Annotated in this window: 39 protein-coding genes and 1 tRNA gene (1 of these 40 cut by a window edge); 27 read left to right on the forward strand and 13 right to left on the reverse strand. The window is 59.8% G+C overall.

Translation table 11 applies throughout. The features are described 5' to 3' along the window. From gyrA to NW862_RS03240, 3 genes are all read left to right on the forward strand, one after another. A protein-coding gene (gene gyrA / locus NW862_RS03230) for a DNA gyrase subunit A (protein WP_414426916.1) crosses the window boundary here: on the forward strand, positions 1 to 236 show its 3' portion. 2,320 nt of this gene lie to the left of the window's left edge; the window shows 236 of its 2,556 coding nt (coding positions 2,321–2,556); its start codon lies off the left edge, out of view; its stop codon occupies positions 234 to 236. A 238-nt stretch (positions 237 to 474) separates the two neighbouring features. Further along, positions 475 to 801 (forward strand): DUF760 domain-containing protein, encoded by a 327-nt coding sequence (locus NW862_RS03235; protein WP_414334831.1) that lies wholly within the window; start codon positions 475 to 477, stop codon positions 799 to 801. A 63-nt stretch (positions 802 to 864) separates the two neighbouring features. Next, on the forward strand, positions 865 to 2,874 hold the full coding sequence (locus tag NW862_RS03240) for a hypothetical protein (RefSeq protein ID WP_414348901.1): 2,010 nt from the start codon (positions 865 to 867) through the stop codon (positions 2,872 to 2,874). Here the strand turns inward: NW862_RS03240 and NW862_RS03245 are convergent. Both NW862_RS03245 and NW862_RS03250 read right to left on the reverse strand, forming a co-directional pair. Further along, positions 2,871 to 3,878: a carboxypeptidase-like regulatory domain-containing protein gene (locus NW862_RS03245; protein WP_414334833.1), complete on the reverse strand. Its 1,008-nt coding sequence runs from the start codon at positions 3,876 to 3,878 to the stop codon at positions 2,871 to 2,873. The genes NW862_RS03240 and NW862_RS03245 overlap by 4 nt on opposite strands. 58 nt (positions 3,879 to 3,936) lie before the next feature. Further along, positions 3,937 to 5,910 carry a carboxypeptidase regulatory-like domain-containing protein gene (locus NW862_RS03250; protein WP_414426917.1) on the reverse strand — a complete coding sequence of 658 codons (1,974 nt, stop codon included), beginning with the start codon at positions 5,908 to 5,910 and terminating at the stop codon, positions 3,937 to 3,939. A 146-nt stretch (positions 5,911 to 6,056) separates the two neighbouring features. Here NW862_RS03250 and rpmJ point away from each other — a divergent pair, with 146 nt between their 5' ends. The 15 genes from rpmJ (at position 6,057) to NW862_RS03325 (ending at position 18,421) form a co-directional block, all read left to right on the forward strand. Then, entirely contained in the window at positions 6,057 to 6,173 is a 117-nt protein-coding gene (gene rpmJ, locus NW862_RS03255) for a 50S ribosomal protein L36 (protein ID WP_011433187.1), read from the forward strand. A gap of 233 nt (positions 6,174 to 6,406) precedes the next feature. Beyond that, positions 6,407 to 6,790: a 30S ribosomal protein S13 gene (gene rpsM / locus NW862_RS03260; RefSeq protein WP_414334835.1), complete on the forward strand. Its 384-nt coding sequence runs from the start codon at positions 6,407 to 6,409 to the stop codon at positions 6,788 to 6,790. 63 nt (positions 6,791 to 6,853) lie between these two features. Beyond that, entirely contained in the window at positions 6,854 to 7,240 is a 387-nt protein-coding gene (gene rpsK / locus NW862_RS03265; RefSeq protein WP_414348903.1) for a 30S ribosomal protein S11, read from the forward strand. A 144-nt stretch (positions 7,241 to 7,384) separates the two neighbouring features. Continuing rightward, positions 7,385 to 8,389: a DNA-directed RNA polymerase subunit alpha gene (locus NW862_RS03270; RefSeq protein WP_414334837.1), complete on the forward strand. Its 1,005-nt coding sequence runs from the start codon at positions 7,385 to 7,387 to the stop codon at positions 8,387 to 8,389. A 91-nt stretch (positions 8,390 to 8,480) separates the two neighbouring features. Next, positions 8,481 to 8,831, forward strand: coding sequence for a 50S ribosomal protein L17 (rplQ, locus tag NW862_RS03275; RefSeq protein WP_414334838.1), 351 nt, complete (start codon positions 8,481 to 8,483; stop codon positions 8,829 to 8,831). Positions 8,832 to 8,840: 9 nt separating this feature from the next. After that, positions 8,841 to 9,683 carry a tRNA pseudouridine(38-40) synthase TruA gene (gene truA, locus NW862_RS03280; protein WP_414334839.1) on the forward strand — a complete coding sequence of 281 codons (843 nt, stop codon included), beginning with the start codon at positions 8,841 to 8,843 and terminating at the stop codon, positions 9,681 to 9,683. Positions 9,684 to 9,727: 44 nt separating this feature from the next. Next, positions 9,728 to 10,183 carry a 50S ribosomal protein L13 gene (gene rplM / locus NW862_RS03285; RefSeq protein ID WP_414334840.1) on the forward strand — a complete coding sequence of 152 codons (456 nt, stop codon included), beginning with the start codon at positions 9,728 to 9,730 and terminating at the stop codon, positions 10,181 to 10,183. Further along, positions 10,180 to 10,593, forward strand: coding sequence for a 30S ribosomal protein S9 (gene rpsI / locus NW862_RS03290; protein ID WP_414334841.1), 414 nt, complete (start codon positions 10,180 to 10,182; stop codon positions 10,591 to 10,593). The genes rplM and rpsI overlap by 4 nt, the downstream gene beginning before the upstream one ends. A gap of 77 nt (positions 10,594 to 10,670) precedes the next feature. Then, positions 10,671 to 10,895 carry a 50S ribosomal protein L31 gene (gene rpmE, locus NW862_RS03295; RefSeq protein ID WP_414334842.1) on the forward strand — a complete coding sequence of 75 codons (225 nt, stop codon included), beginning with the start codon at positions 10,671 to 10,673 and terminating at the stop codon, positions 10,893 to 10,895. Positions 10,896 to 10,959: 64 nt separating this feature from the next. Continuing rightward, positions 10,960 to 12,042: a peptide chain release factor 1 gene (gene prfA / locus NW862_RS03300; RefSeq protein WP_414334843.1), complete on the forward strand. Its 1,083-nt coding sequence runs from the start codon at positions 10,960 to 10,962 to the stop codon at positions 12,040 to 12,042. Between the two features lie 79 nt (positions 12,043 to 12,121). Next, entirely contained in the window at positions 12,122 to 14,755 is a 2,634-nt protein-coding gene (acnB, locus tag NW862_RS03305; RefSeq protein WP_414348904.1) for a bifunctional aconitate hydratase 2/2-methylisocitrate dehydratase, read from the forward strand. A 54-nt stretch (positions 14,756 to 14,809) separates the two neighbouring features. Next, a complete protein-coding gene (locus NW862_RS03310) occupies positions 14,810 to 15,103 on the forward strand; it encodes a PepSY domain-containing protein (protein ID WP_414334845.1) in 294 nt (97 codons plus the stop codon). 179 nt (positions 15,104 to 15,282) lie between these two features. After that, positions 15,283 to 15,723 carry an Hsp20/alpha crystallin family protein gene (locus tag NW862_RS03315; protein ID WP_414334846.1) on the forward strand — a complete coding sequence of 147 codons (441 nt, stop codon included), beginning with the start codon at positions 15,283 to 15,285 and terminating at the stop codon, positions 15,721 to 15,723. A 246-nt stretch (positions 15,724 to 15,969) separates the two neighbouring features. Beyond that, on the forward strand, positions 15,970 to 17,091 hold the full coding sequence (locus tag NW862_RS03320) for an ABC transporter ATP-binding protein (protein WP_414426918.1): 1,122 nt from the start codon (positions 15,970 to 15,972) through the stop codon (positions 17,089 to 17,091). Positions 17,092 to 17,152: 61 nt separating this feature from the next. After that, positions 17,153 to 18,421 carry a class I SAM-dependent methyltransferase gene (locus NW862_RS03325; RefSeq protein WP_414336044.1) on the forward strand — a complete coding sequence of 423 codons (1,269 nt, stop codon included), beginning with the start codon at positions 17,153 to 17,155 and terminating at the stop codon, positions 18,419 to 18,421. A 223-nt stretch (positions 18,422 to 18,644) separates the two neighbouring features. Here NW862_RS03325 and NW862_RS03330 read toward each other — a convergent pair whose 3' ends face one another. Beyond that, positions 18,645 to 19,490: a hypothetical protein gene (locus tag NW862_RS03330; RefSeq protein ID WP_414426919.1), complete on the reverse strand. Its 846-nt coding sequence runs from the start codon at positions 19,488 to 19,490 to the stop codon at positions 18,645 to 18,647. A gap of 18 nt (positions 19,491 to 19,508) precedes the next feature. After that, positions 19,509 to 20,096: a hypothetical protein gene (locus NW862_RS03335; protein WP_414336553.1), complete on the reverse strand. Its 588-nt coding sequence runs from the start codon at positions 20,094 to 20,096 to the stop codon at positions 19,509 to 19,511. 401 nt (positions 20,097 to 20,497) lie between these two features. Here NW862_RS03335 and NW862_RS03340 point away from each other — a divergent pair, with 401 nt between their 5' ends. Then, on the forward strand, positions 20,498 to 22,018 hold the full coding sequence (locus tag NW862_RS03340) for an FkbM family methyltransferase (RefSeq protein WP_414336551.1): 1,521 nt from the start codon (positions 20,498 to 20,500) through the stop codon (positions 22,016 to 22,018). After that, positions 22,015 to 23,124 carry a hypothetical protein gene (locus NW862_RS03345; RefSeq protein ID WP_414336550.1) on the forward strand — a complete coding sequence of 370 codons (1,110 nt, stop codon included), beginning with the start codon at positions 22,015 to 22,017 and terminating at the stop codon, positions 23,122 to 23,124. Before NW862_RS03340 ends, NW862_RS03345 begins: the two co-directional genes overlap by 4 nt. Here the strand turns inward: NW862_RS03345 and NW862_RS03350 are convergent. From NW862_RS03350 to NW862_RS03365, 4 genes are all read right to left on the reverse strand, one after another. Further along, on the reverse strand, positions 23,121 to 23,921 hold the full coding sequence (locus tag NW862_RS03350; protein WP_414426920.1) for an FkbM family methyltransferase: 801 nt from the start codon (positions 23,919 to 23,921) through the stop codon (positions 23,121 to 23,123). The genes NW862_RS03345 and NW862_RS03350 overlap by 4 nt on opposite strands. A 56-nt stretch (positions 23,922 to 23,977) precedes the next feature. Further along, positions 23,978 to 24,493 carry a class I SAM-dependent methyltransferase gene (locus NW862_RS03355; RefSeq protein WP_414336546.1) on the reverse strand — a complete coding sequence of 172 codons (516 nt, stop codon included), beginning with the start codon at positions 24,491 to 24,493 and terminating at the stop codon, positions 23,978 to 23,980. 15 nt (positions 24,494 to 24,508) lie between these two features. Further along, positions 24,509 to 27,457 carry a tetratricopeptide repeat protein gene (locus NW862_RS03360; protein WP_414336544.1) on the reverse strand — a complete coding sequence of 983 codons (2,949 nt, stop codon included), beginning with the start codon at positions 27,455 to 27,457 and terminating at the stop codon, positions 24,509 to 24,511. 145 nt (positions 27,458 to 27,602) lie between these two features. After that, positions 27,603 to 29,357 carry an Ig-like domain-containing protein gene (locus NW862_RS03365; protein WP_414336542.1) on the reverse strand — a complete coding sequence of 585 codons (1,755 nt, stop codon included), beginning with the start codon at positions 29,355 to 29,357 and terminating at the stop codon, positions 27,603 to 27,605. A 467-nt stretch (positions 29,358 to 29,824) separates the two neighbouring features. On the opposite strand from NW862_RS03365, the gene NW862_RS03370 reads away from it, so the two are divergent. The 6 genes from NW862_RS03370 (at position 29,825) to gatA (ending at position 33,733) form a co-directional block, all read left to right on the forward strand. Continuing rightward, positions 29,825 to 30,124, forward strand: a complete 300-nt coding sequence (locus NW862_RS03370; protein WP_414336204.1) for a ferredoxin — start codon at positions 29,825 to 29,827, stop codon at positions 30,122 to 30,124. A 364-nt stretch (positions 30,125 to 30,488) separates the two neighbouring features. Next, positions 30,489 to 30,827, forward strand: a complete 339-nt coding sequence (locus NW862_RS03375; RefSeq protein ID WP_414341554.1) for a hypothetical protein — start codon at positions 30,489 to 30,491, stop codon at positions 30,825 to 30,827. Positions 30,828 to 30,904: 77 nt separating this feature from the next. Further along, positions 30,905 to 31,579, forward strand: a complete 675-nt coding sequence (locus NW862_RS03380; protein WP_414426921.1) for a Uma2 family endonuclease — start codon at positions 30,905 to 30,907, stop codon at positions 31,577 to 31,579. Beyond that, positions 31,570 to 31,642: transfer RNA gene (locus NW862_RS03385), tRNA-Ala, on the forward strand. The genes NW862_RS03380 and NW862_RS03385 overlap by 10 nt, the downstream gene beginning before the upstream one ends. An 81-nt stretch (positions 31,643 to 31,723) precedes the next feature. Beyond that, the gene (locus NW862_RS03390; RefSeq protein WP_414336537.1) at positions 31,724 to 32,041 is read left to right on the forward strand and encodes a hypothetical protein; all 318 of its coding nucleotides are present in this window, start codon (positions 31,724 to 31,726) and stop codon (positions 32,039 to 32,041) included. 177 nt (positions 32,042 to 32,218) lie between these two features. Beyond that, entirely contained in the window at positions 32,219 to 33,733 is a 1,515-nt protein-coding gene (gene gatA, locus NW862_RS03395) for an Asp-tRNA(Asn)/Glu-tRNA(Gln) amidotransferase subunit GatA (RefSeq protein ID WP_414335670.1), read from the forward strand. Between the two features lie 11 nt (positions 33,734 to 33,744). On the opposite strand, the gene psb28 is transcribed toward gatA, so the two are convergent. The 5 genes from psb28 to NW862_RS03420 form a co-directional block, all read right to left on the reverse strand. Then, on the reverse strand, positions 33,745 to 34,059 hold the full coding sequence (gene psb28, locus NW862_RS03400; protein WP_414335669.1) for a photosystem II reaction center protein Psb28: 315 nt from the start codon (positions 34,057 to 34,059) through the stop codon (positions 33,745 to 33,747). A gap of 232 nt (positions 34,060 to 34,291) precedes the next feature. Continuing rightward, positions 34,292 to 35,458: a glycerate kinase gene (locus tag NW862_RS03405; protein WP_414347271.1), complete on the reverse strand. Its 1,167-nt coding sequence runs from the start codon at positions 35,456 to 35,458 to the stop codon at positions 34,292 to 34,294. A gap of 35 nt (positions 35,459 to 35,493) precedes the next feature. Further along, a complete protein-coding gene (locus tag NW862_RS03410; RefSeq protein ID WP_414335666.1) occupies positions 35,494 to 36,042 on the reverse strand; it encodes a hypothetical protein in 549 nt (182 codons plus the stop codon). Further along, positions 36,029 to 36,415 (reverse strand): thioesterase family protein, encoded by a 387-nt coding sequence (locus tag NW862_RS03415; RefSeq protein WP_414335664.1) that lies wholly within the window; start codon positions 36,413 to 36,415, stop codon positions 36,029 to 36,031. Before NW862_RS03415 ends, NW862_RS03410 begins: the two co-directional genes overlap by 14 nt. Before the next feature lie 18 nt (positions 36,416 to 36,433). Continuing rightward, on the reverse strand, positions 36,434 to 37,948 hold the full coding sequence (locus NW862_RS03420) for a hypothetical protein (RefSeq protein WP_414426922.1): 1,515 nt from the start codon (positions 37,946 to 37,948) through the stop codon (positions 36,434 to 36,436). A 121-nt stretch (positions 37,949 to 38,069) separates the two neighbouring features. On the opposite strand from NW862_RS03420, the gene NW862_RS03425 reads away from it, so the two are divergent. Beyond that, positions 38,070 to 40,205 (forward strand): tetratricopeptide repeat protein, encoded by a 2,136-nt coding sequence (locus NW862_RS03425; protein WP_414426923.1) that lies wholly within the window; start codon positions 38,070 to 38,072, stop codon positions 40,203 to 40,205. The last annotated feature ends 262 nt before the right edge of the window (positions 40,206 to 40,467 follow it).

Genomic DNA, 40,467 nt, shown 5'->3' on the forward strand with positions numbered 1-40,467 from the left:
TGCGCATCGTCAATGCCGAGGACGAGATCCTGTTGGTAACTGCCAGAGGCATTGTTATGCGCCAGTTGGCCAAGGCCATCCCCACTCAGTCTCGTGAGGCAACAGGGGTGCTGGTGCAGCGCTTGGATCCCGAAGACAGCATTGTAGCGGTGACGGTGGTGCCGGCCTCTTTTGTCGGGGATCCCACTGAAGTCGAGGAAGAGCCCGCGGGCGAAACCTCGGAAGACAGCCGTTGATCCTGAGGCCCCAGCTTCAGCTCTGGATCCCAGGTGCGGTATTTGCCACGGCAGAGGGGTAGGATCCCGTACCGAGAGGGGTGAGGATTGGGTGTTAGCGTTGACATAGCCCAAAGCGGCCAACTGCGAAGGCCTGAGGGATCAGGCCGGGCTTCCGAGTTGGGCTGGATCTGCTGTGTTTGGGGAGCTTGGTGACTCCATGTCGAGCCCATTAAATTTCATCCCTGGTTTTGAGGCTGTGCAAACTCCGAGCCCCGACAACCGGCTCTGGCAGTATCTGCAAGCTCAGGATCCCAGCATTTTTCAGGATATTGCCCGCAATTCTTCCCCTGAAGTGCTGGAGATCTTGGGCCACAACATCCGCAGCTTGGTGGGGAGCTTGCCCTCCGATCAATTTGGGGTGCAGATCATCACCAACCGCGAGAGCTTGGCGAAAATGCTCTCCGGCGCGATGATGGGCGGCTATTTTCTGCGGGTGATGGAGCAGCGTCTGGCCCTGGAGCAATCCTTGGGCAGCCCGTCCGCTCCTGACACTTCTCCTCATTCGGAGAGCGGCCATTCTTAGCCGCCCAGGCATAACTTCCTGCGGCATGGCGCTAGAGTGGAGCTGTCGGGCTGGGCCAGGAGCATGCAATTTCTCGTCGCTCTTTTGTTAGCACTGGCGTGGCTGTTTGCCCCCAGCCCGGTTCAAGCCCAAGGGGTTGCTTGCCCCTACGCCACCTTGCGCCTGGAGTCCAGGCTGGCGGTGGATGCCAAGCAAGTCTGCGAGGCGGCTGCCCCCTGGGCAGCGAAAGGTTTTCGGGTGCTGGTTTATCTCACCGATGCGCGGGATCCCTCGGAGCAGGCCTGGTTTGCCCGTTTGGATCGTGTGGAGGCAGAGGCCGGCCTGCGGGATCTGTCGCAAGGGGATTTTTACGACCGCAACGGCTTGACGGTAGCCGCCAGCACCGATACTTTCCCGCCCTGGGGGTTCAACATCACCTATGGCGAAACCCTCTACGGCACCCGCCTCGATACCGCCGACCACGAGTACCAACACCTCCGATCCCAGGTGCGCGAGCTGCTTGGCCAAGGGGATCCCTCGCAGGCGCTGGTGGTCGGGCTGCAGCAGAGCTATCGGCTGGCCTATCCGCCTCCGCCTTCCCCCTGGCCGCTGCTGGGAGTGGGGGCCGGTGCCGCAGCGGTGATCGGCGGCACGATCTCCTGGCGCAGGCAGCGGCGCCGCCGGCAGTTGCAAAACCAGATCCAAGTCCTGCAAGCTCCGGTGGCCACTCTGCTCTTGGCCCTAGAGGGTCTCTTGCCCAGTGACAAGCCGGAGGAGACTATCTTCTACCGGCTTTATTTGATTTTGGGGGGGGAGCGCTACCCACAGTTGGGATCCCGCCTCCTCGAGACTTTGCAGGCCTGTCGGCAGGCTCTCACGCAGGCCTTTTGGGTGCAAGGGCAGCTCTCCAACCAAACTCCCACCACCCTCAGGGAGCTGGAGCAGCAGGTGGAAGCCTGGGAACGCCTCTACATCAGCCTGGTGGGCAGCCGTGAGCGCCTGCTCAACCTCAGCGAAGAGCAACTGCAAACTCTGCTCAACCCGGTGCAGTTTCTTCCCTCTAACCTGGCCGAGGAAGGGGGATCCCTGCTGCGGCAACTGGAAGACCTGCGCCAACAGTTGGAAGGTCGCCCCCTGAAAGTCGAGCTGCTGCGGGTGGATCCCAGCCGCTTGGATGCCGATGGCATTCTCGGCCTGATCGAGCGGGTGCAACGGGAGCTGGATCGCCTGCAGAAGGCCCCTGCTCTGCTCTCCGCCAAGCTGGCTACTCTGGAAAACCGATTGCGCCAAGCCCCTGCGGGGATCCCGACCTCTCTCGGCTCTGGCTTGGCCGGGCTGTTGAACCAAGTGCGCTCCCTGCAGCAAAGGGGTTTGGATCTGGATGGGTTGGAGCTGGCCGAGGCCGGGATCCGCCTGCTGGATCTGCTGGCTCAACTGCAAACTTGGCAAAACCAGGGCTACCGCTTTCCCCGGCAGGCCGACGACCTGGCCCAACTGGCCTCAGCCCTGGGATCCCTGCCCGAGCTGCACAGCGCCATCGACAGCCTAGAAAACCACAGCCGCGCCTACGTCCAGCAACACCAAAAAAACCAGGCCGAGCTCAGCCGCCTGCAAACTCAGCTCCAAAGCCTCAAGCAGCGCCTACCCGACCTGGATCGCCGCCTGAGCCGGGTGTATGGGGGCTTCTTCCGCCACCCGCCGCAGGAAGAGCGCAAAGCGCTGGAAGAAACGAGGCGGCTCCTCCTCTACATCAGCCAAGAGGGGATCCCGGCCATTCAGCGCTGGAACAGCCTCTCCGAGCAGAACTTCGATCAGGCCCAGCAAGAGATCGAGCGGGTTCAAGCCGCTCTGCAGCGCTGTGCAGACAGGCTGGATCGCCTGGAGCGATCCCTGTGGCAGGCGGAGCAAGAAGATGAGCGGCACAGCACCGTTACAGTCTTTACCTCGACTTCCTCTTGGGACAGGGACTTTGGCCGCTCTTCGGGCACGGGATCCTGGGGCGGCTCTTCTGGTTCTTCCGGCTCCTCCTCCCGCCATTCCTCCGGGGGCAGCTCTTCCCGCCACTCTTCGGGCGGCTCCTCCCGTCGTCGCTAGGGGGTGGGGATGACCAGCTCCACAGCCGTATCCAGGCGCGAGGGCGGGGGTGGGGCCTCGCCTGGAGCCAGTTCCAGGTAGGGGGCCAGGGGGTGATTTTCTTTCCAGCGGGATCCGATTTCGCCGGCCATTTGGGTGACCTGGATTTGATAGAGCTGCGCCAGCTCAGCGGCGTTGAGGTTGCCCCGCTCCACCTGATCGCGGCTGGCTTCTGCCAGAACCTCCGCCATGAGGTTGCCCTGCTCGTCAAACCGCCACAGCTCCAGGCGGCTGCGGGAGCGCAGACTCACCTCCGTCGGCGAGGCCGGGCGGGTGAGGACATCGACGCGGGCGATGACAATGGCCTCCAGGCCCAGGTAATCGAAAAACTGGCTCACCGCTTCCGGCTTGCGGCGATCCCACTCAAACAGCTCGTAGACCGGCCAGCCCACCTGGCGCAAAAGGGGCTGAATGCGGCGGTTGTCCAGGGGCACCACCTTCTCGCTGTTGGGGATCAGGCCCAGGCGCACCGCTTCGATGGCCAGGCGCTGGCCCAAAAGCTGGGTATGTTCCAGTCCTCCTACCCCCAAAATGCCGAGGCGACGCCGGGGTTGGGGCCGGATGGGCACCTGCAAAACCACATCCACAGGGGTGGTCAGGCCCGCCTGCAGCAGGATCTCGTGCTCCGCCTTTTCGTAGTCGGGGTGCCATACGGTCAACATCCAACGTCCGGCAGGAGCCTGGTCGAGCTCAAACGCCCCCTGCTCGTCCGTCTGGACGGGCTCCAAGCCCTCCAACTGCACCTGCGCCCCGGCCACCGGCTGCCCCAGGCTGTTGCTCACCTGCCCCACCAGCCGTGCCTGGGATCCCACCTGGTCTCGATGGGGAAACAGCGGTGTGAAGTGGGGAATGGGGGTGACCGGCGCCTGGGCCAGCGCTCCTGGAGTCAGGGCCAGCCAGCCGCAGAGACCTAGGCTGCCTAAGCTAACCTTGCGCCGCAGCGCAGTGAGGGAGAAAAGAGGCATGGCGACATCTGCTAATCGCAGTGGGTTCTGGAGAGACAAAATCCTGCTGCAGGGATCCTTACCCAGAAAAGGGATTGTTGGCCTGCCATTGTTGGATAAAGACGGGCACCATGTTGCGCACCTGCAGCCGAAACAGGCCCGCTGCCGCATCTTCAAACAGCGGATCCCCGCCCACATCATCCCGCCCATAGGCCTCATAGTAGCGAGCCCGATCCCCCGGCCGATCCCGCTGCAAGTCCACCACCACCACCAGGCCGCGGCTGCGCAACTGGTTGGGGGTGAAATTGGGAATTTCCACCGGCACAGCCGGGGCCAGGAAGCGCAGGGCCGTATTCAGCAGCGAGCTGCCCTGGCGGTTGTAGTCCCGCGAAATCTGCAGTTGGGTCAAGAGAATGTAGCGCAAGCCAAGGGCATCGCCGATGGCCTTCAGCTTGGCCAAGTCGGCGGTGTAGCGCTCATCCCGATCCAACAGAGTGAGGCCCTGGATGAGGGGCAAAAGCGGCTCAAAGCGGGGATCCGGCCCCAAAGGCCCGTTCAAAAGCAGCACCGGTCGCTGCGGCTGCAACTCCTTCAGGGCCAGGCTGAGGTGGCGGGCCAGCTCATCCGAGTAAACCGGCTCATCCGGCAAAAGGCCAATGCCCTCCGGCTGGCGGGCCGGCTGCCCCGGCGGCAGGCGAATATCTTGGGTGGATACAAAACCGGCCCGCACCTCCACCTGGGTGCTGGTGGGCGGAAACCCCGGCACCTCCACATCCACCAGGTACAGCCCCGCCGGCAACTCCGGCAATACATAGGTGCCGTCGGCAGCGATGCGAACCGTCTGCGGGGGCTGCGTGGAGGTGGCGGCCAGGCGCAAAACCCCCGTCTGGACGGGTTGGCCGGCAATATCCAGCACCCGCCCCGTCACCACGCCGCGGTTGCCGGAAGAGGGGATCCCATTCTGCTGGCTTGCCCCCCCATTCCAGGGCTCCGCCCGTCCGTCGCCAACTTGAGCCTGAATATCCACCAGACGGCGCAAAGCCGGGATCCCTGCCGCCACCACCCACAGATCCCGCTCCCCCAGCCTCACCAAACCCGTGGGTTGTCCCTCCAGCCGCAGCGAGGCGGCCAATCGCCCCACCTCCAGATCCACCACCTGCAGACGGTCGCTGTTGCGGGAGGTCACGTAGGCCCAGCGGCCATCGGCGGAAAGGGCCAGCCGTGTCGGTCGCCAATCCAGGCCAATCCGCTGCAGGGCCTCGCCGCTGCGGCCCAGATCCAGCACCGTCAGATCCTGGCTGCCCGAGTTGAGCACCACCAGGCGTTGCCGTTGGGCATCCAGAGCCATCGCTTCTGGAGTGTTGCCGCCGCGCCAGCGAGCCAACAGCTCGCCATTGTCGGGGTTGACCACCAGCAGGCTGAGGGGATCCTCGCCGGCCAGGCCCACAAACAGGGCTCCCCGCTCTGGGTCATAGGCCAAAGCCAAGGGTGGCCCCGGCAGCGGCAAGTTGCGGGCCTGCGGAGGCTCCGATCCATTCCGTTGGCGGTTGGGAGCGGGGATCACCGCCAAACTTTGGGCGGCGGGCATGGAGGCGAAAACTCGCCCCCCGGCCGCATCCACGGCCATATCCAAAACCCCCGCCGGCAGCCCGTAGGCCTGCAGCAGCTCCCCCGTCAGCAAATCAAGGGCCACCACCCCAGGAGCATTGGGGCCGGAGGCATAGACCACCTGCTGCACCTCATCCACCCGCACCACGCCGGGGGCAAAGCCCACCGCCACCTGCCACAGGGGATCCCCGCTCGCCCCATCCAGCAGCGTCACTGCCTGCGCTTCCAACAGTCCCACCGCCAGCCAGCCCCGCTCCGGCACCGCATCGAGGCGATCGGCAGAGCTGGGCAAGGGCAAAAGCCAATCCCCCTCCCCCCTCTGCCCGTTTTCCGCCGCCGAGAGGTTCCCCCCAGAAGCGGGAGAGCCTGTTTCAGGCGATTGCCCCAACACCGGGGAGCCCAGCCCCAGCACACCGCCCAGCACGACCAGCCACTGCCACTGCATTGCCCTTCTCCACCCCAGAGCCGCGCCTGCTTGGACCCAGCATAGCCAACCTGCCTGTTCGCTTGCCCTCGGAAGCCCAAACACATTTTGACAGGCTGCCCAGACGAACTTAGAATGGATATTCGCTGGTTTTAGCAGGATCAACCATGAAGGTGCGGCCCTCCGTCCGTCGGATCTGTGAAAAGTGCCGAGTTATCCGCCGCCATGGGCGGGTGATGGTGATTTGCTCTTCTAACCCGAAGCACAAGCAGCGGCAGGGATAAGGGCACGACGGCGGCTGTGTCCAGGATCGCAGCAGAAGACAAAGACAGTGGAGCCTAGCACAACGGAGCAGAGCCCTGGGCGGCGGTGAGAGCATGGATCCCACGTTTGGCCTTGCTGTGGCACATTCCCCACTTTGGCGATCCCAATCTTAGCAGCCGGCAGGCAACTCAGTTCTTTTGGGCAAGTTTGTTCGAGTTAGTTTGATTGGTCGGATTATAAGGCATCCCAGACTATGGCACGGATTGCGGGAGTTGACATCCCTCGAGAAAAGCGAGTTGAGATCGCCCTCACCTACATTTATGGCATTGGGCTAACCCGCTCGCGTCAAATTTTGGCGAAAACCGGCATTAACCCGGATACTCGTACCCGTGACCTCAGCGACGCCGAGGTGGCCGCCCTACGGACGGTGGTGGAGGGCGAGTACCAGGTGGAAGGGGATCTGCGCCGCCAAGAGGCGATGAACATCAAGCGGCTGATCGACATCGGCACCTATCGAGGCCGCCGCCATCGCCTGGGTCTGCCCGTACGCGGCCAGCGCACCCGCACCAACGCCCGCACCCGCAAGGGGGTGAGGAAAACGGTTGCCGGCAAGAAGAAAGCTCCTGCCAAGAAATAAGACCCTTCGACCATTCCAATCCCAAACAGTTGTCAAACAGTTGATTGCAAGGACGCATGGATCATGGCTCGGCAGCAACGGCGCGGACGTAAAGTCAAAAAGAACGTTCCTAACGGAGTGGCCTATATTCAGTCCACCTTCAACAACACCATCGTCACCATCACCGATCCCAACGGCGATGTAGTGTCTTGGGCTTCGGCAGGTTCTACCGGCTTCAAAGGCGCCAAAAAAGGCACCCCCTTCGCCGCCCAAATGGCCGCAGAAAATGCAGCGCGGCAGGCGATGGAGAACGGCATGCGTCAGATCGAAGTGATGGTGAGCGGTCCAGGAGCCGGCCGGGAAACCGCCATTCGCGCTCTGCAGGCAACGGGCCTGGAGATCACCCTCATTCGGGATATCACCCCCATTCCCCACAACGGCTGCCGACCCCCCAAGCGGCGGCGTGTCTAAAGGATCCCGCCTTGAGGGCCGGGCGAGCGTCTGGGGGGTTTCTTCCAAGGCTACGCGCCGCGCCAGCGACCGGTTTGCCCGAGATGACCTCTGAAGTTTCATAAGTTCTCCAAGCGGATATCCAGCCAGACGGACGGGGCCATTATGATGATTCAAACCAGCCGAACCCTCCATGCTTTGAGCAGCAAAGCGAGCGCAAGCGCTGTTGCCTACCAGACCGAGTGCGTTGAATCCCATCAGGATGCCACCGGCGTTCACTACGGCAAATTTGCTCTGGGGCCGCTGGAGCGCGGCCAAGGGATCACCGTGGGCAACGCCCTGCGGCGGGTGTTGCTCTCCAATCTGGAAGGGACGGCAGTAACCGCTGTCCGCATCGCCGGCGTGAGCCACGAGTTCTCCACGGTGCCGGGAGTGCGGGAAGACGTGATGGAGATCCTGCTCAACATGAAGGAGCTGGTGCTGCGCTCCACGGCTCCTGACACGCAGGTGGGCCGTTTGGTGGCGCAAGGGCCGGGGGAAGTTACCGCCGAGAAGCTGCAATTGCCCAGCGAAGTGGAGGTGATCAACCCCCGCCACCACATTGCCACTTTGGCGGAAGGGGCGATTTTGGAAATGGAGTTTATGATTGGCCGGGGACATGGCTACCGCGCCGTCGATTACTCCGACAGCAAATCGACGGCCATCGATTTTCTGCAGATCGACTCCGTCTTCATGCCGGTGCGCAAGGTGAACTACACGGTGGAAGCAGCCCGGGTCGGCCAGTCCCTGGAAAAAGATCGTCTAATATTAGAGATCTGGACCAACGGCAGCCTCACTCCGCAAGAGGCCCTCAGTCAAGCGGCCCGCATTTTGGTGAGCTTGTTCTCGCCCCTGCAGGAGGTCAGCTTCGATGCGCCGGTAGCGCCTCAGCAAACCGAAGATAACCAAAAGAACCAGATCCCCATCGAGGAGCTGCAGCTATCGGTACGGGCCTACAACTGCCTGAAGCGAGCCCAGATCAATACGGTGGCGGATCTGTTGGTCTACACCGAGGAGGATCTGCTGGAGATCAAAAACTTCGGCCAGAAATCTGCCGAAGAGGTGATCCAGGCCCTCAAGAATCGCTTTGGCCTAACGCTGCCCCGCGCCCGCGAAAAGGGCAAGGCCTAGAGCCCCAAGCAACCCTCCAAGGTGCTTGGCGCCGCCGGCGTCACCGCAAAACTCAGTCAGGATCCCCGAAGAGCCCAGGATAGAGGTTACCATGCGTCACCGTCGTCGTACCCCCCACCTCAACAAGCCTGCCGACCAGCGCAAAGCCCTGCTGCGGGCGCTGACCACAGCTCTGCTGCGGGAAGGGCGGATCACCACCACCAAAGCCCGCGCCAAGGCCATTCGCGCCACCACCGAGAAAATGATCACCCTGGCCAAAGAGGGATCTTTGGCGGCGCGGCGGCAGGCCCTGGCCTACGTCTACGACAAGGAGCTGGTGCGCTCTCTGTTTGAGCAAGCGCCGGAGCGCTACCGCGATCGGGCCGGTGGCTACACCCGCATCCTGCGCACCGTGCGTCGGCGGGGGGACGGAGCGGAAATGGCGGTCATCGAGCTGGTGTGAAGGGATCCCATGCAAAGCCGTCGCATTGCCCTGAAAATTCAGTACCTCGGCAGCGGCTTTCGCGGCTGGCAGCGTCAAGCGGGCCACCGCACCGTACAGGGGGTGCTGGAGGAGGCGATTGCGTCGCGGGCCGGGCACCCGGTGGCCCTCTACGGGGCAGGGCGCACCGATACGGGGGTTCATGCCTCAGGCCAGGTGGCCCACTTCGACACCACCTCTGGCATCCCACCCACGGAGTGGGCGCGGGTGCTGAACGACTGTCTGCCGGAAGATGTGGTGGTACTGGCTTCCGCTCAGGTGCCTGACTTCTGGCATGCCCGCTTTTCGGCCCGCTGGCGCCGCTATCGCTACTTGATCCTGAACCGGGAGCTGCCGGATGTGTTCTGGCGCCTCTTTAGCTGGCAGGTGCGTTGGCCTTTGCAGGTGGAGCCGATGGCGGAGGCCCTCCACTCCCTGCTGGGCGAGCACAGCTTGGAAGCGTTCCGGCGGCGCGGATCCGACCGGCCCCACTCGCGGGTGCAGGTGCAGGAGGTGCTCTGCCGGCGGCTGGGGGATCTGGTGAGCATCGAGGTGCAGGCCAGCGGCTTCCTCTACCGGATGATGCGGCTGCTGGTGGGATCCCTGGAGGTGGTGGGCCGCGGCGAGCTCAGCCCGCAACAATTTGTCCACCTCTGGCAGCACAACGACTGGAGCCAGATGCGCACCCGCTACAGCGCCCCTCCGCAAGGGTTGTGTTTGCTGGATGTGGGCTACGCTGCGGATCCTTTTGGGCGGCAGTTTGCCCACTTGTTGCCCTTTTTGGGGCCCCCTGAAGCCCGCCATCTGGCTGTGGGTGTCCCTTCCTTGGTCTGAGCGTTTTCTTGTCCAATCCTGCAGTTCTGTCCTCCTTAGCTGCCATGAACAAAACTCCCCTTCCCACTCCCGAAACTGCGGCGCCCCGCTGGTACCTGGTGGATGCTGCCGACCAGCGGCTGGGGCGCCTGGCCGCGGCCGTGGCCACCCTCTTGCGGGGTAAGCACAAGCCCGACTTCACCCCCCATCTGGATACGGGGGACTATGTAATCGTGATCAATGCCGAAAAAGTGGTGGTCACCGGCAAAAAGCGCACCCAAAAGCTTTACCATCGCCACTCTGGCCGCCCTGGCGGCATGAAAGTCGAGACCTTTGCCCAACTGCAAGCTCGCCTGCCGGAGCGGGTGGTGGAAAAGGCGGTCAAGGGGATGTTGCCCCACACCCGTTTGGGCCGGCGGCAATTTACCAAGCTGAAGGTGTACGCCGGCCCCCACCACCCCCACGAGGCCCAGCAGCCGCAGGTGTATCCTGTTCACACGATCCCAGGAGCCAAAGCATGACGCAAGCAGCCAGCAGCCATCGAGCCGTTTATTGGGGAACCGGGCGCCGCAAAACCGCTGTTGCCCGCGTGCGCTTGGTGCCCGGCACCGGCAAGATCCTCATCAACGACAGGCCGGGAGACCAGTATCTGCAGTATCAAGAAGCGCTATTGGCCAACGTAAAAGCGCCGCTGGAGATCCTTGGTTTGGAGAACGCCTACGACATCCTGGTGCGAGCCCATGGGGGCGGCGTCCACGGCCAGGCCGATGCCATCAAGTTGGGGGTGGCACGCGCCCTCTGCGAGGTGGATCCGGCCAATCGCGGCCCCTTGAAGGTAGAGGGCTACCTAAAACGGGATCCGCGCGCCGTGGAACGGAAGAAATACGGCCTGCGCAAGGCCCGCAAGGCTCCCCAGTACTCGAAGCGCTAGGGATCCCCGCCATTGCTTTTTCAAGGTCGATGTTGGTAGACAAGGGTATAGAAACAAGCCCAGAGGAGGAGATTGCCATGCCCAAAAAAGGAATACACCCACAGTGGTATCCCGAAGCCAAAGTCATCTGCAACGGCGAAGTGGTGATGACGGTGGGATCCACCCAGCCGGAGCTGAAGGTCGACGTTTGGTCCGGCAACCATCCCTTTTTCACCGGCAGCCAGAAGATCATCGACAGCGAAGGACGGGTGGAGAAGTTCATGCGCAAGTACGGCATGGGCGGCAGCAAGAAAGCCAAGTAGCCGAGTTTCTGCACCAAGGTTCCCCATTTGGGCCCTGCTTAGACTTCTCGGTGAGGCTAGACCCATGGCTTCTGCTCAACTGATCGAGCAGCTTAAGAACGTCGAGGCCACTTTTCAGGAGCTGACGGTGCGCCTGGCCGATCCTGATGTGGCGACGGATCCGGCGGAGCTGCAGCGGATCGCCAAGGCCCGCTCCTCCCTGGAAGCCACCGTGCAGGCTTTTCACGATTGGCAGAAGCTGACTCGCGACCTGAAGCAGACGGAAGAGCTGCTGCGCGAGGCGGCCTCCGATCCGGAGCTGGAGGCGATGGCCAGGTCGGAACTCGAGCAACTGCGCGCCCGCCAAGAGCAACTGGAGCAACAGCTCACCCTGCTGCTGCTGCCCCGGGATCCCAACGACGAAAAAAACATCATGTTGGAGATCCGCGCCGGCACCGGGGGCGAGGAAGCGGCGCTGTGGGCGGCTGATTTGGCCCGCATGTACACCCGCTACGCCGAGAAGATGGGTTGGTCGGTGCGCCTGGCCAGCCTCTCGGAAGGAGAGATGGGGGGCTACAAAGAGGCCATCCTGGAAATCCGCGGCGACCAGGTCTATAGCAAGCTGAAGTTTGAGGCCGGCGTGCACCGGGTGCAGCGGGTGCCCGTGACAGAGGCGCAGGGGCGCGTCCACACCTCGACGGCCACGGTGGCGGTGATGCCGGAGGTGGACGAGGTGGAGGTGGTGATCGACCCCAAGGACATCGAGATCAAGACGGCGCGCTCCGGCGGGGCGGGCGGCCAAAACGTGAACAAGGTGGAAACGGCGGTGGATCTCCTCCACAAGCCCACCGGCATCCGCGTCTTCTGCACCGAGGAGCGATCCCAGTTGCAAAACCGGCAGCGGGCGATGCAGATTTTGCGGGCCAAGCTCTACGAGATGAAGCTGCAGGAGCAACAGGCCTCCATCAGCTCCGCCCGTCGCATGCAGGTGGGAACGGGATCCCGCTCGGAAAAAATTCGCACCTACAACTACAAGGACAACCGCGTCACCGACCACCGCCTCAACCAGAACTTCCTGCTCGAGCCGATTTTGGAAGGGGAGCTGGACGAGTTAATCCAAGCTTGTATCGGCCTATACCAAAAAGAGCTGCTGGCGGAGCTATCCTAAGCGCTGCTGGGATCCCTTCCTGCTGCCGACCTGGCGGTAGAATAAATACCCATGTCGAGTGACCCGAGGAATCCTCCCCATGCTGGCCGAGTACCGCCAACATGTTGCTGCCCGCGCGGATCAAGGGATCCCGCCGCTGCCCTTGAGCGCTGCCCAGACCAGCCAGGTGTGCGAGCTGCTCAAGGATCCCCCTGCCGGCGAGGAAGCTTTTTTGTTGCATCTGCTCACAGAGCGGGTGCCGCCGGGAGTGGATGAGGCGGCCTATGTGAAGGCGGGCTTTTTGGCGGCTGTGGCCAAGGAAGAAGCGCGCTCACCTCTGATTACCCCCCTGCGGGCGGTGGAGCTCTTGGGGACGATGCTGGGGGGCTATAACGTCCAGGTGCTGCTGGAGCTGCTGCAAGATGAACGACCGGAGATTGCCGCCGCGGCGGCCCGCGCCCTCAGCCACACGCTGCTGGTTTTCGATGCCTTCCACGACGTGCTGGAACTCAGCCAGGCCGGCAACGCCCGCGCTCGGCAGGTGCTGCAGTCCTGGGCTGAAGGAGAGTGGTTCACTACCAGGCCGCCCCTGGCCGAGGCCATCACCGTGACGGTGTTCAAAATTGCCGGCGAGATCAACACCGACGACCTCTCCCCCGCCGCCCACGCCACCACCCGCCCGGACATCCCCCTGCACGCCCAGAGCATGCTGGAGTCGCGCGCGCCGGGATCCCTGGCTGCTATTGCCGAGCTGAAGCGCCGCGGCTATCCGGTGGCCTTTGTGGGGGATGTGGTGGGCACGGGATCTTCCCGCAAGTCCGCCCTCAACTCCCTGCTCTGGCACATTGGCCACGACATTCCTTATGTGCCCAACAAGCGGGCCGGCGGGGTGATTCTGGGAGGCACGATCGCGCCTATCTTCTTCAACACCGCCGAAGATGCCGGCGCCCTGCCCATCCAGTGCGAGGTCTCGCGGCTGGAGACGGGCATGGTGGTCACCATCTATCCCTACGAAGGCGTCATCCGCTCTGAGGATGGCCAAGTCCTCTCCACCTTTTCCCTGCGGCCTGTGACCCTGCCGGACGAGGTGCGGGCGGGGGGCCGCATCCCCCTCTTGATTGGCCGGGCCCTCACCGACAAAACCCGCCAGGCCCTGGGGCTGGATCCCTCTCCCCTATTTATCCGTCCCACCCCGCCCGCCGACACCGGCAAAGGCTATACCCTGGCCCAGAAAATTGTCGGCAAAGCCTGTGGGCTGCCGGGGGTGCGCCCGGGCACCAGTTGTGAGCCGCTGATCACCACGGTGGGATCCCAGGACACCACCGGCCCCATGACCCGCGACGAGCTGAAGGAGCTGGCCTGCCTGGGCTTCAGCGCCGACCTGGTGCTGCAGAGCTTCTGCCACACCGCCGCCTATCCCAAGCCGGTGGACATCCAGATCCATAAAGAGCTGCCCGACTTTTTTGCCTCGCGGGGGGGCGTTGTCCTGCGGCCCGGCGACGGCATCATCCACTCCTGGCTCAACCGCATGCTGCTGCCGGATACCGTCGGCACCGGGGGCGACTCCCACACCCGCTTCCCCCTGGGCATCTCCTTCCCGGCGGGATCGGGGCTGGTGGCCTTTGCCGCCGCCATGGGGGTGATGCCCCTCAATATGCCGGAGTCGGTGCTGGTGCGCTTCCGGGGGGAATTGCAACCCGGGATCACCCTGCGGGACATCGTCCACGCCATCCCCTACGTGGCCATCCAGCGGGGGCTGCTCACCGTCGAGAAGCAGGGCAAGAAAAACGTCTTTGCCGGGCGAATTATGGAGATCGAGGGCCTGCCCCATCTCAAGGTGGAGCAAGCCTTCGAGTTTACCGACGCCTCGGCAGAGCGCAACTGCGCCGGCTGCACCATCAAGCTAAGCGTCGAGACGGTCGCCGAGTACCTGCGCTCCAACGTGGTGCTGCTGAAAAACATGATCGCCCGCGGCTATCAGGATGCGAGAACTCTGCTGCGGCGCATCGCCAAGATGGAAGCCTGGCTGGCCAACCCCACCCTGATGGAGGCGGATCCCGACGCCGAATACGCTGCCGTGATCGAGATTGATCTCAGCAGCATCACCGAGCCGATCGTCTGTGCCCCCAACGATCCCGACAAGGTGATGACTCTAAGCGAAGTCCACGCCCAGCACGCGGCAGGCAACCCCGACACACCCATCCAAATTGACGAGGTGTTCATCGGCTCCTGCATGACCAACATCGGCCACTACCGGGCTGCCGCCAAGATCTTGGAAGGGCAAGGTCGGGCCAAGGTACGCCAATTTTGGATCTGCCCACCCACCCGCATGGACGAGGCGCAACTGCGCGCCGAAGGGGTGTACGGCACCTTTGCCGCTGTCGGCGCGAGGACGGAAATGCCGGGCTGCAGCTTGTGCATGGGCAACCAGGCCCGCGTGGCAGATGGGGCCACCGTCATGTCCACCTCCACCCGCAACTTCAACAACCGCATGGGCAAGGACGCGCGGGTCTATCTGGGATCCGCCGAGCTGGCGGCTGCCTGCGCCCTCCTGGGGCGGATCCCTACCCCTGAGGAATACCGGGAGATCGTTGCCACCAAGATCCAGCCCTTTGCCGGCGAGCTGTACCGCTACCTCAACTTCCACGAGATCCCCGGCTTTGAGGACGAAGGGCGGATCATCCCCCGCGAACAAATGCCCAAGCTGGAGGAAGTCCTCGGGATCCGTTCCTAAAGGGGCCACCCTGATACCATGGCAGCATGGTTTGCTAGCCTTGGAGAAATCCTGATGGCCCTGTCCCGAAAACTCACCCGCCAGATCCACCGCGCCCTCGCTCCCATCCTGGCCCTGCCCTTGGTGGTGACGGTGGTGACGGGATCCCTCTACCAAATTGCCCGCCTCAACGACAACTTGGACTACTACTGGCTAATCCAAATCCACAAAGGGCAGTGGGGGCCGCTGGATCTGCAGGCCATCTACCCCTTCTTAAACGGCCTGGGGCTGTTGGTGATGGTGGCTACCGGCCTGAGTTTATGGTTGCAAACGAGATCCCATCGCCCGCCCCAGCGCAGCGATTCCTGAGAGCTTTCTCCTGATTCTTGGGTGAGAAAATACCCCAACCGATTTCCAGAAAACTCGACCTCTGGAGCCAGCCAGAAAGCTTATTTTAATGTACAGAGGCTAGGCTAAAGCCTTGTGAGTAAAGCTTAAAGAGAAGCTAACCAAAAGTTAACCAAAATCTGATCAGGAGGTGGATAGATATGGCTCTGGTTCGCTGGGATCCCTTTCGGGAAATTGACGAAATTCAACGGGAAATGAACCGGATGTTTGACCGGCTGATGACCCGTCCCGCCGAGACCGATGCCTTTGCCTTCGTGCCGGCGGTGGAAATGCACGACGATCCGGAAACCATTACCCTCAAGCTGGAGCTGCCCGGCTTGAACCCCAACGATCTGGACATCCAAGCGACGGCGGAAGCGGTCTCCATCAGCGGTGAGCGGCGCTTTGAAAAACGCTCCGAAGACAAAGGCGTAACCCGCACCGAGTTCCGCTACGGGCGCTTCCAACGGGTGATCCCGCTGCCCAACCGGATCAAGCACGATCAGGTGAAAGCGGAATACAAAGATGGCATCCTCACCCTGACTCTGCCCAAAGCGGACTCTGAAAAAGCCCAAGTGGTCAAAGTGAACGTTGTCTCCTAATTGCCTGAGACAAGCGCCACTTTCGGCTTAAGCAAAATCCAGATCCCAGAGGGTAGGCCATGAGCCTACCTTTTTTGCTTTTTGGCTTGTCCATCCTCAACTCCCCTCTCCCTGAGGGAGAGGGGCTGGGGGTGAGGGCTGGGAGAGGGGCCGGGGGTGAGGGAATACTCCCTCCCAGGGATCCGATTTGACCTCTGCCCCTGGGGTTGGATAAGGTTGAGGGCGAAGTGGCTGGGGAGCGAGAGCATGGCCAGCGTGACCTACGAACACGTTACCAAGCGCTACGGCGACACCACGGCCGTCCACGATCTGAACATCGCCATCGAAGATGGGGAATTTCTCGTCTTCGTCGGCCCCTCCGGCTGTGGCAAGACCACCTCCTTGCGCATGCTGGCCGGCCTGGAAGAGGTGAGCGCCGGCTCCATCTACATCGGCGACCGCCGCGTGAACGACGTTCCCCCCAAGGATCGGGACATCGCCATGGTCTTCCAGTCCTACGCCCTCTACCCCCACATGACTGTGGCCGAGAACATGGCCTTTGGCCTTAAGCTGCGCGGCCTGCCTAGGGCGGAGATCGAAAGCCGGGTTCGGGGGGTGGCCAAGCGGCTGGGGATCGAACACCTGCTCCACCGCAAGCCCAAGGAACTTTCCGGTGGACAGCGGCAGCGGGTTGCCGTCGGGCGGGCCATTGTGCGCAACCCGGCGGTGTTTTTGATGGATGAGCCCCTCTCCAACCTCGACGCCAAGCTGCGGGTGCAGGCGCGGGCCGAGATCAGCAAGTTGCACATGCAACTGGGCACCACCTTCATCTACGTCACCCACGACCAGGTGGAAGCCATGACCATGGGCAACCGCATCGCCGTCATGAAGGATGGCCGCCTGCAGCAGGTGGATACTCCCCAGGCCCTCTACAGCCGCCCCGCCAACCTGTTTGTGGCCGGCTTCATCGGCAGCCCTTCCATGAACTTCTTCTCAGCCAAGCTGCGGGAGCAAGAGGGCACCCTCTGGGTGGATAGCGGCGCCTTCCGTGTGCCCATCCCCCCCCACCAGGCGGATTCCTATCGGCCCCGCGCCGGCCAGCCGGTCATCTTCGGCATCCGCCCGGAAAACATCCACGATCCCCAGTACCAACCCCCAGGGATCCAACCCGCCCGCGTGCGCGCCAAAGTCTCGGTCGCCGAGCTGATGGGCCACGAGGTCATCCTCCACCTCAGCACCACCGACGCCGAAGGGATCCTCCCCGAGCAGGAGTTTGTGGCCCGCGTGGATCCCCGTACCCAGCTTCGCGTCAACCAATGGGCAGAAGTGGTCTTTGACATGGATCGCTTCCACCTCTTTGACCCGCAAACCGAGGAGCGGCTGGAATAAACAAGAGGCGCTGTCAAGCTAAAGATTGGCTACCATAGGCTCCAGAGAAAAAAGGATCCCTATGCCGGAGCAATCTGCCTCGAAGTTGGTGCAGGCGCAGTTCGACGAATTTCCCTATCCCAACGTCCCCATCGAGCAGACGGTTACGGATACCTTTGCCCTGTTTGCCAACAGCTACACCACCGCCTGCTACGTGCGAGATCGCAAGGTGGTCAAGCCCGAAGGCAAAGTGATGCTCAACGCCGGCTGCGGCTCCGGCTGGGAAACCCTGGTTCTGGCCACGGCCAACCCAGGTGCCTCTTTGGTCGGGGTGGATATCTCGCCGAAATCGCTGGAGATGGCCCGGCAGCGCTTCGAGTTCCACCAGATCCCAGATGTGCGCTTTGAAGTAGCAGACATCACCGATATGGGAGCGCTAGGGGAGCAGTTTGATTTCATCGCCTGCAACGACGTGCTCTACCTGCTGGAAGATCCGGTGGCCGGACTCAAAGGCATGCGCCAGGTGCTCAAACCCGAGGGCATTATCCGCACCAACGTCCACAGCCTCTATCAGCGGCAGTTTATTTTCAACATGCAGGATGCCATGGAGCTGCTGGGGGTGATGGACGAGCCGGCTGCCAAAGCCGTTCCCATCCTCCGAGAGCTGATGGATGCCCTCCATGAAGGCAGCTTCGTCAAAAGCCACTGGCAGGGAGACGCCATCAAAACCACCAACGGGATCCTGGCCAACTTTCTGCTGCGCAGCGACAAGGGCTTTACGGTGCCCCAGGTGTTCGAGATGCTGCGCCAGGCCGGGCTGGAGTTCATTAGCATGGTGAACTGGCAGCAGTGGAAGCTGGAGCGAGTCCTCACCAAGCCGGTTCCCTACGCCCTGCGCCACCTTAAAAAGCTCAGCCAAGAGGAGCTGCTGCACTTTATCGAGCTGATTTTTCCCAACCTGACCCGGCTGATTGATTTTTGGTGTGGCCACCCTCGCCCCGCTCCACCAGCCCCTTTTACCCTGGAAGAATGGCGAAACGGCTCCGTGCAGGCCCATCCTCTGCTGCTGCGTCTTAACGCCAAGGTTGCCTTCGAGAATGCCATCCGCGACAACGGCCCGGTCAACATCAACGGCTGGCCGGGATCCGAAGGCAACATCGTCATCGATCCCTTCTCGGTACGCTGGCTGATTGATGTTTTTGGGGAAGAGCCTGTGCCCGTACAGGCGCTGGCGGCCAAGGCCCTAGATCTCATGGACTGGACCCCCGAAGAGGCCTTTAACCAAGTGGTGGCCAACCTCAAGTTCCTGGAAGAGCGGCTGGTGGTGCTGCTGCACTCGCCCCTGCGCTAAGTTCAGGGATCCCGCGTCAGCTCCCCTCCCACCCACGATGGAACACTACCCCCCTCTCCCTGAGGGAGAGGGGCCGGGGGTGAGGGCCATCCCTGAGGGAGAGGGGCCGGGGGTGAGGGCCATCCCTCAGGGAGAGGGGCCGGGGGTGAGGGCCATCCCTGAGGGAGAGGGGCCGGGGGTGAGGGCGATCCCTCAGGGAGAGGGGCCGGGGGTGAGGGATCCCTCAGGGAGAGGGGCTGGGGATCTGCAGCACCCGGATGCGCTCGGCCCGGATGGCCGCCGGGATCCGCCCTTCGGCGTCGGCATTGACGGCAAAACGCACCTTGCCCTCCATCTCCACCTCGTCCCCTGGGCGCAGCTCCAGCCAACTGGCGGGGCGGCCAAGGCGGATGGCCTGGACATCTTCCGCAGGAACCACCGAGACCCAGGTGCCGGCGTAGCGCTGCAGGTTGGGGCTGACCTCGTCCAAATTGACCCCGATCCAGCCTTCCTCGCGGTTGAGGAGCCGCACCGTTCCTGTCAGTCGAAAAGGTTGCGCTTCTTCTGCTAGCTGGATCGGCTCGTAGAGAACTCTCGTGTTTAGAGGCTGCAGACGGGCCAGCTCCACCCGCCATCCCTGGGCCTGGCGGTAGAGAGTAACTTCCATCGCCGCCCGCAGACGCCCGTCCGGCAGCGGCTCATAGAAACCCAACTGGGAGCGAAAAGGGCGAAACCGCGGATCCTCCCGATCCGGCTCGGTTAAGAATTGCTGCAGCTCCGCGGCGGTGAACTGGAAGTGCAAAGTGGGCACCACTGCCTCCGGCCTCAGGATTGCGTCTACCTGAAAGATGGCCGTGTTGCCCACCTCCTGGATAGGAGTGAGGGTGAACTCCTCTGCCGAGGGCCAGGAGCGATCCAGGGCGCCCGGCGGGATCCCCCTCAGCAGCCGCGGGGTGAGCAGCGCTTCTGCCGTGGCAAAATCCCGAGCGTTGGCCGCCTGCACAAAGGCTTGCAGCGTCTCTTTGGCCGTTTGCGTCTGCCCGCAGCCATTGAGCAAAACCAGGGCCAGCAAGAACCAAGCTTTCTTCAACACCTTTCCCCCGCCACTTCACTGCTGATTTTCGGCAGGTTGCTCAGTTTCTGCCGGAGAGGGAGAGGGCTCAGGGTTCTCCGGCTGGGATCCCTCTGCGGGCGGCTTATCCGGTTGCCACACCTCGATTCGCCAGCCGCCCTCCTGTCGGTAAAGGGTGATCTTGAGGCGGGAAGTCACCGTGTCTCCCTCCAGGCGCAGGCCCACCAATTGCGGGGCCAACTGCTGATAGGTGGGATCGGCAAGATCCGGCTCGGTCAGGTACTTGCGCAAAGTCAAGGGATCCAGCCCCAGGCGCTGCGCCGCCTCTTCCAGAGAGGACTCGCCCTCCACCCACACGTAGGCCGTCTTGCCGCTCACCTCTTGGTTGCGCACCTGCACATTCTCTCCCGCTGCCCCCCAAATCGAAGGCAGGGATCCCGGCCTGAGGGCATTGCTGAAGCGCTCGGTCAGGTAGCCGTCGGCGGTGCCCCAATCCCCCTTTTCGGTGGCAGCGATAAAGGTGCTCACCACCTGGTCGGGGGTTTGCGCTGGTGTGGCCTGCGTACAGGCGATCGTGCTACCCAAGCTGAGAAGAAGAGTACAGGTGCTGATGTGACGTAGCATAGGAACAACCTTGTTTAAGATGCGCTGTCTCGAGACAAACCTCGGCAGACGTTGGCTCGAAAGTTGAGAACAATAGCAGATGCAGATTGGGCCTGGAAGCTTAAGAGATGTAACAGGTAGATGGAGTCTGCCGTACTTGCGTCAGGCCTGCCTGAGGTAACTGTCCAATTCAAAATGACGATCTCCGAAAATCAGAACTATGATACCATTCCAGGAAGCAGTGACAACAAACGTACAGCTTTGATGCTATGGTTAACCGGCAGCCTCTCGTGACACTACCCTCCATGGCTGCTGCTTGTGTAGAGTTATGCACTGAGTCTACTGCTCAGCAATATGCAAAAGGCTACGTCAGCTAGGATAAATCGGTAGGTCATAATACAAGTTTAAGCTTAGGTAAGGAAATGGCAGTCCCATTGTCTGAATCAGGCTCAACCTGGAATGCTCGCGGGATCAGTCAAGCCCGTGTAGCAGAAACGGCTCCTACTGCAAAGGAAAGAAGAAACGCTTGGTCAGTATCACTCTACTACTGGGATCAAGGGATCAGTACTGAGCCAAATCATCTGCCCTGCTTATTGAATAGACTCCATGCACTTTGGGTTCTAGGTGTCTCATTTACTTTTTTAGAAGAAGCACTTAAACTCTTGAACCAGTTAGAGTTAAACCCAGAGAGATGGAAAGATATTCCCCCTCCAAACATAGAAGGTTATGAGTTGGCATGGAAAGTTGATTCCCCTGACTTTGAGCCACTTGATCCGGATCTACCATCTATAGATCAGTACCTGTATTACTTAGCTCGCTGGATAGCAGAAAGAATAGGGCTGCCTTACCAAACACAAGTAATTCCTTTTTGGCGCATTGCTGCCTCAATTCACCCCAAAGATCTAAGAGCTAAAGCAATCCTAGGCCTTGGTCTATCTAAAAACCTGCAGATCGAAGGTATAAGGCATCTGAGGCAAATTCAGGCTATGACGGCCACACAAACAGCCAAAAGATGGGCTCAAGCCTGTTATCAAACTTCTGTAAGCTTTCTTCAAAGAAAGATGGGTGAATCAAACTCGATAAATTTGAGAAGCAAAAGAGAATTTGTTGATATATGCTACGAGGGTTACACAATGAGGCTAGAAGATAGTTTAAACTCACTAGTTACTCATTGTTATCTGGCCCAAGGAAGATGGTTTGAGTCAGGGATAGACTTTGTTAGGTCCTACCTGAAGCCGGGAATGATGTTTATAGATGTAGGGGCAAATGTAGGCTTATACACTCTTGTTGCTGCCCAGGCCGTAGGAACCAAAGGCAAAGTAATTGCGTTTGAGCCAACTCAATCTTGTGTGGAAATATTAAAACACAATGTCAGCGTTAATAGATTATCGCAAGTTACGATAAACCCATATGCAGTGGGTAGCGAGTCAGGGCAGACATATTTTCTAGAAACAGACGATAGTGTGTACAATAGAGTGGTAACTAACCTTTCAGGAGTAGTCCACCCTGTAAAGATCATCCGGCAAATTACGCTAGATGATTGGTGGCGCTCTTACAGAAAGCCTTTGGTCGATATGGTCAAGATAGATGTAGTTGTAGATCCCTTAGGTGTTATACAGGGAGGTCGAGAACTTATAAAAAGCTGTCTCCCACTCATTCAGCTAGAAGCAAAAGATGGTGGGGGATTTGTGTCGAGGGAAACATCCTCTTACCTGTCAGATCTGGGGTACACTTTTTTTGCATACAACTCCACCTTGAACGAATTATCGAGAGCTCGGGAACAAGCTCGCAGCCTCTCTGCGACAAACTTAATTGCAGTTCCCGAAGCGCGCTACGCTAGTCTTATAGAGGACGGCGTCCTCCAGAAAGACCTATCTCCATCTAAGAAGCTTGATTCAAGCCTGTTGTCTTTACTTAAAGATTTGCTCGAGGAAAGCCAATGATTGTTGTTGATGGTGTTGCTTTGCAGAGTAACTTAGAAACCCCACCGTCTATTATAACCTTTTGGCAAAATGTTGTAGGTGAATGGTTAAAGCTTGGCCACAGTCGAGACTTTGTGGTACTGGTGAGAGAAAGCCAACGTATTGCTCTTCCAGGCGATACAGTCATAGCGGTGATTCCTGACTATAGTTACGAAGACGCTGAATCCGATCACGTAGGTCTGCAGAGCGCCTGTGACCAGCTTAAGTCAACGCTCTTTATCTCAACTTTGTACACATATCCTCTTAGAACACCTAGTGTGGCAATGATTTATAGTGTGGATGAAAGCCAAGAGTTTCTGTCAAACTTGGCAGCTCAAGAGAAACATAACTCCATTTTGAATGCATCGGCATTTATATGTCCGTCTGAGTGGGTGGCATCAAACTTGATGGCAAAATATCCTGGTATTTCTAAAGAAGATATTGAAGTTATCTACCCAGGCTTGCATGGTGACCTAGGGCCATCTCCTCCTCTAAAGCTACGGAAGTTTCGAGAAGAGCGAGATCTGACTCGTCCCTACATCATTTACAGGGCGGGAGCAGGGGAACGAAGAAAGATAGCCTTCCGCGCTATCCTAGATAGCCTGAGCGAGATAGCTTCCGGGCAAGTTCCGGAAGTTGTTTACCTATCAGTTGATGGAAGTAGGACTGACTCACCTTTGGAATCTTTCGTGGACCTATCTAAACCAATTCGAGCTCGAATCCACAACCTCAAACTTTCGCCTGACGAGTTACCGCTACTCTATACAGGAGCTACGGGGTTACTTGAGGTTGAACCCGAGCTTGGAATGGGCAATTATGTTCTCGAGGCGATGCGATGTGGCTGTCCAGTTATCATTCTCAGAGAATCTCAAAGAAAAGTGGAACATGCCAATGCGCCTGAACCGTGGATTGAGATACCTCTGGAGCCACATGCCATATCGCAGGCAATCGATCAATTGAGAGATACAAAGTATAGAAGTTCTGTACTCTCGCAAGGGTTGATCTACACAAAAAACATGACGTGGGAAGAAGCGGCCAAGCGAATGTGGTCTTTCCTTGACCTGAAGGCGAAAAACATAACATCTTAAAGCTTCGAAAGGTAAATATCATAGAATGAGGTGCCCTCTATCTCGTCGTGAATTTTGAGCACATGAGAGCATAAGTCGTATGAGCGATAGGCCTCGTGAAGAATTACGGCAAGTGCTAGCCGCTTTCTGGAGGGAAGCTCTCCCACTCGCATAAAGTCTTTGGCATAGATAAAGTCAGTCCAGGAGGCTTGGGTGCACAAAGAAGTCAGATTCTTGGGAAAGGACTTCATAACTGGGCAGGCAATCCCAGTAAGGCTATGGATAAGAAAGCCATGCTTCCTCAGAGCAATATCTATGTCGGAAAACAAGGGCTGGCCAATGTAGTGGGGGACAAACAGGACCTCAGTTTGAACCACTACAATGCTCTCGCTGAGGAGACGAGCGGCGCCGTGGATAATGCTAAGCTCACTTCCTTGAGTATCCATGACAAGCCAGTCTGCATCTGAAGCCTCTTCCAGGTCATCGAGGCGAACCGTCTTGACTTTTTCCTCTGAGACGACTTGGTAAAGCTCAGCTAGATCGTGGAACCTCTCCAGCAGTTGATGGTTGGGCTGGAACAGAGATGAGGTCATCCCGGTGTTGGTTAGATAAAGAGTCGATTCAGAGCCATCGCCAACAGCCATAGGAAGGTATAAAACATTAGAGCTGCTAAAACTTTTCTCTTTTAACCGCTCGTATGCTTCTCGATCGGGCTCAAATGCAACTAAGTCTCCAAAGCCCTTGTGAATCATTTCAGTATAGATCTCAGGAGTCCCAAGATCAGATGCTCCTGCAGCAATTACTTTAATGCGAGGCATTGAGGTTCCCAAGACAGAGGCTATAGATAGCTCAGACATGACTTCCTTTCTTCACTTCACTCCTTGTGAGCGATTACATTTAGACTGATAAGCTCATTGCAGTAAACAATTGTGCTTGCGTCATTAAACATACCGAACTGATCTACTTGGACGATGAAGTCAAAGCCAACAGTTTTGAGTAAATGAGTTAAATTCTCAATGGTATATCCATATTTATGAAAGTCATACTGATCGACCTGGCCACCATAGAACATACTAATGATGTACACCAGTTGATCATAGGAAAGATCGTCCTTTAGAAGAACTCTAGATAGCGCTTTTAGGTTGGGCACAGAGATATATAATCTTCCTCCTTTCTTCAGTACCCGATACCACTCTGTCAAAGCTACCTTTGCCTCTCGATAATCAAAGTGCTCAAGAACATGTGAGGCGTATATCTGATCTACGCTTTCACTTCCAAATAAGCTGAGGTCAATTGCGTTTGCGACGTAGTCGACTTCAGGCGAGGGCAAAACGTCAAGTATTTTCCAGTCAGGATGTGGCTCTCTACCACCAATATGTAGATTAAACATGCTTACCCATTGCTCCTAGCTAACCATCTTAGTAAGTTTAGCCAAGTTTGGATGCTTGCGAAACTTAAATGGCAAATCTGTGAACCTAATTCTACCTTTCCTATCTTGGCAGTACTGTTCCCATATCTGGGTATATGCCTTCTCTAAAAAAGCTGTAAATCTCTTTCCGTCAAGAAGGGGAGACAAATAGAGACGCTCTCGCATAGTCCTTCTCATCCAGACCAGAAGCTCTGTATCTTCGGACAGCGTTGAGGCAATACGAACATAATCTTCCTCTGTCTGTGCAATTAGCTCTGGCAAGTCTACTGTTTTTAAGATTGACACACCAACTCTGGAGACATGTGCTGAGCCCTCCAGCGTTATTACCGGAACTCCCATCCATAATGTCTCACAGGTTGTCGTTGTTCCGTTGTAGGGGAACGGATCTAGGGCAATGTCCACCTCTCCATAGGCTGCGTAGTGCTCAGCAAAGCCCTGTCTACCATATTCAAGCTTGACTCGCTCTTCCGAAATGCCGTGGCTTCCAATTCTTTGCAGGAAGATCTTACAGGTGCTCTCATCTCTATACCGCTGATTCTTTAAGTGTAAAACTGAGTTGGGTACCGCCTTTAGTATCGTTGCCCACAACTTAATTACTCGGGGGGTAATTTTGGAAGGGTTGTTGCAGCACCCAAAGGTGATAAAGCCATTCTTAACCACAGGTGGATCCGTGACCTCAGGTGCCTCCCGAGAAGGCTTATAGCAGAGAAAGCTATGGGGCATTCTTATCAGCTTCTCGGTATTCAAGCCATCAGTTACGTCATAGGGATCTGCGAAGCTGTCCGTTATTCTATAGTCCACGACGGTCATACCGGTGGTGTCAGGATAGCCGAGGTAGGTAACTTGTACAGGTGCAGGACGGAGAGCCATTACGTGTACTCTTGTACCGCCAGTGTGCCCGCTTAGATCCACCAGAATATCAATTTGATCTTCTCTGATTAGCGTTGCAACTTTCTCGTCGCTTAGTTTACTGATATCTCTCCATCCTGTCGCCCATGCAGAGAGCTGCTCAGTTACCATGTCAGGTTGATCAACATTTGAGTAGCAATAAATCTGGTAGTTTTCTTGATTGTGGTTATCATAGATTGAACTCATGAAAAAGTGTACCGAATGCAATCGAAAATCACCTGACAGGTAGCCGATCTTAAGTGGCCTTTGAGTGGTTCGCGAGTTTGTGTAGGGCTTCCAGTAACTTTGATATCGGCTTTGGTAGCGAATACCCCACCGTTGATGCTCCAAGAATGTTTCTAGAGGATCAAAGTTCTCTGAGTAATGCGAGACCATAAGGATATTTGACATCGCACCCGCAAAGTCAGGAGCGATCTCGAGAGCTTTCCTATAGCTAGCCAGTGCTTCACGTAATCTGCATTGCTCTAGATAAGCACCGCCTAGATTTTGGTAAGCCACGGCGAAGTTTGGCTTTCTTTCAATGGCCAGTAGATAATTATCTATGGCCTCCTGAGTTCGGGATAGCTTGGCCAGGGTCAAGCCTTTGTAGAAGTATGCATCAGCTAATTCAGGCTTGAGCCTTATGGCCTCCTGTAGATGTTCTAAAGCATCATCGTACTTTTTCTGCTCAAAGAGTCTAGCTCCGATGTTGCAGTAAACTTCTGCAAAGTCTGGGGAAAGCTCCGCAGCTCTATGAAAAGCAAACTCTGCTTCCTCTTTCTTCCCCAATAACTGGTAGGCAAGACCCAAGTTATTGTAGGCTCGGGCAGATGTTGGATCTAGGTTAATTGCTTGTTCAAGGCATCGAACTGCCTTTTCACCCATAGCAAGATCTAAGTAGTAGCATCCCAGGCTATGCCAATACTCTGATTCCCCTGGATTTAGCTCAATAGCAAGACATATATGATGCTTGGCTAGGTGCAACCGCTTTTCTGTCCTGTAAAGAACACCCAGATTGTGGTGAGCTTCGGCGTACCCTGGATCCAAAGAAATGGCGACTTGAAAGCAATCTCTTGCAGCTTGAATAGCTTGGTATCGATCCTCAAGATTTTTTCTGCTTTCTAGATTTAGCTCCTGAACGGCTATCTCTGTTGCAGCTTGGGGTTGGATCTTTCGGCTCAGAGCTGCCCCTAGATTGTTATAAGCCTTTGCATAGTTCGGATTGATCTCTATAGCCTTCTTATAGTGCTCCATCTCTTTATCTTCTTGGCCGACCTCACCGTATACTCTACCCAGGTTCAAGTGAGTGACAGCAGAGGGCTCGATCATCAAAGCTTTCTGAAAAGCAGTGATTGAGTCTTCATAGTGTCCCAGTTCTACTAGCAATAAACCTAGTTTGTTTTGCAAGTCGGCACTAGTCGAAAATAGGGGCTCTATTTGCTTTGCGTGTCGAATGGCTTGATCCTTATCTCCAGATAGAGAAAAGGCATCAATTAACTGAAGATGAGCTTCAAGGTAGTCTGGCTGATCCTTTACTGCTTTCTTTAGGATGCCGATAGCACTATTTACCTGGCCTAACTTTAGCAGTACCTGTCCAAGAAAGTATGCTGCCTCAAACTGTTGCGGATCCAGCTCCAGAACCTTCAGAAAAGCTTTCTCTGCTTCATCCCAGCGCTCAAGCTGGATAAGGGCCAGACCTAAGTTAAAGTTTGCATTAAGGCTTTCTGGATCTATTTGGATGGCTTGTTGATAGCACTCTATTGCCCTTTCGGGTCGGTTTAGCTTCTCGTAAGCCACACCCAAGTTAGTGTAAAGCGATGCCGACCTTTGACCAAGGCTGACACACCTTTCCAGCCATTCCACAGATTTGACGTATTGTTCCTGCTGATAGGCCAGTATGCCCAAATACTGAATGGCATCAGGCTGGTTAGGCTCTAAGCTTAAGATCTCCAGGTAGCATTTCTCAGCTTGATCCAGCTCACCCGAGCGATGATGGCGAAATGCTCGCTCTAGGAGCTCTTGAATCTCGGTTCTCATATCTCCAAGCCTTGACTGCAACGATTCTATCAGATGAATTTGTAGATTTAGCGGCCTAGGAAAATGGGCAGGCTCTCAAGACCTGCCCACTTCCTGTATTTGGCCGCTCCTGGACTACAGAGGCAGCCTAGATTTAGAGGCGCCGCTAGCGCGGGATGGAGAAAGTGATATCCAGACGCGGACCACGAGCAGTGGTGATGGGCGAACCACCCGTGCCCGTAGCCGGCTCGCGGTCGAACTCGGCGCGGCAGACCCCGTTGGCTCCCTGGCTGATTTCGAAGCCAGCATTGGGAGCAGTGCGGGTGAAGGGCGTCACCGTAGTGGTGGCAGAGGCCGTGACCGAGCCGGTGACCGTCACCGTTTCGGAGCGGGTTTCAGAGCCAACGACCGTGCCTGTGGCCGCAAAGGTCACCGTTGCGCTGGCTACCGAGGTAAAGCCAAGGCCCGCTGTAATAAATTGAGAGGCAGTGAAGGTAGCAGTGCCAGTGACACTAAAGGTAAAGGATTCAGTGTCAGTTGCAGTTCGAGTTTGAGTACCCTCTCCTTGTGTTACTATTACTGTCCTTGATGCCGTAGCCACGCCAGAGACAGTGCCAGTGGCCGAGAAGGACTGTGTAAACGGCGTCGTCACCGCACCGGTGATGGTGTTGGATACCGTGGCACTCGCTGCACCCGTAACGACAAACGTCTGCGTCGCCGTCACGTTGAAACGCTGCGTCGCCGTCACAATCCCCGTCGTCGTCACCGACGTCGTTCCCGTAGTCACCAAAAAGACCGGAGCTGCCTGGTTGTTCCACACTTCCTTGGCGCACTGCAGCCGCACCTGGTAGAAGCGCGTGCCCGACACCGACCGCTGCACACCCGGCTGCACATCCGCCGTCCGCGGCCCCGCCGACACATCCCCACCCAACACGTTGCCGTTGATGCTCAACGCAATGAAGCTGGGCGTGGAAGCCGGCGCAAAAAAGTCGCTGGAAACCACGTTGTCGCGCGCACCCAGGTTGACTTCCTGGAACACCACGTTGTTGGCCGGCAGGTTGTGCGGCGTCGGATCCAGGAAGAAAAAGCCGCGCCCCCTATCGCCAAAGTTTCCAATCTCCGCCGAGTCGTTGGAGGGCAACTGCACCAGCGTCAACTGCGCAGATTGCACCGCGGCGTTGGACGGAATGCTGTCGGGAATCGAGAAGGAGAGCACCGCACGGTAGTCGGTGTAAACCCCCACCGGCAGGTTCTCCGCTACCCCACTGCGGCGAATGCCATACCCCACCGGCACCACGTTCGGGCTGGAGAATACCTGCCCGTTGGGCGTCACCGCCGCCAGTTGTGTCGGCAGCAAGCTAACCGGGCCGCCAGTAGCCGCCACGTTGCCGGTGGTGAAGGTGGCCACAAAGTCTTCGGCCAGGCTGCGGCCCGAAGCAAACAGATCCGGCACCGCCCGCGAAATGGTGACCCGATAGACAGAGTCGTTGCTCAGGGGTGTGCGGAAGGTGACGGTGACTTGGGTGCGGTCGGAGTTGAAGGCCAGATCCCGAGGCGGGACAGCTCCGGCTTGGGGCGCCACCGAGGTGATGCTCAGGGCTTGAGCCAAGGGAGCCTCGCGCACCGGCTCGCTGAAGCGAATGGTAATCGAGGTGGTGATGGCAACGTTGGTGGAGCCATCCGAGGGGCTGATGCTGATAACACGTCCCACCGGCGTAGGCGTGGGAGTAGGGGTGGGAGGTGCTGGCGGCGGAGCCGGGGGAGCCGGAGGAGCCGGCGGGGGCGGGGGCGGTACGGGCACCGACGTGCCGGAGCTATCTTCGCCGCAACCGGTGAGCAGCATGGGCAGCAGCACCACCGTCGATGCCAGAGACAGAGACCCCAGTGACTTGAGCAGCCACTTGTGCATTGTTCCGTTCATGTTTCTCCTCTTAACCAAAAAGTAGAGTTCGGCTGAACACTTCCCTCACATTACCCGATCGGCTCGCTCAGGGCAACCTAAGCTTTCTGAGAAATGGCCAATCGAGGGGAGACGCAGACACGCCAGTTTGGTGGCTAGCCTGTTTACTCTGCTAATCATACAGGCAGATGCGGCAGCTTTGGCAAGAGTTATCGACTTTTTCCGGGCCAATGGGGAGTGATCTGGGTCACAGACGATGGCATGAGCTTGCCTGTGGCTACTGCTTCGTACAACTCTGCTGAAGAGGCTGGGTTGAGGCTTGGCCGAGGGAGGTGAGACGTGGCCGGAATCTTTGCCCAGCAAGGTTTTCTCGGATCCAACTCTAAAAAACCGGGAGATCTACCTATTTCTCTGAAAAATGGTGCTTGATCCGGGGCAGAAGGGTGGCAGGATGAGGAGTGGATGTTTTTTCTGGAGACCCAACCAGGATGGCTACCTACAAGGTCACTCTGATCAACGAAGAGCGAGGCTTGAACGTCACCATCGATGTGCCGGATGACGAGTACATTTTGGATGTGGCGGAGGAGCAAGGGATCGAGCTGCCCTATTCCTGCCGCGCCGGGGCCTGTTCGACCTGTGCCGGCAAGCTGGTGAGCGGCACGGTGGATCAAAGCGATCAATCCTTCCTGGATGACGATCAGATCGAGCAGGGCTATGTGTTAACCTGCGTGGCCTACCCTACTTCTGACTGCACCATCATCACCCATCAAGAAGAGTCGCTGTACTGAGGCCCTCACCCCCAATCCCTCACCCGCGGCCCCTCTCCCTGGGGGACGACCCTCACCCCTGGCCCCTCTCCCCCAGGGAGAGGGGTTTTTTGTTTTGGGTGCTCCTTTCCGGCAGCCTCAAGCGCTCCGCGCCGCCGCAGGCGACTACTCCCGGCCCCTCTCCCAGCCCAAGCGCTCCGCGCCGCTAACGCGACCACCCCCGATCCCTCTCCCTGGGGGATGACCCTCACCCCCATCCCCTCTCCCTCAGGGAGCAGCCCCTCACCCCCGGCCCCTCTCCCTGGGGGATGACCCTCACCCCCGGCCCCTCTCCCTGGGGGAGAGGGGAGTAGGATTTTCTCATTCTCTGTAGAACTTTTTGACGATGACTCCAGAGCAAGAAGAGTGGTTAATCCGGGCCGTTCAAGAGCTGCAGGCTGCCCAAAAAGAGCTGCAGGCTGCCCAGCAGGAGCTGCGCCTTGTCCAACAGAATCAACAGGTTCTGATTCAGGAAGTCCGCGAGGGGCAGGCGATGCTGGCGCAGTTTTTCCGCGAGGCGCTGGATCGCTTTGACGAGCGCACTCGGGCTATTGAACGCCGCACTGAGGCTTTGGAGAGACGCACCGAAGCCCTGGAACGACGCACGGAAGCCTTGGAGCGCCGCACCGATGAGATGGCAGAGGAGATGAGGGATTTGCGCCGCGATTTTTTGGAACGGCGGTAGCCCCTCACCCCCATCCCCTCTCCCTGAGGGATGACCCTCACCCCCGACCCCTCTCCCGGAGGGAGAGGGGGGTTAGGATGGCAGCAGAGCAGCCTTTGGAGGTGGCTGTGGTTTTGACGACGGGATCCGTTTCTGCTTCTGGATCGACAACGGCTCGCCTGAGTTTGGCAGAGTACCTTCAGTATTCCGATGGCGGCGATACTCGCTATGAGCTGGTGGCGGGGGAGTTGGTGCCGATGGCCCTTCCAACCGGACGGCATGGTCAGATTGTGGATTTCCTCAATACCGCTTTTCGAGCTGAGATCCGGCGCCAGGGGCTACCGTGGACTTCTCAGCCGATGGCTATCGGGATCCAGTCGCCGCGGGGCAACCGCTGGGATACGGTGCGGATCCCGGATGTGGTGGTGCTGCCTCTGCAGCAGTGGCAGGAGATGGGATCCCGAGAGGCTCTGATTCGCTTGGAGGATCCGCCGCCGCTGTTGGTGGTGGAGGTGGTGAGCGAATCGAGCCGGGCGGCGGACTACCGAGCCAAACGGGCGGAATACTGCGTTTTGGGCATTGGTGAGTACTGGATTGTGGATCCGATGGAGGAGAAGGTGAGCCTGCTGCTGTTGCACGAGGGCTGGTACGACCTGCTGGAGCTGAAGGGATCCGAGCGGGTGCCCTCGAAGGTTTTTGCAGGGCTGGAGCTGCAGGCGGGGGAGATCTTGGCGGCGGACTTGGGTTATTCTGGTAAAGCCACGGGGAGTTAGCTCAGTTGGTAGAGCGCTGCGATCGCACCGCAGAGGTCAGGGATTCGAGTTCCCTACTCTCCATTGCCCTCACCCCCGGCCCCTCTCCCTGAGGGAGAGGGGGGTTGGTGGTAGGATCTTGGCATCCTCTCGCTCTAGTTGATAATGACTCCGGAACAAGAAGAGTGGCTGATCCGCGCTGTTCAAGAGCTGCAAGCGGCCCAGCAGGAGCTACGTCTTGTCCAACAAAATCAGCAGCTTCTGATTCAAGAACTGCGAGAAGGGCAGGCAATGCTGGCCCAGTTTTTTCGCGAGTCCATGGATCGCTTTGATGCGCGCACCCGCGCTATCGAGCGCCGCACGGATGCCCTGGAGCGCCGAACTGAAGCTCTGGAACGGCGCACTGACGAGATGGCCCAAGAGATGAGGGAGATGCGGCAGGAGATTCGAGATCTGCGCCGCGATTTTTTGGAACGGCGGTAGGCCCAAGCGCTCCGCGCTGGCCCTCACCCCCGGCCCCTCTCTTTGGGGGAGCAGCCCCTCACCCCCGGCCCCTCTCCCTGAGGGAGAGGGGAGTTAGTAGGGATCCGTGCTGGATTAATCTGGAGAGAACTTTGACGTTGCTCGATCGGCCTTTCCCTTCCTTAGCGAGTTTGCCATATGTCTGTTATCCGTGCCCTGCACCGCCAGTTGGTGAGCAAAGAGCGCTCGGCCGAGGAGATCGCGCGCGAATACCTGGAGCGCCTGCACCAACTGGAGCCGCAGCTCAAGAGCTTTATTACTGTTACGGAGGAGCTGGCGCTGCAACAGGCTAGGGCGGTGGATGCCCGCATTCGCGCCGGGGAGGCGATTGGTCCGCTGGCCGGGATCCCGTTGGCTGTGAAAGATAACCTCTGCACCCAAGGGATCCGCACCACCTGCGCTTCTCGGATTCTGGAGGGGTTTATTCCGCCCTACGAGTCAACGGTGACGGCGCGGCTGGCGGCAGCCGGCATGGTGACGGTGGGCAAGACCAACCTGGACGAGTTTGCCATGGGCAGCTCCACGGAAAACTCGGCCTTTCAGCGCACTGCCAACCCCTGGGATCTGACGCGGGTGCCAGGGGGATCCTCAGGCGGGTCGGCGGCGGCGGTGGCGGCAGACCAGGCGGTGGTGGCCTTGGGATCGGATACGGGGGGATCGATCCGCCAGCCGGCGGCCTTCTGTGGCGTGGTTGGCCTCAAGCCCACCTACGGGCTGGTCTCCCGCTATGGGCTGGTGGCCTTTGCCTCTTCTCTGGATCAGGTGGGGCCGTTTGGGCGCACGGTGGAGGATGTGGCCCTGCTGCTGCAGGGGATTGCCGGCCACGACCCCATGGACTCCACCAGCCTTAGGGTGGAGATCCCGGACTATAGCCAGGCTTTGATCCCCGATATCAAAGGCTTCAAGATTGGCGTGATCCGCGACCTGCTGGGGGAAGGGTGTGGGGAAGAGACCCGCGCGGCTGTGCAAGCGGCCATCCAACACCTGCAGGAGCTGGGGGCGGAGATCCTGGAGATCGACTGCCCCAGCTTTCGCTACGGCCTGGCCACCTACTACATCATTGCCCCTTCGGAAGCTTCTTCCAATCTGGCCCGCTACGACGGCGTCAAGTACGGCCTGCGGGAACCTGCCGACTCGCTCTTGGCTATGTATGGCAAGACCCGCGCCCGCGGCTTTGGGCCGGAGGTGAAGCGGCGCATCATGATCGGCACTTATGCCCTCTCTGCCGGCTACTACGATGCCTACTACCTCAAGGCCCAGAAGGTGCGCACCTTGATCAAGCAAGATTTTCTGCGGGCCTTCGAGAAGGTGGATGTGTTGGTCAGCCCCACCACCCCCACGCCGGCCTTCAAAAGCGGCGAGCGGGAGGATCCCTTGAGCATGTACCTGTGCGACCTGATGACGATCCCGGTCAATCTGGCGGGCTTGCCGGGGCTAAGCCTGCCCTGTGGCTTTGCCGATGGGCTGCCGATTGGCTTGCAAATCGTGGGCAACGCCCTGCAAGAGAGCAAGGTGCTGCGGGTGGCCTATGCCTACGAGCAAAGCACCGACTGGCACCAGCGACGGCCCCCACTGGAGCAGCCTTCGATTGAAAAGACCCAGGGATCTGCCCCCGTCCAGCCCGGCAAAGGGAGCAAAAAAGCCAAAAGCTGAGGATCCAGCAGCTAGGCAATGCCCATCTGGTTGGCCGCCGAGAAGCGCTCCATAAAGCGCAGGAAGCGATCCCACTCGGCTTCTGTTTCCATGTCGTAGATCACTTCCAGGGCCTTGAATTCTCCGTTTAGGAACTTGGCCTTGATGTTGCGGGTGGTCAGCTCCCCTTCTTCGTCGATCATCCGCATGCCGAGGATGTTTTGCGTGTCGGACTTCAGCTCCTCGAAGCGAAAAATGGCGGATCCCCGCTTGCCGGTTTTGGATTTCAGCAGCCGTACTTGGGTGGGCACTTCTGGAATGCCGGGAGAAAATTCGATACTGACCATGATGCTTAAAAAAATAACCGATTCAGGCCATTATAGTTGTTCCAGATACGATTAAGACACTTTGCCGCTAGCGGCCCAAACGCTCCGCGCCGCTCACGCGACCACCCCCAGCCCCTCTCCCTGGGGGAGCAGCCCCTCACCCCCAGCCCCTCTCCCTGGGGGAGAGGGGAGCTGGAGAGCAACGGACAGGCTGTTCCATAATCTTTTGCAATGACTATGTGATGAGCGGATCCTAGGCTAGAAACTTTTTCAACTCGCAAGCGGCCATCTGTTCCAAGTGGTGGCCGGCCTGACGCTGGGCTTCGGTCACATCCGGGATCCGGTCGCAGAGGGCAGCAACTCCAATTGGCAAAGGTCGGGCGGCCAAGTCGGCTCGGGCTGCCGGGGTGGCCTGGCCACAGAGAATCAGCAGGGGCTTCTGGGCTGCCATGGCCAGCTCCAGCACCACTCCTACCACTTTGCCCATGCTGCTCTGTTCGTCAAGGCGGCCCTCGCCGGTCACCACCAGGTCACAGCGGTGGATGCGCTCCGCCAGAGCCAAGTGCTGGGCCAGCAAGTGGATCCCCGACTCCAGGGTGGCGCCTAAAAAAGCCACCAATCCTGCCCCTAGCCCGCCGGCGGCGCCGGCCCCTGGGATCCCGTCCACAGTCCGGCCCAGGTCGCGCTCCACCACTCTGGCCCACTGCTGCAGTGCCTGCTCCAACTGCCTTACTTGCTGGGGAGTGGCGCCCTTCTGGGGGGCGAAGACGGCAGCCGCCCCCAACGGGCCGGTGAGGGGGTTCTGCACATCGCAGAGGCCGCGGATGCACTTGCCCAGCCAGACAGGCTGCTCGGGCGGCTCGATGCGCGCCAGGCGGGCCAGCTCCCCTCCCCCCCAGCCAATGGGATCCCCGGCCTCATCCAGGAGGCGATAGCCCAAGGCCTGCGCCATCCCTGCGCCCGCATCGACGGTGGCGGATCCGCCCAGCCCTATCCAGATCTCGGCAATGGGATCCCGGCAGACGGCCCGCAACAGCTCCCCCAAGCCATAGGTGGTGGTGCGGGTGGGATCCCGCCGCTGTGGGGGCACCAAGGTCAGGCCGGCCACCTGGGCTACTTCCAGCAGCGCCCGCTCGCCCGCCACCCCGTATTCGGCCCAGACGGGATCCCCCAGCGGGCCGGTGACCCACAGCCCTCGTTTTTCTCCCCCCAGCGCCGGCAGCAGCACCTCTAGGGTGCCCTCGCCCCCATCGGCCAGAGGGAGCAGCTCCACCGCGGCCTGGGGCAACACTTGTTGGATCCCGCGGGCCATGCTCGCTGCCGCTTCCGTGGCCGTCAGGGATCCCTTGAAGCTATCCGGGCAGACCAAAATCCGCCGGGGCGCGCGCGGATCCCATTCCTTTTGTCCCCAATTCGACATAACCCAAAGTTTGGCTCGGCGAGGCTGTTCCAGCGCTAATTGTCCGGGATCCTTTCCCAGAGGGCCAGCCACCCCAGTTTCAAGGCCGGCCCCAGCACCCGCCAGGGACGAAAGCGAACCACCAGGGATCCCTGTCCGCGCCAGCCGCTGCGGGCGAAGGTAAGGCGCAGATGTTGGGCCAACGGGGGGGGCAGAGCGGCGATCAACCCTAGGCATTGCCCCGTCAAGGCCGGGTCGGCAAAGCCGATTTCTAGGCCACCTTGCCAGGACTGGATCTGGATCCCCTTGGCCAACTGCTTCAGAAGGGGCCAGAAGCGAGGCCAGTCGGCAAAGGAGAGACGGCAGCCCACCCGGGCCGGCCAATGCCCGCGAACGCAGAGGGATCCGCAGCGCCATTCCCACCCCCGACGGCTGCCCCGCAGAGCCAAGCCCCCCCACCCGCGCCATTTCCAGCTCCAGGCGAGGGGGCCTTGCCAAGGCTTGCGGTAGCGTAGCAGGAGCTGTTGTGGCCAGAACAGAAACAGCCCCAACCCAGTGACCAGCAGCAGCCCTGCCAGGTACTTGATGATCTCAAGCCAGCCCATAGCGGGCCAGAAAATGGGGCAAATCGACTACCTGACAGGTGTAGGATCCCTGCATCACCAGCCGCCCCTGCTGCGTGATCTCCACCTGAAACTGAACGCGCCTTCCCACCACTTGCACAACCTCAACCTGAAGGTGTAGAGGATCCCCCACCACAGCTGCTGAGCAGTGTTCTAGGACAAAGCGGATCCCGACTGCCGCTTCTTCCCCCTCGTAAAAAGGCTGCAAGGTGTTGTGGCCACATCGCTCGATCAGCGCCAACAGAGCTGGGGATCCGATCACCCTCACGCCGGGGTTGCCCAGGGCCTCAGCCGTCTGCTCGGGGCCGGGGATCCCTTGCCAGGTGCCACGGGTGCCGAGGGGAAGGAGTTTCACAACCCTAGAACCTCAACGCTAGCGGGACGCTGTTCTGGACTGCCACCAGCGCCAGCCCTGCCCAAGCAAAAGGAACAGAGCCAGGATCCCAACGCTGGCCGCCAGCACCAGGGCCCGCTCCAGGCGGGTGGCATAGAACCCCGTCACCGTCCAGTTGCGGCTGAGGTTGGATCCGAGGATGGCGAGCGTGGCCAGGCCCAAAGCTTGGATCCCCGTCCAAGTCGCCCTTCTCCCTTCTTGGTTCAAGGCTATGGGCTGCAGCGCCGCCAAGATCAAGGCGGTGATCAAGGCTGCCAGCAAGAAAGCTGCTTGCGGCTGGGCATGGACGAAATAGCCCACCCCCAGCGGCAGGAGCAGGCTGCCCAGCGTCAGGCCGACCCCGGTTTGCAGGGGTTTGTCTAGCCCGTGCAGCCAGTAAAGAAGCGCAGCCAAGGCCATGGCCGCCATGCCCAAGTAGAGCGCCGCCGATACGTAGGGCTGGGTGAGGTCGATCCCGGCCACCTGCAGGTTGAACTGGTGCAGCAGGTTTTGCAGCAGGGGTCGGGCCGACAAAAACAGGGCAGCCATCGCCCCCCAGCGGCTGGGAAAAGCCAGACACCCCAGCCCCAGCAGCGCCGCCCCGTAGGATCCCCCCAGCCGCAACGCCAGCAGCGCCCCACCGCCTACCAGCGTCAGGCTCACACAGGCCCGCCAGAGCAAGGCCTCTTTCCCCTCGGGTGCCGGGATCCTGCTCTCCAAAGCCAGTAGAGCCCACGAGAGCAACACCCCCGCCCCGTACAGCAGCGCCCAAAAGGGATCCTGGTACAGCCCGTTGCGCACCAGAGCCAGGGCCAGCGCCGTCGCCACCAGCCATCCCACACCGTGCCCCAGGGCCGACAGCAGCCGGTTGGATTCCACCTCGCTGTCGGGTGAGGACTCTGTCCCGCTGGCGCGAACGGGAACAGTCAACAAGGGCAGGGTGCCCGCCACTAGGCTGAGGGCGGCCAGACCAACAGGTAACAACACCGGCCAAGGGAGATCTGGCAGAGATTCCCCTCCCATCTCCATAAGGCGGGATCCCCAAGTCAAGGCGGCGATGCCGCTCCAGCCCTGGGCCAGCCCCATCAGCACAGACAGCATCTCTTCTTCAGCCAAGCAGCCCAGCAACGGGATCCCCACCAAGCCCATCCCCAGGCCGCAGCCCCACAACAGCAGGGAAAAAGCAGCTCCCGCCTCAGATCCCTCGAAGGCGCCGCCGGCTACACCCTGCCAGGTGGCCAAGCTGAGCAGCAGCACCGCCAGCCCCTGCCCGGCCCGCCCACAGCCGCCCAAGCCCAGCAGCCCCAGTCCCACCAGCCCCCCCAACAGCAGGGCCAGCGGAACCGGTTCCGGCAACTGTCCCAGCCCCGCCCCCAGCGCTGCCAGGGCCGCCAGGCCCAGTCCCATTGCCGGCTGCCAACGGCGCAGGGATCCCCAGCGGCGATAGCGAATCGCTTCCAACAGCAGAACCACTAAGCCAATCGCTGCGGCAATCGCCAGCACTCCGCTTGCCATCTCCCCCTCCTGACCAACCCTTCCTCAACTATCGCCGATCTTGCAGCCGGGGAAGAGGCAGTGCTCGGGCCGCCGAGGCGATGGCAAAGATAAGCTGGAAAAGAGCAGCGAGCAGGCGTTCATGTCTTCCGAGCATTACAAGTTTGACCTTTTCTTGCGCTACCACCGAGAGCAGGCGCGGTGGGCGCGGCAACTGGCCGAGCGGCTGGATCGGGAGGGGTTCAAGGTCTGGTTTGACCGCTGGATGCTGCAGCCGGGAGACGACCGCCGGCTGGAGCTGCAACTGGCCATCGAACAATGCCGCTGGATCGGGGTGGTGGCCTCGCCGGAGTTTGTTGCCGATCCCTGGCCTAGAGATGAGCTCTACAGCGGCTTCTCCCACGCTCCGCCCCGACAGAACCAGCGCCTGCTGACGCTGCTCCACACGCCCGCCGAGCTGCCCCGCCCCCTGGCAGAAGCACCGCTGCTGGATTTTAGCGGCTCTGAGGAAGATCCGGTGCTGTTTGAGTACCGGGCCCGGGAGCTGATGCACTTTTTGGATCCCAGCTTCCCCACCCCTGGAGATCTGCAGCGATTTCGGCTGCAATACCACCGCCGCGAGGAACCTCCTGAAGATGAGGAAGTGCGGGGGTTCCAAGCTTTCCTACGAGCCATTCAGCTAGCCATCCTGCGCATTGCCACTGGCGAAATGCCCTCTGCCACACCGGAGGAAGGGGCACGCAAGATTGCCATTTTGCAATTTCTTCAGCGCCTGTTCCAGTGGAACAGCGCCGATATTCAATTCGATCGGGCCGAGGAGTGGCGCAAGCGGGGCAACCTAACCGAAGCCCTGGCCGCCTACGACCGCGCTTTGAACATGGATCCCAACTTCGCCCTGGCCTGGAGCCGACGCGGCGATGTGCTGGTGCAGTTGGCCCGCTACCGCGAGGCGGTGGATAGCTACAACGGATCCCTGAGCATCAACCCCTACGACGAGGAGACGCGGCTGCGCCTGGCCCTGATTCTGGGGCGCCTGGGCCAGTACAAAGCGGCGGTGGTCAACTACGACAAGGTGCTGGAGAGCAACCCGGAGGACGCCCTGGCCTGGCACAACCGCGGCATTCGCCTCATGCAACTGAAGCGGCCCAAGCTGGCCCTCAACAGCCTGAACAAGGCGCTGCGCTACAACCCCCAACAGCCCCGCACCTGGCTGGCGCGTGGGATCGTGTTGCGGCGGCTGCGGCGGCCCAGCTCGGCGGCGGCCAGCTTTGCTCGGGTTTTGAAGCTCAACCCCAGAAGTGGCCGGGTCTGGCGCTACCAAGGTAATGCCCTGTTCCACTGCCAGCGGCTGCGCTCGGCCATCGAGTGTTACAAGCGCTCGCTGCGGCTGCGCCGCCGGGATCCCATTACGCTCCATAACCTAGGGGTGGCTCTGCTGCGCCTGGGGCAGTATCGGCTGGCCAGCAAAGCCCTGGAACGTGCCCTGCGCTACGACGCCGACAACCCCAAAAGCTGGTACGCCCGCGGCGTGGCCTTCCAGAAATTGGGCTACCTAAAGGAGGCTTGCATCCACTTCGAGGAAGCCCTGAAGATCCGGCCAGAGGACTTCCCGGCTCGCTATGCCCTGGCGGTGACACAGCAGGAGCTGGGGCAATACGAGGCCAGCCTGGAGCAGTTCCGGAGCTTGGTGCAGCAGCGTCCTGGCAGCTTTGCCTGCTGGTTTGGCCAGATCACCAGCCTGCGCCGCCTGGGCCGATTGGAAGAAGCCCTTGCCGCCGCCCAAGAGATGACCCGCCTCAACGAACGGGATCCCTGGGGCTGGTTTGCCTTGGGCCTGGTCTATGGCGACCTGGGGGATGCAGAGAAAGCGGCGCAAGCCTACTCGCGCGTCCTGGAGCTCACCCCAGAAGACGCGGTGGCCCTCAACAACCGCGCCTGGGAAGCCCTGAAGCTGGGAAAGTTGGAGCTGGCCCTGGCCGACGCCCAACGGGCTACGCAACTGGAGCCGCAGCGGCCCGCCTTTTGGCATACCTTGGGGTTGATCCAACTACAGGCCGGCCAGCGGGAAGCGGCCCAGGCCAGTTTGCAGCGCTGCCTGGAGCTGGATCCCCAGTTTCAGCCGGCCCAAGCTGCATCCGGCTTGCCGACGGGCATGCCCACCGAAGATAGGGGGACAAAGTCCTTGGAAAGCCCCGCCGCCGAGATGGGATCCCCCTTGCCGGAGCTGGAAACCCTCACCCCTCAACCAGAGCCCCAGCCGCTAGACCGCAGCTCCTGAGCGGATCCCCTTGGCCTGCTCCCATCAGCGCGGCGCGGGCTTCCCAACCTACTTAGAGACAACCCGCACCTGCCCACCACAAAACCGTCAGGAATATAGTCGTTTCAGACAAGATTAAGACACTTTGCCGCTGCCCAAGCGCTCCGCGCCGCTCACGCGACCACCCCCGGCCCCTCTCCCTCAGGGACAGCCCTCACCCCCGGCCCCTCTCCCTGAGGCGGGGGGGGGGGGGGGGGGGGGGGGGGGGGGGGCGGGCCGCGGG

Source organism: Synechococcus sp. H55.8 (genome assembly GCF_047462375.1).
Taxonomy (GTDB): domain Bacteria; phylum Cyanobacteriota; class Cyanobacteriia; order Thermostichales; family Thermostichaceae; genus Thermostichus.

Coding starts and splice junctions, on each gene's coding strand:
- NW862_RS03240 (WP_414348901.1), top strand. CDS start 865: ATGCAATTTCTCGTCGCTCTTTTGTTAGCACTGGCGTGGCTGTTTGCC.
- NW862_RS03245 (WP_414334833.1), bottom strand. CDS start 3,878: ATGCCTCTTTTCTCCCTCACTGCGCTGCGGCGCAAGGTTAGCTTAGGC.
- NW862_RS03250 (WP_414426917.1), bottom strand. CDS start 5,910: ATGCAGTGGCAGTGGCTGGTCGTGCTGGGCGGTGTGCTGGGGCTGGGC.
- rpmJ (WP_011433187.1), top strand. CDS start 6,057: ATGAAGGTGCGGCCCTCCGTCCGTCGGATCTGTGAAAAGTGCCGAGTT.
- rpsM (WP_414334835.1), top strand. CDS start 6,407: ATGGCACGGATTGCGGGAGTTGACATCCCTCGAGAAAAGCGAGTTGAG.
- rpsK (WP_414348903.1), top strand. CDS start 6,854: ATGGCTCGGCAGCAACGGCGCGGACGTAAAGTCAAAAAGAACGTTCCT.
- NW862_RS03270 (WP_414334837.1), top strand. CDS start 7,385: ATGATGATTCAAACCAGCCGAACCCTCCATGCTTTGAGCAGCAAAGCG.
- rplQ (WP_414334838.1), top strand. CDS start 8,481: ATGCGTCACCGTCGTCGTACCCCCCACCTCAACAAGCCTGCCGACCAG.
- truA (WP_414334839.1), top strand. CDS start 8,841: ATGCAAAGCCGTCGCATTGCCCTGAAAATTCAGTACCTCGGCAGCGGC.
- rplM (WP_414334840.1), top strand. CDS start 9,728: ATGAACAAAACTCCCCTTCCCACTCCCGAAACTGCGGCGCCCCGCTGG.
- rpsI (WP_414334841.1), top strand. CDS start 10,180: ATGACGCAAGCAGCCAGCAGCCATCGAGCCGTTTATTGGGGAACCGGG.
- rpmE (WP_414334842.1), top strand. CDS start 10,671: ATGCCCAAAAAAGGAATACACCCACAGTGGTATCCCGAAGCCAAAGTC.
- prfA (WP_414334843.1), top strand. CDS start 10,960: ATGGCTTCTGCTCAACTGATCGAGCAGCTTAAGAACGTCGAGGCCACT.
- acnB (WP_414348904.1), top strand. CDS start 12,122: ATGCTGGCCGAGTACCGCCAACATGTTGCTGCCCGCGCGGATCAAGGG.
- NW862_RS03310 (WP_414334845.1), top strand. CDS start 14,810: ATGGCCCTGTCCCGAAAACTCACCCGCCAGATCCACCGCGCCCTCGCT.
- NW862_RS03315 (WP_414334846.1), top strand. CDS start 15,283: ATGGCTCTGGTTCGCTGGGATCCCTTTCGGGAAATTGACGAAATTCAA.
- NW862_RS03320 (WP_414426918.1), top strand. CDS start 15,970: ATGGCCAGCGTGACCTACGAACACGTTACCAAGCGCTACGGCGACACC.
- NW862_RS03325 (WP_414336044.1), top strand. CDS start 17,153: ATGCCGGAGCAATCTGCCTCGAAGTTGGTGCAGGCGCAGTTCGACGAA.
- NW862_RS03335 (WP_414336553.1), bottom strand. CDS start 20,096: ATGCTACGTCACATCAGCACCTGTACTCTTCTTCTCAGCTTGGGTAGC.
- NW862_RS03340 (WP_414336551.1), top strand. CDS start 20,498: ATGGCAGTCCCATTGTCTGAATCAGGCTCAACCTGGAATGCTCGCGGG.
- NW862_RS03345 (WP_414336550.1), top strand. CDS start 22,015: ATGATTGTTGTTGATGGTGTTGCTTTGCAGAGTAACTTAGAAACCCCA.
- NW862_RS03350 (WP_414426920.1), bottom strand. CDS start 23,921: ATGCCTCGCATTAAAGTAATTGCTGCAGGAGCATCTGATCTTGGGACT.
- NW862_RS03355 (WP_414336546.1), bottom strand. CDS start 24,493: ATGTTTAATCTACATATTGGTGGTAGAGAGCCACATCCTGACTGGAAA.
- NW862_RS03360 (WP_414336544.1), bottom strand. CDS start 27,457: ATGAGAACCGAGATTCAAGAGCTCCTAGAGCGAGCATTTCGCCATCAT.
- NW862_RS03365 (WP_414336542.1), bottom strand. CDS start 29,357: ATGAACGGAACAATGCACAAGTGGCTGCTCAAGTCACTGGGGTCTCTG.
- NW862_RS03370 (WP_414336204.1), top strand. CDS start 29,825: ATGGCTACCTACAAGGTCACTCTGATCAACGAAGAGCGAGGCTTGAAC.
- NW862_RS03375 (WP_414341554.1), top strand. CDS start 30,489: ATGACTCCAGAGCAAGAAGAGTGGTTAATCCGGGCCGTTCAAGAGCTG.
- NW862_RS03380 (WP_414426921.1), top strand. CDS start 30,905: ATGGCAGCAGAGCAGCCTTTGGAGGTGGCTGTGGTTTTGACGACGGGA.
- NW862_RS03390 (WP_414336537.1), top strand. CDS start 31,724: ATGACTCCGGAACAAGAAGAGTGGCTGATCCGCGCTGTTCAAGAGCTG.
- gatA (WP_414335670.1), top strand. CDS start 32,219: ATGTCTGTTATCCGTGCCCTGCACCGCCAGTTGGTGAGCAAAGAGCGC.
- psb28 (WP_414335669.1), bottom strand. CDS start 34,059: ATGGTCAGTATCGAATTTTCTCCCGGCATTCCAGAAGTGCCCACCCAA.
- NW862_RS03405 (WP_414347271.1), bottom strand. CDS start 35,458: ATGTCGAATTGGGGACAAAAGGAATGGGATCCGCGCGCGCCCCGGCGG.
- NW862_RS03410 (WP_414335666.1), bottom strand. CDS start 36,042: ATGGGCTGGCTTGAGATCATCAAGTACCTGGCAGGGCTGCTGCTGGTC.
- NW862_RS03420 (WP_414426922.1), bottom strand. CDS start 37,948: ATGGCAAGCGGAGTGCTGGCGATTGCCGCAGCGATTGGCTTAGTGGTT.
- NW862_RS03425 (WP_414426923.1), top strand. CDS start 38,070: ATGTCTTCCGAGCATTACAAGTTTGACCTTTTCTTGCGCTACCACCGA.